The sequence below is a fragment of the Acetomicrobium thermoterrenum DSM 13490 genome (assembly GCF_900107215.1).
Taxonomy (GTDB): Bacteria; Synergistota; Synergistia; order Synergistales; family Acetomicrobiaceae; genus Acetomicrobium; species Acetomicrobium thermoterrenum.
Window position 1 is genome coordinate 1 of record NZ_FNPD01000003.1, and the last position, 57,671, is coordinate 57,671.

Annotated in this window: 50 protein-coding genes and 2 pseudogenes (1 of these 52 running past the window's edge); 41 read left to right on the forward strand and 11 right to left on the reverse strand. The window is 46.3% G+C overall.

Going from position 1 to position 57,671, the window contains the following annotated elements; all coding sequences use genetic code 11:
• Together BLU12_RS02850 and carB are read left to right on the forward strand one after the other, a co-directional pair.
• Positions 1 to 275, forward strand: a pseudogene (locus BLU12_RS02850) (UPF0236 family protein); the annotation flags it as partial.
• A 190-nt stretch (positions 276 to 465) separates the two neighbouring features.
• Positions 466 to 3,594 (forward strand): carbamoyl-phosphate synthase large subunit, encoded by a 3,129-nt coding sequence (gene carB, locus BLU12_RS02855; protein WP_091460469.1) that lies wholly within the window; start codon positions 466 to 468, stop codon positions 3,592 to 3,594.
• Positions 3,595 to 3,855: 261 nt separating this feature from the next.
• Here carB and BLU12_RS02860 read toward each other — a convergent pair whose 3' ends face one another.
• Positions 3,856 to 4,167, reverse strand: coding sequence for an MATE family efflux transporter (locus BLU12_RS02860; protein WP_091460471.1), 312 nt, complete (start codon positions 4,165 to 4,167; stop codon positions 3,856 to 3,858).
• 349 nt (positions 4,168 to 4,516) lie between these two features.
• On the opposite strand from BLU12_RS02860, the gene BLU12_RS02865 reads away from it, so the two are divergent.
• The 4 genes from BLU12_RS02865 (at position 4,517) to BLU12_RS02880 (ending at position 9,594) form a co-directional block, all read left to right on the forward strand.
• Positions 4,517 to 5,644 (forward strand): DUF3798 domain-containing protein, encoded by a 1,128-nt coding sequence (locus tag BLU12_RS02865; RefSeq protein ID WP_234945398.1) that lies wholly within the window; start codon positions 4,517 to 4,519, stop codon positions 5,642 to 5,644.
• Positions 5,645 to 5,753: 109 nt separating this feature from the next.
• Entirely contained in the window at positions 5,754 to 7,349 is a 1,596-nt protein-coding gene (locus BLU12_RS02870) for a sugar ABC transporter ATP-binding protein (protein WP_009200885.1), read from the forward strand.
• Positions 7,349 to 8,425 carry an ABC transporter permease subunit gene (locus BLU12_RS02875; RefSeq protein ID WP_009200886.1) on the forward strand — a complete coding sequence of 359 codons (1,077 nt, stop codon included), beginning with the start codon at positions 7,349 to 7,351 and terminating at the stop codon, positions 8,423 to 8,425. Before BLU12_RS02870 ends, BLU12_RS02875 begins: the two co-directional genes overlap by 1 nt.
• Positions 8,425 to 9,594, forward strand: a complete 1,170-nt coding sequence (locus BLU12_RS02880) for an ABC transporter permease (protein ID WP_009200887.1) — start codon at positions 8,425 to 8,427, stop codon at positions 9,592 to 9,594. The genes BLU12_RS02875 and BLU12_RS02880 overlap by 1 nt, the downstream gene beginning before the upstream one ends.
• A 316-nt stretch (positions 9,595 to 9,910) precedes the next feature.
• On the opposite strand, the gene BLU12_RS02890 is transcribed toward BLU12_RS02880, so the two are convergent.
• A complete protein-coding gene (locus BLU12_RS02890; RefSeq protein ID WP_091460472.1) occupies positions 9,911 to 10,897 on the reverse strand; it encodes a YrbL family protein in 987 nt (328 codons plus the stop codon).
• A gap of 207 nt (positions 10,898 to 11,104) precedes the next feature.
• Here BLU12_RS02890 and BLU12_RS02895 point away from each other — a divergent pair, with 207 nt between their 5' ends.
• The gene (locus BLU12_RS02895; RefSeq protein ID WP_009200889.1) at positions 11,105 to 12,244 is read left to right on the forward strand and encodes an aldo/keto reductase; all 1,140 of its coding nucleotides are present in this window, start codon (positions 11,105 to 11,107) and stop codon (positions 12,242 to 12,244) included.
• Between the two features lie 190 nt (positions 12,245 to 12,434).
• Entirely contained in the window at positions 12,435 to 13,601 is a 1,167-nt protein-coding gene (locus tag BLU12_RS02900; protein WP_009200890.1) for an HD-GYP domain-containing protein, read from the forward strand.
• Between the two features lie 12 nt (positions 13,602 to 13,613).
• Here the strand turns inward: BLU12_RS02900 and BLU12_RS02905 are convergent, their stop codons facing one another.
• Both BLU12_RS02905 and BLU12_RS02910 read right to left on the reverse strand, forming a co-directional pair.
• The gene (locus tag BLU12_RS02905; RefSeq protein ID WP_009200891.1) at positions 13,614 to 14,972 is read right to left on the reverse strand and encodes an MATE family efflux transporter; all 1,359 of its coding nucleotides are present in this window, start codon (positions 14,970 to 14,972) and stop codon (positions 13,614 to 13,616) included.
• Between the two features lie 2 nt (positions 14,973 to 14,974).
• Entirely contained in the window at positions 14,975 to 15,316 is a 342-nt protein-coding gene (locus BLU12_RS02910; RefSeq protein WP_234945399.1) for a helix-turn-helix domain-containing protein, read from the reverse strand.
• A gap of 106 nt (positions 15,317 to 15,422) precedes the next feature.
• Between BLU12_RS02910 and BLU12_RS02915 the strand changes: the two genes are divergently transcribed.
• The 5 genes from BLU12_RS02915 (at position 15,423) to BLU12_RS02935 (ending at position 20,873) form a co-directional block, all read left to right on the forward strand.
• Positions 15,423 to 15,908, forward strand: coding sequence for a metal-dependent transcriptional regulator (locus tag BLU12_RS02915; RefSeq protein ID WP_234945400.1), 486 nt, complete (start codon positions 15,423 to 15,425; stop codon positions 15,906 to 15,908).
• Between the two features lie 144 nt (positions 15,909 to 16,052).
• Positions 16,053 to 18,023: a lytic transglycosylase domain-containing protein gene (locus BLU12_RS02920; protein ID WP_234945401.1), complete on the forward strand. Its 1,971-nt coding sequence runs from the start codon at positions 16,053 to 16,055 to the stop codon at positions 18,021 to 18,023.
• 6 nt (positions 18,024 to 18,029) lie between these two features.
• The gene (locus BLU12_RS02925; RefSeq protein ID WP_091460477.1) at positions 18,030 to 18,518 is read left to right on the forward strand and encodes a YbaK/EbsC family protein; all 489 of its coding nucleotides are present in this window, start codon (positions 18,030 to 18,032) and stop codon (positions 18,516 to 18,518) included.
• 239 nt (positions 18,519 to 18,757) lie between these two features.
• Positions 18,758 to 19,237 (forward strand): Hsp20/alpha crystallin family protein, encoded by a 480-nt coding sequence (locus BLU12_RS02930; RefSeq protein ID WP_091460479.1) that lies wholly within the window; start codon positions 18,758 to 18,760, stop codon positions 19,235 to 19,237.
• A 121-nt stretch (positions 19,238 to 19,358) separates the two neighbouring features.
• Positions 19,359 to 20,873 (forward strand): dipeptidase, encoded by a 1,515-nt coding sequence (locus tag BLU12_RS02935; RefSeq protein WP_234945402.1) that lies wholly within the window; start codon positions 19,359 to 19,361, stop codon positions 20,871 to 20,873.
• Positions 20,874 to 20,960: 87 nt separating this feature from the next.
• Here BLU12_RS02935 and BLU12_RS02940 read toward each other — a convergent pair whose 3' ends face one another.
• Entirely contained in the window at positions 20,961 to 21,782 is an 822-nt protein-coding gene (locus tag BLU12_RS02940) for a formate/nitrite transporter family protein (RefSeq protein WP_091460481.1), read from the reverse strand.
• A gap of 310 nt (positions 21,783 to 22,092) precedes the next feature.
• Here BLU12_RS02940 and panB point away from each other — a divergent pair, with 310 nt between their 5' ends.
• From panB to glmS, 26 genes and pseudogenes are all read left to right on the forward strand, one after another.
• A complete protein-coding gene (panB, locus tag BLU12_RS02945) occupies positions 22,093 to 22,950 on the forward strand; it encodes a 3-methyl-2-oxobutanoate hydroxymethyltransferase (protein WP_091460483.1) in 858 nt (285 codons plus the stop codon).
• A gap of 32 nt (positions 22,951 to 22,982) precedes the next feature.
• Positions 22,983 to 23,939, forward strand: coding sequence for a hypothetical protein (locus BLU12_RS02950; protein WP_091460484.1), 957 nt, complete (start codon positions 22,983 to 22,985; stop codon positions 23,937 to 23,939).
• 21 nt (positions 23,940 to 23,960) lie between these two features.
• Positions 23,961 to 25,196 (forward strand): Glu/Leu/Phe/Val family dehydrogenase, encoded by a 1,236-nt coding sequence (locus BLU12_RS02955; protein WP_091460486.1) that lies wholly within the window; start codon positions 23,961 to 23,963, stop codon positions 25,194 to 25,196.
• Entirely contained in the window at positions 25,196 to 26,200 is a 1,005-nt protein-coding gene (locus tag BLU12_RS02960; protein ID WP_091460488.1) for a threonine/serine dehydratase, read from the forward strand. Before BLU12_RS02955 ends, BLU12_RS02960 begins: the two co-directional genes overlap by 1 nt.
• A 26-nt stretch (positions 26,201 to 26,226) precedes the next feature.
• A complete protein-coding gene (locus tag BLU12_RS02965) occupies positions 26,227 to 26,838 on the forward strand; it encodes a TRAP transporter small permease (RefSeq protein WP_009200903.1) in 612 nt (203 codons plus the stop codon).
• Positions 26,838 to 28,118, forward strand: coding sequence for a TRAP transporter large permease (locus tag BLU12_RS02970; protein ID WP_091460490.1), 1,281 nt, complete (start codon positions 26,838 to 26,840; stop codon positions 28,116 to 28,118). The genes BLU12_RS02965 and BLU12_RS02970 overlap by 1 nt, the downstream gene beginning before the upstream one ends.
• 84 nt (positions 28,119 to 28,202) lie before the next feature.
• Positions 28,203 to 29,246, forward strand: a complete 1,044-nt coding sequence (locus BLU12_RS02975; protein WP_234945403.1) for a TRAP transporter substrate-binding protein — start codon at positions 28,203 to 28,205, stop codon at positions 29,244 to 29,246.
• A gap of 74 nt (positions 29,247 to 29,320) precedes the next feature.
• Entirely contained in the window at positions 29,321 to 30,052 is a 732-nt protein-coding gene (locus BLU12_RS02980) for an aspartate/glutamate racemase family protein (RefSeq protein ID WP_091460493.1), read from the forward strand.
• 96 nt (positions 30,053 to 30,148) lie between these two features.
• Positions 30,149 to 31,333: a M24 family metallopeptidase gene (locus tag BLU12_RS02985; RefSeq protein WP_091460496.1), complete on the forward strand. Its 1,185-nt coding sequence runs from the start codon at positions 30,149 to 30,151 to the stop codon at positions 31,331 to 31,333.
• A 46-nt stretch (positions 31,334 to 31,379) separates the two neighbouring features.
• Complete coding sequence (locus BLU12_RS02990) at positions 31,380 to 32,615, forward strand: Glu/Leu/Phe/Val family dehydrogenase (RefSeq protein ID WP_009200908.1); 1,236 nt, start codon at positions 31,380 to 31,382, stop codon at positions 32,613 to 32,615.
• A 12-nt stretch (positions 32,616 to 32,627) separates the two neighbouring features.
• A complete protein-coding gene (locus BLU12_RS02995; RefSeq protein WP_091460498.1) occupies positions 32,628 to 33,803 on the forward strand; it encodes a M24 family metallopeptidase in 1,176 nt (391 codons plus the stop codon).
• 230 nt (positions 33,804 to 34,033) lie between these two features.
• Positions 34,034 to 34,267: pseudogene (locus BLU12_RS10230) on the forward strand (alanine racemase C-terminal domain-containing protein); the annotation flags it as partial.
• The gene (locus BLU12_RS03005; protein ID WP_327020374.1) at positions 34,254 to 34,403 is read left to right on the forward strand and encodes a M20/M25/M40 family metallo-hydrolase; all 150 of its coding nucleotides are present in this window, start codon (positions 34,254 to 34,256) and stop codon (positions 34,401 to 34,403) included. The pseudogene BLU12_RS10230 and the gene BLU12_RS03005, both read left to right, overlap by 14 nt.
• Positions 34,404 to 34,452: 49 nt before the next feature.
• The gene (locus BLU12_RS03010) at positions 34,453 to 35,643 is read left to right on the forward strand and encodes a M20 metallopeptidase family protein (protein ID WP_091460502.1); all 1,191 of its coding nucleotides are present in this window, start codon (positions 34,453 to 34,455) and stop codon (positions 35,641 to 35,643) included.
• Between the two features lie 34 nt (positions 35,644 to 35,677).
• Positions 35,678 to 37,345 carry a formate--tetrahydrofolate ligase gene (locus BLU12_RS03015; protein WP_091460504.1) on the forward strand — a complete coding sequence of 556 codons (1,668 nt, stop codon included), beginning with the start codon at positions 35,678 to 35,680 and terminating at the stop codon, positions 37,343 to 37,345.
• Positions 37,346 to 37,554: 209 nt separating this feature from the next.
• Positions 37,555 to 38,232 (forward strand): GntR family transcriptional regulator, encoded by a 678-nt coding sequence (locus BLU12_RS03020; protein ID WP_091460506.1) that lies wholly within the window; start codon positions 37,555 to 37,557, stop codon positions 38,230 to 38,232.
• A gap of 472 nt (positions 38,233 to 38,704) precedes the next feature.
• Positions 38,705 to 39,904, forward strand: coding sequence for a M20 metallopeptidase family protein (locus BLU12_RS03030; protein ID WP_091460510.1), 1,200 nt, complete (start codon positions 38,705 to 38,707; stop codon positions 39,902 to 39,904).
• Positions 39,905 to 39,938: 34 nt separating this feature from the next.
• Positions 39,939 to 40,754 (forward strand): DUF3100 domain-containing protein, encoded by an 816-nt coding sequence (locus tag BLU12_RS03035; RefSeq protein WP_091460512.1) that lies wholly within the window; start codon positions 39,939 to 39,941, stop codon positions 40,752 to 40,754.
• 3 nt (positions 40,755 to 40,757) lie between these two features.
• Entirely contained in the window at positions 40,758 to 41,204 is a 447-nt protein-coding gene (locus BLU12_RS03040) for a hypothetical protein (protein WP_091460513.1), read from the forward strand.
• A gap of 127 nt (positions 41,205 to 41,331) precedes the next feature.
• The gene (locus tag BLU12_RS03045; RefSeq protein WP_091460515.1) at positions 41,332 to 42,459 is read left to right on the forward strand and encodes a PAS domain-containing sensor histidine kinase; all 1,128 of its coding nucleotides are present in this window, start codon (positions 41,332 to 41,334) and stop codon (positions 42,457 to 42,459) included.
• Positions 42,446 to 43,114 (forward strand): response regulator, encoded by a 669-nt coding sequence (locus tag BLU12_RS03050; RefSeq protein ID WP_091460516.1) that lies wholly within the window; start codon positions 42,446 to 42,448, stop codon positions 43,112 to 43,114. The genes BLU12_RS03045 and BLU12_RS03050 overlap by 14 nt, the downstream gene beginning before the upstream one ends.
• Positions 43,115 to 43,278: 164 nt before the next feature.
• On the forward strand, positions 43,279 to 43,752 hold the full coding sequence (grdA, locus tag BLU12_RS03055) for a glycine/sarcosine/betaine reductase complex selenoprotein A (RefSeq protein ID WP_083489979.1): 474 nt from the start codon (positions 43,279 to 43,281) through the stop codon (positions 43,750 to 43,752).
• A gap of 70 nt (positions 43,753 to 43,822) precedes the next feature.
• Entirely contained in the window at positions 43,823 to 45,133 is a 1,311-nt protein-coding gene (locus BLU12_RS03060; protein ID WP_091460518.1) for a glycine/sarcosine/betaine reductase component B subunit, read from the forward strand.
• Between the two features lie 19 nt (positions 45,134 to 45,152).
• On the forward strand, positions 45,153 to 46,478 hold the full coding sequence (locus tag BLU12_RS03065) for a glycine/betaine/sarcosine/D-proline family reductase selenoprotein B (RefSeq protein ID WP_091460519.1): 1,326 nt from the start codon (positions 45,153 to 45,155) through the stop codon (positions 46,476 to 46,478).
• A gap of 73 nt (positions 46,479 to 46,551) precedes the next feature.
• Entirely contained in the window at positions 46,552 to 48,072 is a 1,521-nt protein-coding gene (locus tag BLU12_RS03070; RefSeq protein ID WP_091460521.1) for a glycine betaine uptake BCCT transporter, read from the forward strand.
• Positions 48,073 to 48,476: 404 nt separating this feature from the next.
• Complete coding sequence (glmS, locus tag BLU12_RS03075) at positions 48,477 to 50,309, forward strand: glutamine--fructose-6-phosphate transaminase (isomerizing) (protein ID WP_091460765.1); 1,833 nt, start codon at positions 48,477 to 48,479, stop codon at positions 50,307 to 50,309.
• 50 nt (positions 50,310 to 50,359) lie between these two features.
• Here glmS and BLU12_RS03080 read toward each other — a convergent pair whose 3' ends face one another.
• From BLU12_RS03080 to BLU12_RS03105, 6 genes are read right to left on the reverse strand one after another with little or no spacing between them, the layout of a single operon-like run.
• Complete coding sequence (locus tag BLU12_RS03080) at positions 50,360 to 50,959, reverse strand: hypothetical protein (RefSeq protein ID WP_091460523.1); 600 nt, start codon at positions 50,957 to 50,959, stop codon at positions 50,360 to 50,362.
• Complete coding sequence (locus BLU12_RS03085; RefSeq protein WP_234945404.1) at positions 50,956 to 51,972, reverse strand: ArsA family ATPase; 1,017 nt, start codon at positions 51,970 to 51,972, stop codon at positions 50,956 to 50,958. Before BLU12_RS03085 ends, BLU12_RS03080 begins: the two co-directional genes overlap by 4 nt.
• Positions 51,932 to 52,192, reverse strand: coding sequence for a hypothetical protein (locus BLU12_RS03090; protein WP_091460525.1), 261 nt, complete (start codon positions 52,190 to 52,192; stop codon positions 51,932 to 51,934). Before BLU12_RS03090 ends, BLU12_RS03085 begins: the two co-directional genes overlap by 41 nt.
• 26 nt (positions 52,193 to 52,218) lie before the next feature.
• A complete protein-coding gene (locus tag BLU12_RS03095; protein WP_091460527.1) occupies positions 52,219 to 53,973 on the reverse strand; it encodes a carbon starvation CstA family protein in 1,755 nt (584 codons plus the stop codon).
• A gap of 37 nt (positions 53,974 to 54,010) precedes the next feature.
• On the reverse strand, positions 54,011 to 55,012 hold the full coding sequence (locus tag BLU12_RS03100) for a hypothetical protein (RefSeq protein WP_234945405.1): 1,002 nt from the start codon (positions 55,010 to 55,012) through the stop codon (positions 54,011 to 54,013).
• A gap of 53 nt (positions 55,013 to 55,065) precedes the next feature.
• Entirely contained in the window at positions 55,066 to 56,055 is a 990-nt protein-coding gene (locus BLU12_RS03105; RefSeq protein ID WP_091460530.1) for an asparaginase, read from the reverse strand.
• 115 nt (positions 56,056 to 56,170) lie between these two features.
• On the opposite strand from BLU12_RS03105, the gene trkA reads away from it, so the two are divergent.
• Together trkA and BLU12_RS03115 are read left to right on the forward strand one after the other, a co-directional pair.
• A complete protein-coding gene (trkA, locus tag BLU12_RS03110) occupies positions 56,171 to 57,562 on the forward strand; it encodes a Trk system potassium transporter TrkA (protein WP_234945406.1) in 1,392 nt (463 codons plus the stop codon).
• Between the two features lie 2 nt (positions 57,563 to 57,564).
• Positions 57,565 to 57,671, forward strand: partial view of a TrkH family potassium uptake protein gene (locus BLU12_RS03115; protein ID WP_091460532.1) — the 5' portion only. 1,348 nt of this gene lie beyond the right edge of the window; only the first 107 of its 1,455 coding nucleotides appear in the window; the start codon lies at positions 57,565 to 57,567; the stop codon falls past the right edge of the window.

Consider the following 57,671-nt stretch of genomic DNA (forward strand, 5'->3'; position numbering starts at 1 on the left):
TAGCATGGAGCCGCAAGGGCTTAAAGGCCATGTCTTCTTTGAGGGCTTACATCTGTAGCGGTGGCAAGGTGACGTCAGAACAGATAAAGAAAAAAGACCAAAAAGGTGAGAATGCGGACAAAAGACACAAATTCACCTTGAACCTGGAGGAGATCTTAGGTCCCGTTATAAGTGAGCTTGGATGCATAACGGTACTGAAAACGGGAAAGGTAACGCCCTTATACACGACCTTAAGGGGCATATGTCATGGCGGGTTTGATTTTTACCTAACCTAAAAGACGTTGCCCTTTAGGACACATGGGGAGTGGTTCCTAAAAATCCTACAAAAACTTGACGCGGTCGATCCGACCCTCAAAGTTGACAAAGGAGAGGGATGTTTCTATAATGATCTGAAAATTAAACTTTAGATTAAATTATACTACATAACGGAACTTATGTTGATAATATGGAAAGGAGCAAAGCTAGATGTCTTCTGAAAGCATACTTGTCCTGGGTTCTGGCCCCATAAAGATAGGCCAGGCTGCGGAGTTCGATTACGCGGGAAGCCAGGCCTGCAAGGCACTTCACGAAGAAGGTTACCGCGTGATACTGCTCAACAGCAATCCAGCTACTATACAAACGGATACGGCGATGGCCGACATTGTTTACATAAAACCCCTAACGGCCGAAGCCGTTGAAGCCATAGTCGAAGAACATCACCCCAAAGGTGTTATAGCCACATTGGGCGGGCAAACCACCCTTAATTTATGTGTGGAGTGTGAAGAAAAAGGCATATGGAAGAAAGCAGGTGTCAGGATCCTTGGGACTCCGATATCCGCCATAAAGGCTGCCGAGGGAAGAGAATCCTTCAGAAACCTTATGAAAAGCATTGGTCAACCCGTCCCCGAAAGCGTTGCCGTTTCCTCGACGAAAGAAGCCCTGGAATTTTCCCGAAGCCAAAGATTTCCCCTGATCGTCAGGCCTGATTTTACCTTGGGAGGCACCGGCGGAGGCATAGCCTGGAACGAGGAAGAATTAAAGGAAAGAATTAAAGAGGGCCTGCAGGCCTCTCCCGTCCACAGGGTATTGGTAGAAAATTATCTTTTAGGGTGGAGAGAGATAGAGCTTGAGGTGATAAGGGACGCTCGAGGCGACTGTTTGTGCGTCTGCGGGATGGAAAACGTCGACCCCATGGGGATTCACACGGGAGACAGCATCGTCGTCTCGCCTGTACTAACCCTTACGAAAGAGGAGTGGAACCTTTTACGCACGGCCGGGTTGGCAATTGTGAAGGCTTTGGACGTGCGCGGGGCCTGCAACGTGCAGTTTGCCCTTTCGCCCGAGGGCAATTCCTACTACGTCATAGAGGTAAACCCCCGCGCCAGCAGGTCGAGTGCCCTGGCAAGCAAGGCCACGGGATACCCCATAGCGAGGATAGCTGCAAAGATTGCCCTGGGCAAAGGCCTGGCGGAACTTCCAAACCCCATCACGGGAAAGGGCAACGCTTTGTCGGAGCCCGAGCTTGATTACATCGTAGTCAAGCATCCCCGCTGGCCCTTTGAAAAGTTTCACACCGCCAATATTCGGCTTGGGACGCAGATGAAGTCCACCGGCGAGGTCATGGCAATAGGAAGCTCCTTTGTGCACGCACTACTTAAGGCCTTCCGTTCGTTGGACGCATCCTCACCCCTCACCGACAAATACTTTAAAAAGGCCACAAAAGACGAGCTGTGGCAGCACTGCATACTCCCAACCCACAGGCGTATGGGAGCCATCCTGGAGCTCTTAAGGCGCGGTGAAGCCATAAATGACATTTCGGACGCTACGGCCATACATCCCTATTTTATAACACAACTTCAACAGATCGTTTCGATAGAAAAAGGGTTAAAAACCGGACTTACCCGAGATGTGCTAACAGAAGCCAAACGTGCGGGATTTGGCGACGAAGATATCGCTATTATCTGCGAAATGTCGGCAGAGGAGATATCGGGCTTGCGTCAGAGCCACAACATAGAGATAAAGCACAAAAAGGTAGGAGGAGAAGGCTCACGATTCGGGTACTTCTATGGCGTTTACGAAGATGACGCCCCTTTAGTCGCTCCTTGCGATGATGCTCGATCAATCATTGTTTTAGGCTCAGGCCCAATAAGAATAGCCCAAGGGGTTGAGTTTGATTACTGTTGCGTAAAGGCCGTTGAAAGCTTGAGGCACAGGGGCTTTAGGGCCGTAATGGCAAATAATAACCCCGAGACGGTCAGTACCGATCACGATATTTCCGACGCCCTTTACTTCGAGCCCCTTCACGTCGAAGACGTTAAGGCCATTCTGAAACGCGAAAGGGCCGAAGGGTTTTTCTGCTCCTTTGGAGGGCAGACGTCGCTAAAATTAGGCCTTGTCTTGGCAGGAGAAGGTTTTAGCATGTTGGGCACAAATGCATCGGCGATCGTAGAGGCAGAGGATAGGGGGCGTTTTTGCGATATACTGCACAAGCTTGACATACCCTATCCTCCGGGAGAGGCTGCTAGGGATTTGAAGGAGGCCGTGGATATCGCCGAAGGGTTGGGCTTCCCGGTGATGATAAGGCCCAGCTTCGTCATAGGCGGAGTCGATATGCAGGTGGTTTACGAAATGGAGGAGTTCAAAAAGCTTGCCTCTCTTGCCTTTTCCCATGCTCCCGGTGTCGCCCTCCTGATCGATCGTTTTCTTCAGGGAAAGGAGTTTGAGGTCGATGCCCTTTGCGACGGAAAAGACGTGCTGATCCCCGGTATATTCGAGCACTTGGATCCTGCAGGCGTGCATTCCGGCGACTCCATCGCGCTCTTTCCTGATTTTTCCCTTTCGCCACGGGAAAAAGATGAAATGCTTCGTATTGTTTCTTGCCTTTCTGAAGTATTAAACGTAAAGGGGCTTTTCAACGTACAATTCGTCCGTCACGACGACAAGCTTTACGTAATAGAGGCAAACCCGCGGGCCAGCCGAACCGTTCCCATAGCCAGCAAGCTGGCGGAAATTCCCATGATAGATCTGGCCGTCGGCATCGCTTTGGGAGAAAGCCTTAAAGGCGCAGGTTACGGGCTTGGCATTTTGGATTACAAAGGGCCAATGGGAGTAAAAGTACCTGTCTTTTCCACGGAAAAGCTTCCCGGAGCAGACAGCAGGCTCGGTCCGCAGATGCAGTCGACGGGAGAGTCTTTAGGCGTGGGGGAGACCTTTGCCGAGGCTTTATGGGAAGCCCTGCAGGGCGCGGGATGGAAGATCCCAAAGAAGGGCAACATCCTTTTTAGCGTCAGAGATGACCAAAAATCTCTGCTGGCTCCTGTAGCTTCTATATTTTACAATCTGGGATGGGAAATTTACGCTACACCTGGCACGACAGCGGCGCTAAAGAAATGGGGGTTGCCCTCCAAAGAGGTTCTCAAGGGGGCGGAGCTTATATCGGCCATTCGTTCCAAAATGTTCGACGTTTTTGTAAACATACCTTCCCTTCAAACGGATACACTGAAGGACGGCTATGCCATGAGAAGGGCGGCCATTGAATGCCGGGTGCTTTGTCTTCATACGCTGGAAGCAGCTCAGGCCGTAGGCTCATCGCTTACGAGCAGAAACCATACTTAATATAGCCGATTGATTATCGTTAGTCGCATAGGCGCGATATCTTCTTATATATAAACAGTTGTATTCGTAGGTCATCTTCTTTAAAGCCAAGGCGGTAAAGATATCGCGCATTAGAGCTTTTTTGTCTCGCTCAGAGCTTCATCGTAATTGTTGTCTTGAATCAATTTTTTTATGTTCAAGGCTTCAGTGGTATTACTCAAGGGGGGCGCCTCCTTAAATAAAAATCCTTTGCCCAAGTTCCTGCTTTTGTATAAACTTCTTTTAGGCTAAGAGTCGGATGAAGAACACTCCGCGGATGCTTGGAAGGACCCAGCCTCGCGAGCCAACTTCTTTTCCGATAATACCCAAAATAAGCGTTTGCCCTAAAACAATATCCGACATCTCGTGATTTCCTTCTCCGGTAAAGTGTGCAATGAGAGCCATCGTTCCTACGGCAATGCCCTGAACCAGCATCGCGAGTACCGCTACAACTGTACCGGCAATTGCAAGTGCGGCTACTTCAACATGTCCTAATTCACCGACAAAATATAAGTCCACCATCGAGAAAAGATCCTGCAGCAACCCGCCAATCATTATTGGAACTGCAAGTTATATCATACAACCATAAAGATATTTACACGTATCGAAGGGTGTACAAACCCACTAGGATCTGCAATCTGCGAATCGCCAATTTTATCTAGAGTCCAAGCTTGACCCTCTGCGAATGCCTGCAATATAATGTTTATGACATATTATGACATAAATGAAATAAACCTCAATGTCCTCTACTTAAAGAAAGGGGGGAATAGAGCAAAGGTTATCCCTGGGAAGAAGTCAAAAAGCAGCTGAAATTAGGGTGGCTAGTTGTTTGTGAGGGGGGTTGTGTTTATCAAAGGCGTCGTTACGTCACGATCGCGATATCGCGATAAGGAGGAGTGGTTAAATGAGAAGGTTATTTCACGTAATGGTGGTTGCTATTGTTGCCATGGCTTTTGCAAGCGTGGCTTTTGCCGGTCCCACCAAGGTGGGGATCATGACAGGCACCACATCTCAAGGGGAAGAAGAGTATAGAGCCGCACTTGAGATGATCGAAAAATACGGCAAAGACAGGGTAATTCACGTAACCTACCCTGATAAATTCATGGACGAGCAGGAAACCACTATTCAACAAATCATGAGCATGGCTTCCGACCCGGACGTAAAGGCCATAGTGTTGGTGCAAGGTGTTCCCGGTTCGGCAGCAGCCATCGATAAGGTTAAAGAATTTCGTCCCGATATGTTTTTCATCAATATAGTTCCCCATGAAGATCCTTTGTTAGTCGTCCAGAAAGCAGATATTTGCCTTGAGACAGATAATCCCATGCGTGGTGTCACGATCGTTGAGCTTGCTGAAAAAATGGGCGCCAAGACCTTCTGTCATATTTCCTTCCCCCGGCACATGTCTTATCCCCTTCTTGCAGAGCGCAGGGACATCATGAAGGCTGAATGCGAAAAGCGAGGGATTGAGTTTGTTTTCATCAACGCACCCGATCCAACCGGAGATGCCGGTATAGCTGGAACACAGCAATTCATCCTGGAAGACGTTCCCCGTCAGGTGGAGAAATATGGCGTGGATACTGCCTTTTTCAGTACGAACTGTGGAATGCAAGAACCGTTAATAAAGGCTGTCATGACGACAGGAGCCATCTTCCCCGAGCAGTGCTGTCCCAGCCCTTATCACGGATATCCTGGATCACTCGGGATAGAGATACCCCCAGATAAAGCTGGGGATGTAGAATTCATCTTAAAAGCCATTGAAGAAAAGGTTGTCGAAGCAGGCAGGGCCGGAAGATTTGCGACTTGGAAAGTTCCCGCCAACATGGCATTTACCTATGCTTCAACAGAGTATGCCTTTGATGTCGCCGATGGCAAAGTATCGGGGTACGATAGAGCTCATATGGAAAAGCTGCTTTATAAGTACTTTGGAGAAGAGTCCAGGGTAAGATCGTACGAAAACGTCGAAGCTGGAGTAAAAGCAGATAACTTCTTGCTCATCGTTGGGGAGTCAATAATCTTTGGCGCAAATAAATAGAGAGCATACGTTTAAACAAAGACATTAAAAGCTCTAGCGGGGTTGCTCGCCTATGAGCGACCCCGCTACGTTGTAGCTTACTTTATCTGAAGGAGGGAGGAATTTCTTAATGGAAGCTCCCCGTCTGGAATTGCGAGATATAAGCAAGGAATATTTCGGCAACAAGGTTTTGCGCTCAGTGAATCTTTCTGTTGCCCCCGGCGAGATTCACGGCCTAGTTGGTGAGAATGGAGCCGGAAAATCAACGTTAATGAATATCTTGTTTGGGATGCCAGTCATAAGAAATACGGGAGGTTTTGAAGGCAGGATTTTTATGGATGGAGAGCCGGTAGAAGTAAACTCGCCCTATGATGCCCTGGAATTAGGGATCGGCATGGTGCATCAAGAATTCATGTTGTTACCCGGGCTGACCATAACGGAAAACATAAAGATAAACCGTGAAATCGTTAAAGATAACTTATTTAGCAAGTTGCTTGGAAAAAAACTTGGAATCCTTGATTTTGAAAGAATGAAAAAGGATGCAAGGAAAGCATTGGATCGGGTTGAGTTAAATATAGATGAAATGTTGCCCGTCCTTGGATTGCCCGTTGGATTTATGCAGTTTATTGAAATTGCCCGAGAGCTGGATAAAGAGTCTCTAAGACTGCTGATCCTGGATGAGCCTACAGCCGTACTGACGGAAAAAGACGCCGAAACGCTGATAGAGGTAATGAAAAAGCTCTCCAGAGAAGGCATTTCTATCCTTTTTATAACTCATAGGTTAAATGAGGTCTTGCGAGTGGCCGATAATATCACTGTTCTCAGGGATGGTGAAGTGGTCGGTAAGCTTCCATCGTCGGAAGCCACCATTGATGTCCTCGCAGAACTCATGGTTGGACGTAAAGTCGATATATCAGCTCGAGCTCGCAGGGGTTTTGAAGAAGACGCGAAACCGATACTCACGATTAAAGACCTTCACGTCGATATGCCGGGAGAAAGAGTTTCGGGCTTGTCTTTAAATGTTCGTGAGGGAGAGATATTGGGGATCGGCGGCTTAGCCGGTCATGGGAAAATAGGAATCGCCAATGGCATCATGGGATTATACCCTGCCAGAGGTTATGTTCACGTCGCAAACCATGGCGAAGTTGAGCTTAACTCTCCGCTTTCGGCGCTAAGCAGCGGCATGGCCTTTGTCTCAGAAGATAGGCGAGGAATGGGACTTCTTTTAGACGAAACGATAGAGCTTAACATCGCTGTCCAGGCCTTGTTGAGCCGAGGCAAGTTTCTTAAAAAATATCTACTTAACATGATAGACAGAGAGTCAATCCGAAAACACGCACTTAAAATGATTAAAGATCTGGATATACGCTGCACCGGTCCAAATCAAATAGTAAGGCGTCTGAGTGGAGGCAATCAACAAAAGGTCTGCATAGCCAAAGCACTCACCTTGGAACCGTCGATCCTTTTTGTCTCTGAACCGACACGTGGGATTGATGTGGGCGCTAAAAAGATCGTACTCGATCTGCTTTTGCAGCTGAACCAAGAGCTGGGAGTCACAATTATCATGACATCTTCCGAACTTGCCGAACTTCGTTCCATTTGTGACCGGATTGCCATCATTTACAGAGGTCGCTTGCAGGGCATCCTTCCCGTTGACGCGAGCGACAAAGAATTTGGCTTAATGATGGCAGGGGAACTTTCGGCTGTTAAGGAGGGGGTATTTTGATGACTTCGGGTGATTTCAACGAACATAGCTTATGGCCAAGGATAAAAGAAGGCGTCGCAAGTTTTGGAGTAGCCAGATCCATAATACTCCTTTTTTTGATCATCCTCTTAATTGCTGCACTGATCTTAGATCTTCCCATGGATCAGATACTTTCGAGCATGCTGAGTCGTTTCGGAATGAACGTCATCCTGGTTTTGGCCATGATTCCAACGATAAGATCAGGGACAGGGCCTAATTTTGGCCTTCCACTGGGAATTTCCTGTGGACTAATTGCGGCCGTGCTCAGCATAGAACTTGATTTAAGGGGTTTTCAAGCCTTTTTCTTTGCGGTTGGTCTGGGTGGAGCGTTAGGTGCCATAGCAGGTTATTTGTATGGTTTACTGCTCAATAAGGTCAAGGGGCAGGAAATGACGGTGGGAACATATTTTGGTTTTTCAATCGTTTCATTGATGTGCATTTTTTGGTTCTTGGCGCCCTTTAAAAGCCCTGAAATGATTTGGCCCTACGGGGGAAGTGGCCTACGTGTAACTATAGCCTTGGAAGGCCGCTTCGACAAGATTTTAAATAACTTTCTTGCCTTTGATGTCTTTGGTGTCACAATACCAACGGGATTGCTACTTTTTTACGGAGCTTTTTGTTTAATAGTGTGGCTTTTTATGCATTCTAAAACCGGAGTGGCTCTTTCGACGGTGGGAGAAAGTCCTCGTTTTGCAGAATCCTGCGGTCTTTCCATAGATCGCTATCGTACTATAGGTTCCGTAGTTTCTCAAGCCTTGGCAGCAGTGGGCATCATCGTATATGCCCAGACATTTGGTTTTTTGCAACTTTACATGGCCCCTCTTTTCATGGCCTTTTTTGCTGTGGCATCCATACTAATAGGAGGAGCAACCTTGAACCGAGCGACCATCTGGCATGCCACGGTAGGTTGTTTTCTTTTCCAGTCGATCCTGGTTGTTTCTATGCCCGTTGCTAACCTGATCATATCTGAGAATCTTGCTGAGGTCGCAAGGATAATAATAAGCAACGGCATCATTCTTTATGCATTGACACGCCGGGAAATTGGAGGTGGCGCCTAATGGCTAAAGATGAAAAAGTTCTCTCTTCGACTTCAAACAACATGCATGAATCGCAAAAAAAACAATTCGAGCTGAAGTGGTTTTTGCGCAAAAATATCGTGCCCGTTTTTTTCTTTGTGCTGTGCGTCATTGGTGGGTACTACAGCGGATTACCGCTGCCTTTTTTACTCAATGAGATCATCACTCGGATGGCCCGAAACAGTTTTTTAGTGATCTCCCTCATAATTCCTGTTTTGGCCGGCATGGGACTAAACTTCGGCATCGTATTAGGGGCCATGGCCGGGCAATTTGCCTATGTCGCCACGGTAAATTGGCAAATGGCAGGGCTGACTGGCTTTACGACGACTGCACTTTTATCGATACCCTTAGCCATTTTGTTTGGCTGGTTAACGGGGATTCTTTTTAACCATGCAAAGGGAAAGGAAATGATCACGGGAATCATATTAGGATTTTTTGCAAACGGCATCTACCAGTTAATATGTCTTTACTTCATGGGAAACATCATACCCATAAAAGTTCCATCGATGCTCATTCCTGGCAGTATAGGACTGAGGAATACTTTGGATATTAAATCCATGCAATACGCCCTGGATAACCTTTTAAAAATACAAGTGAAGATCCCGGGTCACGTTTTCCCGGTGTCAATACCCGTTGCAACTTTTCTGGCGATTTTGGCCTTGTGCCTCTTTACGCATTACATTGTAAAAACTAAGCTTGGCCAGGAGTTTAGAATAGTGGGGCAGGACATGTATGTTGCAGAGGCATCGGGCATCAACGTGGATAGAGTCAGGATTATCGCTGTTATCCTTTCAACGATATTAGCCGGCCTTGGACAGGTTATTTTTCTCCAGAACTTGGGCAACATCAATACTTATGGAAGTCACGTCCAGGTCGGCACTTTTGCCGTTGCAGCCATATTGATTGGAGGTGCATCTGTTAAAAAGGCCACAGTTGGTCAAGCTTTGCTTGGAACGCTTTTGTTTCATACCCTTTTTATAGTGTCTCCCCTTGCAGGAAAAAACCTTGTCGGAGACGCAATGATAGGGGAGTACTTCAGGGTTTTTGTGACATACGGAGTAATAGGCGTTGCCTTGGCGCTTCACGCCTGGCAGAGCTTACAAGAACAAAGAAGAATAGCATTGCTTAAAGCTGATATCAGTGGAGAATAAAAAATAACGATTAATCTGGACAAGATGAACTCTTTCTGGGCTTTCATTGCGCACTTTTCAATGAACCCCCGATTTGACTAAAGGATGCATAATGTCTGGATTAACGCCCAGAAAAGAAGATTACATTAAGGCCATATAATCTCAGCGAAAGAAACAGGGCAGTACACGTAAAAGATATTTCTCAATTCATGGGGGTGAGGGCTTCAACCGTTGTAGGGATAGTTTTCATGTTATAAGAAGACAGATACGTTGAGCAGGAGCCATACGGATATATCGAGCTTACCGCCTTGGGCAGGGAAAAGGCCAAGGCGGTAATTCAAGCCGATTGATTATCCTTAAAGTCGCATAGGCGCGATATCTTCTCATATAAACAATTGTATTCGTAGGTCATCTTCTTTAAAGCCAAGGCGGGAAAGATATCGCGCAGCGGTATATCCTTATCGGCCGTGCCCTCCGTCTTCCAGTCCACGACGACGATCTTGTCTCCCTTGGACTTGCTTTGGCGCACCAAAAAGTTTGCCGGGTTGGCCCAGTCGTAGATCACCAGTTTGTGGCTTACCAGGAAATCGTAAAGTTCCCTTAAAAGTTCAAGGGCACGTCCTGCCTTGTCAGGGTTTTCTTTGACGAAAACGTCGATCGGTTTAGAAAACGAACCGTCTTCGTTGCAAATGCGCTCGACTACCAGCCCCGGCCCCAGGTTCGTCATCGCTATGCCGAAGCATCTTGGTGCGTGCTCGTAAAAAGCTTTTCCCACTCTGAGTGCCGTAGAACGGTACACCCTTGCCTCTTCGCGGTTTGACCAAAAATCAATGAGCCAGGGCATTAAAATCCTCTCCAAGCGCTTTCTTGGTGAAAGGCGATAGCCTTCTTTCCAGAGCCTATCTATTTTGATGCAAAGGCGGGGATCTTTGGGATGAACGAAGGTGTCCCTCTTGCTTCCGCTGTGAATTAAAAGGTCAGAGTCTAAGGGCATGACCTCGTTTGAAAAAAAGCGCGGCTGCAAAGGCTTTCTTTCAAAAAGAAACGGTAAAAGATCGGCAAAAAAGTACTTATAGCTATCCTTTGGGAGAAAGGCGTTCATCCAAATCTTGAGCGCTTTCCTGCGAATCTTTTTTACTCTGCTGTATTGACCTTCCGCTTCATAAATTTCTGCTAAAAGATCCAAATACACGACCAAATCGGGGTGGTTGCCACCAAGCTCTTTTGTTGCCCTAGACAGGGCCTTTTCAGCTTCGGGCAAAGCTTTATCATATTTGCAGTTTTGGATCAATTTAACGACGTTTACGATCTCATCAGGATACACTTTGCCTTCCCCCTGAACCTCTCGACGAAGCTATTATTGACAAAAGGGCATTACACCGATTTAAGTATGATATCAAAATATACTTAATATGTCTTACGTGATCCATTTCGTTCAGGTGTTGACATCAAAAAAACTTGACTTGTGGCATACTCTAGGTAGTATGCTATATCATGTATCAAAAATTACGAAAGCAGGAGGGAAAGCTTTATGAAAAAACTCGGCTTTGGACTAATGAGACTGCCCCTGATTGATCCCGAGAACCCTGAGAGCATAGATCAGGAACAGTTGAACAAAATGGTAGACCATTTCCTCGAGGAGGGATTTACCTACTTCGATACAGCTTATCCTTACCATCAGGGAAAAAGCGAAGTTGCGATAAGAAAGGCATTGGTCGAAAGGCATCCCAGAGAAAGCTTCACTTTAACCGACAAACTACCCACCTGGATTGCCACTAAATATGAAGATTACGAGGCCATTTTTGAGGAGCAGCTCGAAAGATGCGGTGTAACGTATTTTGATTACTATCTCCTTCACAGCTTGGACGTCAAACGCTACGCCGAGACTTCAAAGCTGGGCGGATTTAAATTTGTAAAAAAGCTCAAAGAACAGGGCAAAATCAGGCACATCGGCATCTCCTTTCACGATAAGGCTGCTCTGTTGGACCAGATACTAATGGAGCATCCCGAGATAGAATACGTGCAGCTTCAGATAAACTATCTGGATTGGGATAGCCAGCTTATCCAGTCGGGCAAATGTTACGAAGTGGCAACCAAGCACAAAAGGCCGGTAATAGTGATGGAACCTGTCAAGGGAGGATATCTTGCCAACGTCCCTCCCGAGGCGGTTGAGCTGTTTAAAAAATACAATCCCGACCTGAGCATCGCCTCCTGGGCAATTCGGTTTGCTGCTTCCCTTGAAAACGTCTTCATGGTGCTAAGCGGCATGAGCAGCTTCGAGCAGATGGCCGATAACGTAAGCGTCATGAAAAACTTCGTCCCCTTGAACGACGAAGAAATGAGGATCATAAAAGAGTCCGTAGAGATAATAAAGAAGAAGGTCGTGATACCCTGCACGGCCTGCAGATATTGCGTCGACGGCTGCCCCAAGCATATAGCAATACCTGAGTACTTTGCCATATTCAATGAGCGCAAGACCTTTGGGCCTACGCCAGTGCAAGTATTTTTTTACAACAACTTAGCCAGGGAACATGGCAAGGCATCGGACTGCATTGCCTGTGGTCAGTGCGAGGAGCATTGCCCTCAACACATAAAGATCATCGATGCCTTAAGGGATGTCGCCAAAGAACTTGAGGCTGAAAAAGAAACGACCCAAGGAGTCAAAAAATGACTATAACCCAAGTGAGCGAAAAATACGGGCCTATGCAACGGGTAGACTGAAGCAAGTAGCAGTTTATAGTGGCTCCCTTGTGAGCCGCTATTATTTAGCTAAATTTTATTGCTTTTAAAATTTAAAGGAGGTATAATCAAATATATTAATGTATAAGAAAAAATAAATTAAGGGCGGTTGAGGTAATTTAATGTTGCAAGCTATCAGAGTTCCTGTCAAAGAATTGCAACGTTGTAGTGGCATTGTAGCCGAAGATGTTGTATCCAATGATAAGGCTCTTCTTTTGCCTCGTGGCTCGAATTTAGCTCTTCTAGACGATAGGGCCATCAATATCTTAAAGGGAAAACTCATTTCTGAAGGGGTAGAATATATAAACATCTATCTTCACAATAATTCGGATGCCTCCTTAATTACATCAATACAGGATGAGAACGATTATCAATCCGTCCCTCCCTATCGGCAAATTGACAAATCACTAGCGGAAATGGCGCTATATCAGATTAATGACATTTACAACAGAATTGCAAAAGGAGAGGCATTATCGGAGCTGTACGAACCACTGTTGAATACGGCACGGGTTTTGACTCAAGAGATATTAGAATCCGAGGCCATTACTCTTTCCTTATATAAAGTGAAGGAAAGAGATGAGTATACTTTCGTACATTCTCTCAATGTTTCATTGCTTTCTGGTTTTTTGGCTGGAAAGCTATTAAAGGGCGATAGTGTAACCGAGAAGATCGTAATCGGAGGATTGCTGCACGATGTAGGCAAGACAAGGATTCCTCTAGAAATTTTAAACAAACCTTGCCCCTTAACAGCCGAAGAGTTCGCAGTGATGAAGGGCCACCCGTTACTAGGGTTTGGAATTCTAAGGGAGGCGAGGATTACCGACGAAACAATACTAAATGTTACTTTGTTCCATCACGAAAGAATGGATGGAAAGGGATACCCCAAGGGTCTAACGGGCAAGGACATTCCCGTTGAAGCAAGAATAGTTGCGGTGGCAGACGTCTTCGACGCAGTTACTACAAATCGCGTCTATCGCAGTGGTGTGTCTCTGTATAATGCTATATCTTTGATCATTAAGGATACTGGTAAGCATTTCGATCCAAAAGTTTCGCGGGAACTGGTATCAGCTTTAGGTTTGTATCCGCCGGGGACGATTGTGGAGTTGTCCGACGGCAACATAGCCGTTGTAATTGCCTGCAATGAGGGTGATTTGTTTCGACCCACAGTTAAGCTGATGGGCTCCTGGGCAGAAGTTACCTCCGGCAATGGACGCGATGGAAAGGTAGTGAACTTGAGAAATACCCCCAATTTGTACATAAAAAAAGCCGTAGGGAACTTCAGTAAATAAGACAGATCTGTTCTAAGTAAATTGCTCCCGAACATCTAGGATGGCCGGTTTGAGTTTCTTCAAAAAATAAAGCGATACGAAGAAGGCAACTACGGAAGATACGGGCTGACACCACCATACTCCGTCTATGCCAAACATTGCGTTCAAAAGCAGTGCTGCGGGATATCGAACTAAAATGTTTCGTATAATCTGAGCATAAAAATTATATTGTGTATAGCCTGCGCCAAGAAAAAGACCGCCAATGATGATAGTCAAGGCTATGAGGGGGTAGGCCGTCGTCGACGCCCTTATGGAGGCAACCGAATAACTTAGAGTCAGTCCCTCGGGCTTGAAGACAGCGAGAAACATCGAGGGAAATGCGTACAAAAGGACGCCCACGCTGCACATCAATATGAAAGCCCACTTGCATGCAAAGGCAAGCCCCTCTTTGACCCTTTCTATCTCTCCTTTTCCCAAATTATAGGCGACGAAGGGGACAAGGGCGGCATTCAACCCAAACACCAGCAAGAATGCGATATCCTCTATGCGGTTGCCCAAAGCCCAACCGCTAATGGCAGCTTCCCCATACTGTGCAAATATCTTGTTTAACAGCGCGGCGCCGACGGAAAAGCTGATCTGAGAAAGAGAAAGAGGCAAACCGATGACTACGATACTTCGCCACGTTGGGATCGTATTTCTGGTCAAGATAAGCTTGGGATATATATCACTGTAGTGTCTCAACTTCAAAAAAGAGTAAGCGAAGGTCAAAATTCTGCCCACAAGGGTCGCCAGAGCAGCTCCTCCGATGCCCATATCAAAGGTGAAGATCAGCAGAGGATCCAAAGCTATATTTACGGCATTCCCTATCAATAACGCGTACATCGGCATGGTGGCGTTTCCCTGGCTCCTGTAAACGGCATCTAGCAAAAGAGACCAAGAGGCAACGGGAAAGGACCAAACCTGCCAGAAAAGATATCTGTTTATATGCACAAGAGCCTCCGGGCTTGCTCCCAGAAAGGAGAAGAAATGCTCCTTTATAGAGGGAATTAAAAGCAGGCATGGAAAAAGAGATATCAAAAATACTAAAGATAGGGCAGCGTTCGCCAGATAGCGACTTCGATAAAGTCTTCCCATGCCTAAATTTTTGCTTATAAGGGTGGTAGCCCCTATCGTGCAGCCGCTCATGAGGGCATAGACGACGAATATCACCGGCATCATCAAAGACATGCCCGCCAGCGGCACGGTCCCAAGCCAGGCGATGAACATGGTATCGACTATATGAAAAATCGTGTGGGCAAACATGGTAATCATCGAAGGAATGGCAAGTCGCGTCAATACACGGGAAACCGAATCGCTTCCCATGTCAACGTTAGTCGGTTTTCTTATCTGCATATCTATTCTCCCTCGTTCAGCAAAATGGCGTCCAATACCCTTCTAAGCATGTCTTTTTTTCTTTCGTCCACTCTCTTGCCGCCATACCAAATTTCGGTAGATCTGTCCGATAATAGCGCATCTAAATGTACTTTATTCGCCTTTTCTTGCATATCTTCAAGCAGCTCCGATGTGTCGACGGCCAACGCCTCGGCTATCTTCTTTAGTATTCTCAAGGAACCGTTTCTCCTGTTGCTCTCCAAAGCTTGAATGTAGCCGGGGCTAACCCCAACGATACTGGCCAATTCGCCCTGGGTCAACCCCCGCTGCTGCCTGATCCTTTTGATCTTCAGACCCAAACTCATAAGATCTCGCACCCCTTTAAAGTGTACGTTATATGATAGCATTATCTTGACTAAACATGAAATGTCCTCCATAATTATACTAAGCTAAAAAAGATAGGTGATGCTAATGTCTAATCTGACTCCAAGAAAAGAGGACTACATCAAGGAGATTTACAAGCTCGCAGAAAAGAACAGGGCGGTTCGCATAAAAGATATAGCTCAAGTCATGGGAGTTAGGGCTCCTACCGTCGTCGGCATAATATCTTTGTTAAAGGAAGACGGTCTTGTGGCCCAGGAGCCCTACGGCTATCTCGAGCTTACGCAACCGGGTAGGGAAAAGGCAAAGTCTTTAATACAAAGAGAGCAGTTAATAAGGCGTTTCTTCGAAGATGTACTGGAACTGCCAAGCGATGAGGCGAAGGAAAATGCCTGCGCCATTGAACATTACATCTCATTAAGCTGTCTGGAACGCCTCGTATCATTTATCGAGTTTCTCCATACCTGCCCCTACGAAAAGCCAAAATTCCTGGAACATTTCAGACAGTTTTTAAATTCAAAAGACGCGGAAGGCATTTCGTGCTGTTGCTGCTCGGAGGTTGCCCAAAAGAAGTAAACTCCAACGACGTCATTTTTAAGGTCAAATATTTTTTATAACACAGGATTTCGAAAAATATATCCCATGATATTTAGTTTTTAATTTATCATGGGATATATTATACTAGAAGAGATATCGTATTAGGGGAAGGGGAATTTGCCTTTGCGAAAGTGTCTCGCATTATTTGGTGCGTTATCGGTCTTTTATTGCTTGACGTTCTTGGGAAAGCCGGCCTTAGCTGATAGCGTGGATGACCTTTTTCTGGCAAAACAGTGGGGACAGCTTGACGAATTTGTAGCGTTGACGGGTAATTCGCTTTCTCCCAGAGAATGGTCTGTCTACGCCAACGGTCTCTGGCTTCAGAGCAGATACGATGAGGCGCTGGAGATATTGCTCAGGATACAGGACGATTTCCCGCCTTCGGTAAGGCCCTTCGGCAAGTTTTATACAGCTTTAGCCTTTGAACGGACAGGTCAAGAAAGTGAGGCAAAGGCTTTGCTCTATAAGTTGTGGCCGAAATCACCCGAACCGCTTCGTTTTTACGTGGCTTACGCCCTTTTTCGGGTAGAAGACGGCGACGAAAAGGAGAAGTGGGCACGAGCCATGTTGTCTTCTGCCTCTGATGATCCCCAAAAGGTTCAGGCGTTGACGGCGCTGTTTTCCATAAAGTCGGCAGGTCTTGAGGAAGCCTTTGCCTTGTTGGACCTTCAGCCGCGCAACTCGACGGCATTGAGCTTTCTGCAAAGTCAGGATTGCGAAAAAGACTCAAGAGTGTGCCTCTACTTGGGCCATGCAGCCTTTTTAAACGGAGATTACAGGAAGGCCGTGGAATTTCTAAAAAAAGTGGATGAAAGTTCTCCTTCTTGGAAAAAGGCCTGTTACTATCGCGCCTATGCCCTTTACAGGCTTAAAAATTACGAAGAGGCGGCCGCTCTTTGGGGCGAACTGGCAAAAAGGGGCGGGGATTACTCCGTTGCTTCTGTTGGAAGGCTCGCCACTTTGGCGAGGCTTGGAAACGCCACGGCGATAGAAATTTTAAAGAACGTTGCTGCTCCCGACGGCGAAACGGCAAGGGCCGCCCTCTATCACCTCATATCCTTCTACGAAGACAGCGGTGACAATGCTACTGCAAAAGCTCTGACAGCAAAGCTTCTTTCCGGGAAAGACGACTTTTACTCGATGAAACTGCTGTGGCGGATGGGATGGAAATCCTGGAAAGAAAAAGACAATCTCAACGCAGCCGAATTTTTCATTCGGGCAAGTACCTATAAAGGAGATGCACTCTGGGCTTCCCGGAACCTCTACTGGGCAGCAAGAGCTCTTGAAGAATCGGGAAATACTGAAGAAGCTTTGAAGCTTAAAGACCAGATAAAGGCTAATTACCCTCTATCATACTACGGCTTATTAGTCGAAAATATAGAGGGCAAGATCAAAGAAGGCCTTCCCGAGGAACTTCAAAGTAAACCGAGCGACATGGAAGCATGGGGGTTTCTTTTTTGGGAAAGCAGAATCTTGTCTCAGAAAAATACACCGTCGGCTCGTTTCAGGGCTTCTCATATTTATGAGTGGCTGGGCAATTTCGACATCGCTTATAACGTTGTAAGGTCCCTCGAATACTCTTTAAAGGCCGAAAACTTGTACTACAGGGATTTACTGAAAGCCCTATATCCCACTCCCTTCGCGCAGGAAGTTCAGGTATCCTGCAAAGATTTCAACGTAGACCCCCATGTGGTGTGGGCCATCATGCGCCAAGAGAGCGCTTTCAACCCCAATGCCACAAGCTGGGTGGGAGCCAGTGGGTTAATGCAGCTGATGCCAGCAACGGCAAAGGACGAAGCTACAAAATTGAAAATTAAAAATTACAATATATATTCCCCGGATACGAACATACGCCTCGGCGTGGCTCATTTCTCCTGGCTTATCGGAAGGCTCGAGAAACTACCCTTAGCGTTAGCTGCCTACAACGCAGGCATTGGCAACGTATTGCGATGGTTACCTGAGGAGGACGATTTCGACGAAATAGAATGGATCGAAGACATACCCTTTGAAGAAACCTTAACTTACGTAAGAAAAGTCTTATCCAACTATAAAGTTTACAGAGCCTTATATGGAACTACAGACGAAAGGAAGTAGGAAATCATGAACGCAGATCGGCATTACACGGAAGAAGTCCAAAGGGTATGGGAAAAATTAAAGGAACTTGGATATGAGGGTGAAATTCTAGTGAGCGATAAAACCATATTCACCGTAGAAGACGCATCAAGGGCGATAGGCGTGCCTGAAGAACACATCCTCAAAAGCCTCATATTCCTCGTTGACGGAGAACCTGTCTTGGTCCTGATGAGCGGCTCAAATAAGGTCGACATAAAAAAAGTTAAAAAAACCCTCGGAGGACGTAAGATCAAGATGGCCGGACCCGATTATATCGAAGAAAATTTCGGATATAAAGTGGGCGGCGTTCCGCCGGTAGGTTATAATATTAAAATGAAAGCATTGATAGATGAAGATGTACGCAAATACGACACATTATGGGCTGCCGCTGGCAACGATCACGCCTTTTTCCCTATTTCCCCCGACGAACTCGTAAGGTTAACGGGCGGAACCATTCTTGACATTAAAAAGCAGTGACGAAAACATAAAAATCGGGTAAAGGCAGGAAGGGATTACAAAGCGTTTGAATAACATGCGTTGGCCATTAACGTCGAATTTCGAAGAAAAAGTTAAATAAAAGCCCTAAATCGCAGTATATTTACCATTAATTGTATTTAATCGGCATTAACTGGGATTGGGTTGGTTTGAGTTGAACATCCTTTTTGGTACAATGAAAGCGAAGGTCAAGAAAGATCAAAGTCAGGAGGTGATCTTCCATGAAAAGACCTGAATTACCGGAAAGAAGAGGACGCGGACTGTGGTGGAACCCTTGGATGATGGGAATAGATAGACTACAGGAGGAGATAAGCAGAGTGTTTGACGATTTTGCTAGCAGATTTGTGCCGCCGGTGTTGGGTGGAGGTGCGGTATCGGTAGACGTATATCGCAAAGATGGAAACGTGATAGTCGAGGCGGAAATGCCGGGCATTGATCCACGCGATGTGGATATAAAGGTATATGAAGACAAGGTACTCTTGAGGGCCGAAAAGGGTGCCAGCAGAGAAGTGGAGTCCGAGGATGTAATAAGATCTGAAAGGTACTACGGCAAGATTTCCAGGGTAATATCGCTTCCTGTCGAAGTGATACCCGAAAAGGCCAAGGCTAAATTCAAAAACGGGCTTTTGACGATCGCCATACCTGAAAAGGAGCCAGAAGAGGAAGGCGGCTATCGGATCAACATTGAAACCGAAGATTAAAAGCTCTTCTGGCCCTCACGATCTGAAAGATAAATAGGTAAGACGAAATGCCTTTTACTTCCCCATTTTACGGGGGAGCAAAAGGCATTTTTTTTCAAACAAATTGAAGGAGGCTTGCAAAGTGAAGATATCTCTTAACAGCCTTTTGGTAGGGTTTGGACTCATAATGTTGACTACACTCCTATTTGGCGCGACGTCATTCGCCTGCACTACGATAATTGCCGGCAAGAACACCACTAACGACGGTTCGGTTTTATTGGGTCACAACGAGGACAACGGAGGAATATGCAACACCCTGCACTGGTATGTTCCACGCATGAAACACGAAGATAACGAATATGTCCTGTTGAGGCGAGGCGGCAAAGTGCCACAAGTTCCAGAGACATACGCCTATATTTGGTCCGAAAACGTAGGGTTGGAGTGGAGCGACGGAGGCATAAACGAAAAAGGGGTGACCCTGGGAAGCAATTGGGCTGGCTCGAGAGTGCAATCTGAGGAGGCAGAACTTACCGACGGCGGGATTGGATACATGTTGCGCCACATCATTCTCCAGCGAGCTTCAACCGCCAGAGAAGGTGTAGAAATCGCTGCCAAGTTGCTCGATGAGTTCGGCTACGCTCATCCGGGTCGTTCATATCAAATTGCCGACTCGAATGAAGGATGGGTTTTACATGCAATGAGGGGCAAACATTATGTAGCCATGCGAGTGCCCGACGATCAAGTCTATTTCATTCCCAACGTCTACGTGATACACGACGTTGATTTCAATGATACCAAAAACTTCATCGCGTCAAAGGGATTGAAGAAATATGCGATCGAGAAGGGATGGTACGATGAAAAGGAACCCTTCGACTTCGCCAAAGTCTTTGCCGATCCCGAAAGCCTAATGGCCAAGTCAAATACATACAGGCAGTGGGGAGCTCATTACCTTTTGACGGGTAAAAACCCCGTCTTCTTAGAGGGCGAATGGAAATTGCCTACCACTGTCAAGCCTAACCGCAAGCTGGGCTTGGAGGATATGGCCGATATACTCAGATTCCACTACGAAAATACAGAGCTCGATGAAAACCCAGGCTATGAAAAGGGAACTCCCCACAGCGTCGGTGTAAGAAAGATTTGCGTTGCCACAACTAATACCTCATTTATAGCCCAGTTAAGAAGCGAAATGCCCAAAGAGATTGGAAACATATACTGGCTTGCCACGGGATCGCCCTGCACCGGCGTTTACGTTCCCTGGTATTTGGGAATTTTGGAAATCCCTCATCAATGGCAGGTCGCACAAGAGACTCCACTTAATACTAAACGATCTTTCCTCGATTACCACTTTGATCCGGCACCTGAGGTCCTCCAATTTAATGACGCCTCTGCCTACTATACCTTTACGGAGCTAGAAAATCTGGTAGGCATGAACTACAAAGAGGAGATAGATTGGGTCAGGAGTGAATGGAAAAAGACAGAGCGTCAAAACATAGAAAGACAACCTTACCTGGAGAAAATGCTTTTGGAGATGTATAACGCAGACCCCGATTTGGCCATCCAGTTTCTCACGGACTACTCGAAGGGAATATCCACAGAAGTCTTCGTCCGAGCAAAAGACATGATCCATATATTGAAAACAAAATACATGTCACATTAAAGATTTTTAATACAAAAAGACAGCGTCGGTTTTAAAGGCCGGACGCTGTCTTTTTGTAAATATAAAATAAAAAATCAAACATTAATTTTATCCATTAATTTTATCTTTATAGGCCAAATAGTAAAACAGAGCTACAAATACAACGCCTCCTATAATATTCCCCAAAGTAACGGGGATGATGTTGTTTAAAAACCCGCCAACAGAAAGAGCGTCGAGTGAGTGGGAGCTTAAACCGGCTTGAGAGACCAGCCCTTCGTTGTTTTTTAGAAGAATGCCAAGGGCCATAAAGTACATATTGGCGATGCTGTGCTCGAAACCCGAGGCCACAAAGGTCATGATGGGGAAAAATATGGCAAATATCTTGCTGATTATATCTTCTGCCGCCATAGCCATCCACACGGCTAAAACTACCAGCCAGTTGCACAGAATGCCACGAAAGAAGGCAATTCCAAAGGGCAAAGACATCTTGCCCGATGCTATCTTCAACGCGTTCGATCCTACGGCATCACCTGCCAAACCTGTACGATATATCAAATAAGCCAAGAAAAGCGATCCAATCAAGTTTGCAAAGTAAACGATAACCCAGTTTTTAAGTATTTCTTTCAAAGTAACACAACCTGCCAAAGCTCCAATGGGGATCAAGCAATTGCCCGTAAAAAGCTCGCCTCCGGCAATGATTACCAACATCAATCCGACGGTAAATGATGCGCCGCCAACCAGTTTAGACAGGCCAAAGCCGACATATTGGCTGAGGTCCTGTGTTACGACGGTATAAAGAAACCCACCAAAGCCTATATAGGCACCAGCTAAAAAACCCAGAAAAAGCATCTGAGAAATTCGCAAACTACATTTGCCTGTCGCTGTCGCACAGGCACTGTTTGCTATATCCGCAGGCGATTTAAAGCTCATTTCAAGACCTCCTCAAAATATTGTCTTTATATAGGTCATACCGATAATTTATATCATTTGTGCAATCGAATGTCGACACATATGCCCCAATCAAATCAAGCTCGTCCTTTCGTTATATTATATTGCATATTGTATTTTCACTGAAAACATACCCGAATGTGATGAAACTTCTTGCAGAATTTTCCTTATGCAGACATTCGCCTATCCCTTGACAATTACAAAAATTTACCATATATTAACAAATGTCTAATGTCGACACACGACATACGACGGATAAAGACAAATATAACGCACGAAAGGCGGGATCTACATGTCAAAGAAATCACGTCTGGACTTCATGAAGATGAAGGAAAAGGGAGAGCCCGTAGCATGGATAACGGCCTACGACTTTCCCACGGCATCCTTTGCCGAACAGGCAGGGATGGATATGATCTTGGTAGGAGACAGCTTAGGGATGGTACTGCTGGGCTACAAGGGAACCATACCTGTGACGATGGAAGAATGCATCACCTGCTGCAAGGCAGTGCGAAGAGGTGCTCCTAATACCTTTTGCATAGGCGATATGCCCTTCATGTCATACCAGATATCCGACGAAGACGCCGTGTATAACGCAGGAAGGTTTTTGAAGGAAGCCGACATGGACGCCGTGAAACTTGAAGGCGGAAGAAGGGTCATAACGAGGATAAAGGCCATTGCCGACGCAGGGATCTTGGTCATGGGACATATCGGTCTTACCCCTCAAAGTTCAGGAGTCCTTGGGGGATTTAAGGCACAGGGCAGAGACCCAAAAAGCGCCAAAGACCTAATAATGGACGCTCGAGCCATAGAGGAAGCCGGAGCTTTCGCCCTACTTCTTGAGGCGGTACCACCAGAACTGACCGAATTCATAGCAAAAGACCTTTCCATACCCGTTTACTCCATAGGAGCAGGAGCTCCCTGCGACGGACAGCTTCTCATATGCGGAGACATGCTTGGGTTATTCCAGGCCTTCACTCCAAAGTTCGTAAAGAAGTACGCAAACGTCGCAGAAGTTGAGATAGAGGCCTTCAAGAGATATATAGAGGACGTTAAGACGGGCAAATTCCCGGAGGATCAGCATTGCTACCACATACTGCCCGAGACGGCTGAGGAATATCAGAAGATGCTTGAGGAGTTAAGAAGGTCATAGCACCTTTTAATAAAATATCTGGAGGGTGAAAAATGTTTAAAGCAAAAAAGCTTTCCGAAATACGTGCCTTTATGGAAAAATTGAATGTCCCGGGGTCGGATGGGTGGGGGCTGCCTACATCGGAAAAGACCTTTCCTGATGGCGCAAACTACAGAATAGAAATAGCAGGAGTAGAGTATCCGTCGACATTTAAAGCCATGGTCGATGAAGCGAAAAAAAGAAAGGTCAAAGTGCACCGGGCCATCTGTACAGTGGGAGGATCTTCCTATCTTACCTTTGATCAGTTGAAAGAGATGGCGAAAATTGCAAACGACGAAGGTATCGAAGTCATCATGACCATGGGACACAGAAAGGCCTTCGATGTGGGATCGAAGGAAATGAGCACGAAGGAAGGCTCAATGCAGGGTTTCAGGCTTCGTGGATCCGACAACCTGGCCTACTGGTTCGAAGACCTTATGCGAAACCTTGAAGCGGGAATAAGGGGTTTCCTTGTCTACGACGAAGGTGCCCTTATGATCCTGTCCAAAATGCGAGAGGAAGGATTTATACCGAAGGAAACAACTTTTAAGTGGTCCGTCTTCGGAGGCTACTGCAACCCGGCAGGGGCAAAGATGCTCGAGAGCATGGGCGTCAATTCCATGAATCCCCTATCCGATGTATCTCTTCCCATCCTTTCCAGCATTAGAAAAGCTGTCGACATCCCCCTCGATGTTTATATGATCATCGTCGATGCTTTTGGGGGCATGTACAGAGCCTATGATGCTCCAGAAATAGTGCGCGTCGCCTCTCCTGTCTACTTCAAGATAGAGCCAGGCACTGCCGAGGCCGATATTTACAAGCCCTGGATGACTGAAAGCTGGCATGACGAATTCATTCGCATGAAGGTTAAAATCGCCCAGATACTACAGGAGATCATGGAAAGGCGAGCACCGGAACTGAAGATGTCCGAGATGTCGCCAAAGGATTTACGAATACCTGTAGTCGACTGATTTGCTTTAGGAGGTTAATTGATGTCTGATCTGTGGAATAACACCATTGGCTATATGAAAAAAGCGAGCAAAGCTCTAAATTTGAATGAAGAGATATTGGATGCGCTGCTTAAATGCAAGCGGGTTCTGGAGTTTCAGATACCCCTGCGCATGGACGACGGGAAGGTTCGGTATTTTACCGGATATCGCGTCGTGCATAACGATGCTTTGGGCGTCTCTGGAGACGGTACTCGCATAGTTGCCGGCCTAACCGCCGACGAAGTTAAGGGTCTGGCTCTAGTCATGAGTATCAAACATGCTGCCAATGGTATTCCAGCGGGAGGAGCTAAGGGTGGGATCGATGCTGATCCCACCCTTTTGTCCGAAGGTGAATTCGAGCGCTTAGTCAGAGGTTACGTCAGAGGACTTTTCCCAAGAGGTGCCAAGGTGGACGTTCCGGGCGCAGATATCAACACTAGCGCAAAAACGCAGGCTTGGATGCTCGATGAATACGAACAGATAACGGGAATTCATTCGCCTGGCGCCGTCAATGACAAGCCCAGGATTCTGGGCGGTTCTTTGGGAGGAGAAGACGCCACGGGAAGAGGTATGTATCATCTTACTTTGAAAATATGCGAAGAGCAGGACTGGGCTCCCGAAGACGTCAAAGTAGCCATACAGGGCTTTGGAAACGTAGGTTCCCATTACGCAAAATACCTGCAAAGCGCAGGGTTTAAGGTCGTCGCCGTAAGCGATATTAAGGGAGGAATCTTCAATCCCGATGGGATCAATATAGAGGACTTGCTCAAATACTCGAGAATGACCGGTTCAGTAGTATCTTTCCCCGATGCCAGGCAAATCACCAATGAAGAGATACTGCTTTGTGATTGCGACATCCTCGCCCCTAGCGCAGTGGAAGACGTAATAACCCTTCGAAATGCAGGAGATATAAAAGCTAAGATCATAATCGAAGGGGCCAACGGACCCATAACCCCCCAGGCCGACGATGTCCTGTATTCTCGAGGAATTATTGTAGTGCCCGATGTGGTCGCCAACGCGGGCAGCGCTATAGTATGTCACTTCGAAAGATCGCAATGCGCCACCGATTATTACTGGGACCTGGAGACGGTCCAAGCAAAACTGGAAAGCCAAATAATAAATTCCTACGTTTCCATGAAAAACACTGCAAAAGAGTTACATATCTCTTTTAGAACTGCTGCATGGGTAAATGCCTTAAAGGCGATAGTTAAAGCCATGAAACTGAGGGGGCTTCTTTGATGAAGGCAGAAAGCCATAGCATTTGCTCCCATACAATTGATTTGAACCTACTTCACATATATGAGGCAAAAAAGCGCATATCACCGCTCGTTCGCCACACGCCTCTCGTGAAATCAGATCCGCTTTCGACTCTTTTCGATCATGACGTTTTTCTAAAGCTTGAATTTTTACAAGACCCTGGGGCATTTAAAGTTAGAGGAGCGACTAACAAGATACTTTCCCTATCCCCGACCGACAGAAAAAGGGGTGTGGTTACCTTTTCCACTGGAAACCACGGACTATGCACATGCTGGGTAGCAAAAAAGACCGATACACCTGCGGTAGTATGCGTTTCAAAACGCGTCGCTAAATTAAGTCCAAAGCGCATTGAATTCATGCGAGCCCTTGGAGCTGAAGTCGTCGTAAGCGGCGATACACAGGATGAAGCGGGTGAAATGGCAAAAGAACTTGTTGCAACGAGAGGTCTGACGTTGATACATCCCTTCGATGATCCTTTTGTCATTGCAGGACAGGGGACGATAGGGCTGGAATTGCTAGAAGATGAACCTTCGATTTCGTCTGTGCTTGTCCCTCTTTCTGGCGGCGGTTTGATCTCAGGCATCGCCCTTGCAATGAAGTCCGCAAGCCCGAGTATCAAAGTTATCGGCGTTTCCATCGAGAACGCCCCTGTAATGTACGAAAGCATAAAGGCAGGTCATCCTATAGAGATGAAAGAAGTTGACTCAATTGCAGAGTCCTTGCTTGGAGGAATAGGGTTGGACAACAGATATACATTTGAAATGGTACGCGATCTAGTGGACGAGATCGTATTGGTAAGCGAGAAGGAGATTGAAAATGCTCTCTCCTTTACCTTGGAAAACCATCATTGGTTGTTAGAAGGCGCCGGCGTAGCCGGCATCGCTGCATTGCTTAGTAATAAAGCAAGCGGAACAGGCAAAACAGCGATCATATTGTCAGGCTCGAATTGTGAAGCACGATCTCTGTTGAAACAATTGCAAATCTGATCCTTATTTCCGAGAGGAGTGGAAGGATGAAACTCCTTCGCTTGTTTAACATAGGTTTAAAAAAGATCGAGGAGTGGATAATAGCTTACAGCATAATTTTGATGGCAATAATATTAATATCGAATGTCTTGGCAAGAAACTTATTCAACACGAGCATAAATTTTACCGAAGAAGTTAGCCAATTTTTAACAATATTTGTAACTTTTTTCGGTACTAGTTATGCAGCCAGGAAGGCACAGCACATAAGAATGTCCCTCCTTTACGATATATCCAGCGAAAAAGGAAGAAAGGCTATTATTTTGGTCACTTCCATAGGAACAGCCCTATTAATGTTTTATTTGACTTATTTGAGCTATAAATATGTCGCTAGAGTTGCTGCGTTAAACAGGGTAAGCCCAATTTTGCAGTTTCCACTTTATATTGTATGGAGCGCAGTTCCCATAGGGTGTTTCCTAACGGGTATTCAATATACCTTGACATTCATTAAAAACCTCACAGTCAAAGAAACCTGGCTTTCCTTTGAATCTAAATTCGAGTATGAAGACGTTCCTAATTCAAATAAAGAAAGCGAAGGCGTCAAAACAGAAGAAAACCTGACTGTAAGGGAAAGACAGGACCTAGAAAGGGGCGATGCCTAATGCTGCTGGTAATGCTAGGTTCCATGCTGCTTTTGCTGATTTTAGGCTTCCCAATGATGGTCCCCTTAATAGTTGCCCCTCTGCTCGTCATTCATTTCTACCTGCCAGCCTTTGACCCAGGTATGTTGGTTCAACAGATTCTTGGAGGGATAAGACCTCTCGCTCTTATAGCAGTACCGATGTTTATATTCGCAGCAGACATCATAACGACAGGGCAGGTAGCGAGGCGGCTTATAGACTTTGTCATGGACTTCCTTGGCCATTTAAGAGGCGGTTTGGCGATAACGACGACCGCTGCATGCACTTTCTTTGGTGCGGTTTCAGGATCAACTCAGGCAACGGTGGTAGCTATTGGAGAGACTATGAGGCCCTTCATGTTGGAAGATGGTTATGATGATTCGTTCAACATGGCATTGATTATAAACGCAGCAGGAATAGCCCTACTCATACCTCCAAGTATTTCAATGATCATCTACGGAGTAGTCACGGGAAGTTCCGTCGGGGAACTCTTTATTGCAGGCATTGGACCGGGATTGCTTGTGTTCATCCTATTTTCCATACATTGTTACTTTGCTTCGCGGAAAATGAACATCAAGCTACGAGAAAGGGTTAGCTGGAAAGAGCGTCTGAACTCGCTTAAAAAAGCACTGATTCCTCTCGGTTTTCCCCTCATAATTTTAGGCGGAATCTATACGGGAACATTTAGCCCTACCGAAGCAGCTGCGGTTTCCGTTTTATATGCTGTCTTGGTCGAAACCTTCGTGTATAGACATTTGAAGGTCAAAGACTATTATCGCATAGCATTGTCTACAGGAATCGTCACGGCTGTGGTCTTTATCTTAGTCGCCATGGGAGCAGCTTTCTCATGGTTGATAGCCTTTACCAGAATCCCCGATTTAATATTGCCCCCACTTCTTGGAGAAGATCCGACAGCATTCAAGCTGCTAATCATCATTACCATATCTTATTTCGTTGCATGCATGTTTGTCGATTCTATCGTAGCCATCATGATGCTTTCGCCCATATTCGCGCCTTGGGTCGCAAGGCTTGGGATCGATCCCATATTGGTAGGAGTAATTGTCACGATGCAGGCGGCAATAGGAGCCGTAACTCCTCCCTTTGGATGCAACATTTTTACGGCAATGGCCGTCTTCAAAAGGCCCTATATTGAAGTAGTAAAGCGAATTCCTCCTTTCCTCATACTCTACATCCTTGCAACGTTGCTGGTTATTTTATTCCCCGACATCGCTCTCTATCTCAGGGACTTAGCCTTTAGGTAAACGTGGGGGGTGAGATCGAAAAAATATAATTTCTTTAATGTTAATTAAGTAAAAATACTAATGAAGAAAAGAGGAGGGGAAATTATGAAGTTAAGGTCATTGATTTGGATGGTGCTGGGTTTTTTTCTGGTGTCGGTGATGTTTTTAACACTTCCAAATGAGTCGTACGCAGCTCGCGAATGGAAATACGCCTTGGAGGAGATTCAGGGAAGCGTTCAAGATCACTACGCTCAGGAATACAAAAAGAGGGTAGAAGAGCAAATTCAAGATGTGACAATTATTATCTATCCCTATGGAGCTTTAGGCACTAGCGAAGACATTTCAGAATTAACGATGAACGGAATGCTCGAGTTTTGCTTTGCCACACCTGGACATCTCGGAACGTTCATCCCGGCCGCGCGAGTGTTCTCTCTTCCCTTTATTTGGTCGGATAATCTCGAGGTGAATAAATATGTGGCACAGCACAGCAAGGCGATTTACGAAATGCTGGCCGCTGAATACGAGAAGTACGATCTAAAACTTCTTGCAGCCTTGACCGAAGGATGGCAAATATGGACAGCCAATAAACCGATAAGAACGCCTGCCGATATGAAAAACTTTAAGATAAGGATCATGGGCGACCCGATTCTTGCGGAGACCTACAAAGCTTATGGAGCCAACCCAATCCAGGTGCCTTACTCGGATATCTACAGCTCATTACAACTTGGCATGATCGAAGGCAACATTCAGCCCTATTTCGCTCACGAGGAGATGCATTTCTACGAAGTACAGGACTACTTTATCGAAGCGAAAGAAATGCCATTTTTTGCGACAGTAGTTGCGAATAAACAATTCTTTGAGTCATTGCCAAAGGAAGAACAAGAAGTTATAGAGCAAACAGCCAGGGATTGTATCGAATACATTTGGGGCGTACAGGCCAAATTAAATGAAGAGCGACTGGAAAAGATGTTGAAGGAACGCCCTCAAATCCAGGTCATCAAGCTCACAGAAGAGGAGCGTCAAGCCTTTAAGGATCAAACTAAACCAGTCATCGATAAGTACATCGAAATGTCTGGTGATACCGGAAAGCAAATTCTCGACCAGTTGTTGAAAGAAATCGCCGAAGCTGAGGAAATGTTTGGTAAATAGATGTAATGCAATATTGGGGGATGGGATCTCAAGGGTTTCATCCCCCAACAAAAAAGCGAGAAGGGATCTAAAAGATGATCTATAAAGTCAAAGGCGATCAGGTTTCTTACGGAGAAGCGATAGGAATTTTGTTGATAGAAAACTACGTCCCCTTCATTCCGGGGGATGTAGCAAATGCGACAACTTATAGCTATCCCGTGCGTTTTCAGAGGATCGAGGGAGTGACCCACAGGCATCTTTTTGATCATGACAGATCGGTCAAAGAGAAAGTATTTGAGGCTTCGAAAAAACTCGTACAAGAAGGAGTTAAAGCCATAACGGGAGATTGCGGTTTTTTGGCCTTATTTCAGGAGGAACTAAAAGAAGAGATGAATATCCCTGTTTTTTTATCGAGCCTTATACAACTTCACTTTATCAAAGAAATTATCCCTGCAGGGTCGAATATTGGGATAATTACTGCAAGCTCCGCCTCCCTTACGGCCGATATATTTGGTGCAGCAGGCATCAATTTTACAGATCGCTTAATTATAAAGGGTTTAGAAAATAAAAAACATTTCAAGGAATCAGTGATAGATGAGGCAGGTTTCCTCGATACCGAGAAGTTAGAAAAAGAGGTCGTGGAAACAACCAGAGAATTAAATGAAGAAACTCAAAATATGTCAGCTATTTTGCTCGAATGTAGTCTCCTTCCTCCTTATGGGAAGGCTGTATCAGAAGTCGTCAACGTTCCTGTTTTTGATTATATAACTATGATCGATTACGTATATTCTGCTGTTATTAAAAGCAACTTTAAAGGGTATATGTAATAAATGAAATTTGCCAAACAGAAAATATATAATCTTATCGTAATATAAATTTAAATATCTCTTTTTAAATATTTATATGAAAATGGAGGAATTGAAATGCATAAAGTTTTGCGATTTGATGTTTTAGAATACAAAGAACGGGTAAGACGAGTCAAAGAAAGGATGGATGCTAACGGGATAGAACTTCTTTTCCTTGTCGATCCCGCAAATATGAATTATCTCACTGGTTACGATGGGTGGTCTTTTTACGTTCATCAGGGCGTTTTGCTCACATTAGAAGATGATCAACCACACTGGTTCGGGCGCCAGCAGGACAGCAACGGCGCCCGCATTACCACCTGGCTTGATGAAGAACATATTCACGGATACCCCGATTTTTACGTTCAATCCCGATACACTCACACAATGGTCTACGTTGCAAATTTAATAAAGGAATTCAAATATGAAAACAAAAACATAGGCGTCGAAATGGACAATTACTGGTATTCGGCCAAATCGATGAATGTTCTGCGCCAAGAGCTTCCCTGTGCCGTCTTTAAAGACGCCACGAACTTGGTCAACTGGGTCAGGACAATAAAATCTCCAGCAGAAATTAACTACATGAGGCAGGCCGCTAGAATCTGCGAACATGTGATGCAGACCGCCATCGATGCAATCGACATCGGCATATGGGAGAAGGACGTGGCATCCAAGGTCGTTGCCGCTCAAATCGCTGGAGTCGATGGATACGGAGGTGATAGTCCCGCGATATTTCCAATAATGCCCTCCGACATCAGGACGTCTACAGCTCATCTAACCTTCGATCCAGACAGAAAGTACCAAAAAGGTGATGTTGTACTGCTAGAACTTTCCGGTTGCAGGTTTAGATATCATGCACCTCTTTCACGCACCCTCTATTTGGGAGAGCCACCCGAGGGACTTAGAAAAATCGCCCAGGTTGTAATAAATGGATTGCAAACGACTCTGGATTTTATTAAACCTGGTATTACGGCAGAAGAGGTGGAATTGAGATGGAGAAAATGTCTGGAAGGAACGGGCGTAGAAAAACCTTCAAGAGTCGGATATGCTTTCGGTTTAAATTATGTGCCCGATTGGGGTGAACATACAGTAAGTTTAAGACCGGGCGATAAGACAATACTTAGACCCGGTATGACAATTCATTTCATGCCAGGGATATGGTTAGACGAATTCGGATTTGAATGCAGCGAGCCCTTCTTGGTAACCGAAAAGGGGTGCGAAAAGTTGATCAACTTTCCCGAGGAGCTTTTCATTAAGAAGTGATAATGACAATTCATTCTAAATAATAAATAAAGAGGTGGTATGTAGCATGAAAGACGTATGGGAAACCGCAAGATATTACTTAAAAGTGGCAGCTGAGGCTATTGACCTCGAGCCGGAAATAACAGAAAGGTTGAGCACCCCTATGCGCTTTGTAGAATTCACCATTCCCGTTCGCATGGACAATGGAGATAAGAAATTGTTTATAGCCTATCGTTCCCACCACTGCGACGCCTTGGGGCCCTGCAAGGATGGAACAAGGGTAAAACCGGATCTCACACCTGAGGAGATAAAGGCTCTATCGATGTTCATGAGCATAAAGCACGCCATAGGAGACATTCCTGCCGGCGGAGGCAAGGGCGGCATCAAAGCCGATCCATATTCAATGAGCAAAGGAGAATACGAGCGTCTGATACGCGGATTCATCAGGAGATTGGTTCCCAAGGGAGCTATGATCGATGTTCCGGGAGCCGACATAGGCACAGGAGAAGAACAGATGGCTTGGATGTTGGACGAATACGAGCAAATAACAGGAATGCACAGCCCCGCCGCAATCAATGATAAGCCAGTAGCCCTTGGAGGGTCTAAGGGTGGATATGAAGCTACAGGACGAGGTGTTGCCCTATGTACTTTCGAGGCATGCAAGGACCTGGGGTTTGAATTCGATAAAACGACAGTTGCCATACAGGGTTTCGGTCAAGTAGGAAGCGTAACGGCAAAAATGCTTTTTGAAAAGGGGTTCAAGATCCTTTGTGTCAGTGACATATACGGAGCAATTTACGATCCCAAAGGCATAAACATAACCAATCTGCTTGAATACGTCAAAAAAACAGGTAAGGTCGTTGAATTTCCCGGCGCGCAGTCTATAGATAGCAGAAAGATATTTGAATTGGATGTGGATGTCCTCATACCGGCAGCTGTACAGGACGTCATCACCGAAGATAACGCCGACAGGATAAAAGCCAAGCTAGTCGTGGAAGCCGCAAACGGGCCGACGACTCCGGAAGCCGATGCGATATTGTCGCGTAAAGGTATAAGGCTCATTCCCGATGTCCTGGCAAACTCGGGGGGTGCCATAGTATGTCATTTTGAACGCATTCAAGGATTGAGCAACGACTGGTGGGAAGAAGAAAAGGTCTATCAGATGCTTGAAAAGAGGATCCTCGGCGCCTATAAAGAAATATCATCGATTGCACAAGAATTGAAAGTAACGCGTCGCACAGCTGCATGGGCCTACGCCTTGAGGAAAATAGCAGAGGCCATGCGCTTAAGGGGATGGAGCTAGGAGGTGAAAGAAATGGCATTGATATTTGAAGTTTCCGAATATCAGGAACGGCTTCGTAAAGTCAAAGAAAGCATGCTCCGAAAGGGCATCCAGGTCCTCATCGTAAGCGATCCTGCGAATATGAATTACCTGACCGGTTACGATGGTTGGTCCTTCTATGTCCATCAAGGGCTGGTAATCGCTTTGGATTACGACGAGCCGATCTGGTGGGGTCGGGGAATGGACGCCAACGGTGCAAAGCTTACCACTTGGTTGAAACACGACAACATTCGACCTTACGCAGACGACTACGTCCAAAATGTCTTCAAGCATCCCATGAGCTTCGTAGCAGACATACTGCGAGAAATGGGCTGGGAAAACAGACATATAGGAGTAGAAAAGGACAACTACTGGTTTACGGGGCAGTGTCTGGATGTGCTGCGAGAAGAATTACCGCAAGCAAAATTTCACGATGCTACAAGCCTGGTCAACTGGATCCGAACTATTAAATCACCTGCGGAAATAAAGTACATAAAAGAAGCGGCCAAGGTTTGTGAACACGTCATGAGGACAGCCATTGACTCCATAGAAGTTGGTAGACTCGAAAGCGAAGCAGCTGCAAATGTCTATCATGCCATGATAAAGGGCACTGATGAATTTACTGGGGATCATCCTGCGATATTCCCTATCATGCCTTCCAACGAAAGGACGTCTGCGGCTCACCTGGGCTGGAAACCCGATAGGAAATACGCACCAGGTGACATCATTCTCCTCGAACTTTGCGGTGTCAGATTCAGGTATCATTGCCCATTGTCACGAACGGTCTATATAGGCGATCCGCCCAAGGAGCTTAAGGAGATAGCAGACGTTGTGATCGATGGCATTGCCAAAACACTTGATTTCATAAAACCGGGCGTTACAGCAGAGGAGATCGAGGCAAAGTGGCGGGAAGCCATATCGGGTTCCAGAGTAGTCAAGCCTTCGAGGCTCGGCTACGCCTTTGGTTTAAATTACGTCCCCGACTGGGGCGAGCACACTGTAAGCCTACGTCCTGGAGATAAGACCATAATGAAACCGGGAATGACTATTCACCTTATGCCGGGTATATGGCTTGATGAGTTTGGGTTTGAGTGCAGCGAACCCTTCTTGGTGACTGAAAAGGGGTGCGAGACGTTCCTAAACTTCCCGCGCAAAATTTTCACCAAGTAGAGCATCTTGATAGTTTAAAGCACATAATCAGATATCTCCCAGGCATACATAAATACCTACAATTGCCTGGGAGATGCATAAACTAAGGCATGTGGTGACATTAAACATAATGGCCTATATCCTGGTCCAGAAATGGCTGTTAGCCCTAAAGTAGAGCTAATCCCGGCGATGTCAATTAAAGCAAAACCAGTTTTCATTAAGTCGGTGCCAATTGGAACAAAAGTCCTACCGTAATTGGAGTAGTTCCTATGGGATATGTAGATGGTGTATCCAGACAGCTCTCAAATAAAGGTAATGTGTTATTACATGGACGGCGTTGTCAAATAATAGGCAATATCTGCATAGATCAGTTTATGATCGATATAACTGATAATCAATCCCCAAATAGGGGACGAAGTTGTATTTCTAGGAAGGCAAGGGAAAGAATTAATAGCAGCAGAAGAAATTGCTTTGTTATTAAATAATGATGGAGTAATGCATGCCTGTGGGCATGACGTACATGTCGCGATTCTTTTGATCGCAGCAAAGATCTTATCTAAATATAGATCTGAAATAAAAGGGAAAATAAAGTTTGTTTTTTCAACCGAAGAACAGCTTTAGAATTTTTAAATAACTAAATTTTAATATTGTATAGAAAGGATGGTCTAAGATGAATCTCCTAAATAAACTCAAAGATGAGATTAATGAGTTAAAAGATGAGCTCATCGAATTGAGAAGGGATTTTCACATGTATCCCGAGCTCGGATTTAAGGAGGAAAGGACTTCGAAAAGGGTAGCCGAATATTTGAAGCGATTAGGGCTTGAAGTTAGGGAAAAGATAGCTCACACCGGTGTTGTAGCTATATTAGAAGGCCAAGAAGAGGGCAAAACGGTGATGCTTCGTTCAGATATGGACGCTTTGCCCATTGAAGAGCAAAACGATGTACCCTATCGCTCTCGAAACGAAGGAATCATGCATGCCTGCGGACACGATGGACATATGGCGATGTTGCTGGTAGCGGCGAAGATATTGTCGCACCATAAAGAGGAAATCCTTGGCAAGGTCATGTTTCTCTTTCAGCCTAATGAGGAAGTAGCCGGTGCCCGTCAAATGATCGAGGAGGGAGCCTTAGATGACCCACATCCTGATGGCGCCTTTGCGATTCACCTCTGGACTCCCATAGAAAGCGGAAAGATGGGAATATCTGCCGGACCGGTCATGGCCGCTTTAGACGAGTTCAAGGTCAGGATAAAAGGTAGGGGAGGACACACCGGGGCTCCTCATACGGCTATCGACCCAATATTGACTGCAGCAGACTTCATTCAATCGGTGCAGATGATACAAACCAGGGAAATAGATGTTTTAAAACCTACCTTAATAATGTTCGGATCGGTAAATGCCGGGACGGCTACAAACGTCATACCGGAACACATCGATCTGGGTGGCACAATTCGCTATCTCTACGAGGGAGGCTCCGAAAGTCCCGAAAAGCCTCTCGTTCGTTTTGAAAGGATACTAAAAAAGGTATGCGAGGCGCATGAGTGCACATATGAACTGGAGTTTATCCCCAGCAATTCTACCCTGATCAACAATGAGAAGATGGCGAATTTGGTTTCAAGCGTTGCTAAAGATGTAGTGGGCGCTGAAAACATCACAAGTTACATAGGAACGGCGGGAGAGGATTTCGCAGAGTTCGCCAAAATTATTCCCAGCTGCTTTTATTTTGTTGGGGCGGGAAACCCCAAAAAAGGCATAATCTACCCTCATCATCATCCTCTCTTTGACATCGACGAGGATGTACTGCCAATTGGGGTTGAAATGCACATAAGAACGGCTATAGCCTTTCTTAGGAAAGAATAAATAGCATAATACTATTTTACTAGGAGGAGATCCCATGTTATCCGATATCGAAATAGCCCAACGATCAAAGCTAAAACCCATAAGGGAGATAGCACAAGACTTAGGAATACCCGAAAGGTATTTGCTCCCCTACGGCCACTACAAGGCCAAGGTGGACGTAAACTACATGAAGGATTTAAAGGAAAGGCCCGACGGCAAGCTCATACTTGTCACCGCAACAACCCCCACCCCTGCGGGGGAGGGAAAGACCACCACTACGGTAGGTCTTACTCAAGCTTTGGTGAAGCTAGGAAAAAAGGCCATGCTATGCCTTAGAGAACCCTCGCTTGGTCCCTGCTTTGGCGTTAAGGGGGGAGCTGCAGGAGGAGGCTACTCCCAGGTACTTCCCATGGAGGAGATAAACCTCCACTTCACGGGAGACATACACGCCGTGGAGACGGCCCACAACCTGCTTGCAGCCCTGCTGGATAACCACCTGCACCAGGGAAACCCCCTTAAGATAGACCCCAGGGAGATAACCTGGAGGAGGGCCATGGACATGAACGAGAGGGCCTTGAGGAACGTGGTCATAGGCCTTGGAGGGAGGGCGAACGGATTTCCCAGGGAATCGGGATTTGACATCACCGTAGCCTCCGAGGTGATGGCCATATTGTGCCTATCAAGCGACCTTGCCGACTTAAAGGAGCGCCTCTCCAAGGTGGTCGTAGGCTACGATGAAAAGGGAAACATGATAACAGCAGGGAACTTGAAGGCCCACGGCGCAATGGCAGCCCTCCTTAAGGAGGCCATAAACCCAAACCTGGTTCAGACCATAGAACACGTGCCCGCCTTCGTCCACGGAGGACCTTTTGCCAACATAGCACACGGCACGAACTCCATAATAGCCACGAAGATGGCCTTAAAGCTAAGGGATTACGCCGTCGTCGAAGCGGGCTTTGCCTCCGACCTGGGAGCGGAGAAGTTCTTCGACATAGTCTGCAGGTTTGCGGGCCTTTCCCCTTCGGCAGTCGTGTTAGTCACCACCGTCAGGGCCTTAAAGCACCACGGAGGGGTGAAAAAGGAAGACCTCTCCAAGGAAAACCTTGAGGCGCTATCCCAGGGCCTTGAAAACCTCAAAGCCCACCTCGACATACTCTCCAACTTCGGCCTTCCCGTGGTGGTGGCATTAAACAAGTTCGCCTCCGACACCGATGGGGAGATAGAGATGGTCATGAAAGCTACGAAGGAAAGAGGTGCCAATATAGCCCTTTCCGAGGTGTGGGAGAAGGGAGGAGAGGGAGGCATAGATCTGGCAAAGAAGGTGCTTGAGGCTACGAAAGAGGAAAAAAGCTACAAACCCTTATACGAGTTAGACCTTCCCCTTACGGAAAAGATAAGGACCATAGCGACTAAAGTTTATGGAGCAGACGACGTGGAATACTCCCCTGGGGCTTTAAAGACCATAAAAAACCTGGAGGAAAAGGGCTTCGGCGGCCTTCCCGTCTGCATGGCGAAGACCCAGCTATCCATATCCGACGACCCTCAAAAACTTGGAAGGCCTAAAGGATACAAGCTATCGGTAAGGGAAGTGAGGCTGTCGGCGGGAGCCGGCTTCGTCGTTGCCATATGCGGTAGCATAATGACTATGCCAGGTCTTCCTAAAAAGCCTGCCGCAGAGTTCATAGACATAGACGAAGAGGGAAACATCACGGGGTTGTTTTAAGTACAAAATAAACATACCGGGGAAGCGGAGGCTTCCCCGGTATGTTTGTGGGGTTCAAATTTAACCTTCAAAGTTTTTGTATTTTTAAAAATATTGAGATGTTGCCCACCAATTGAGGTTATTACATTTAAATGCTATTATATACAATAGGAGAGAAAAACGACAATCGACAATAATTAATTTAATTTAGATTAGGGAGAGTTTGAAAGATGGAGAATAGAAACTTTACGCACGAGAGCCTAAGTCAAAAAGTTGCCGAATTTTTAAGAGAAGAAATACTGTGGTCCGGCAAATATCACAAAGGCCAGCACGTCGAGGAGAGCGAAATCGCTGAACGGCTTAATATAAGCAGAGCACCGGTTCGAGAAGCCCTAAGGGAACTGGAAAACCAGGGTTTATTGATCTATGTACCCAGAAAGGGCACTTTTATACCCAATTTCGATCATGACGATATGATGGAAATTCTCGACATCAGATATATGATCGAATCGCGGGTATTCGAAATTTTGATCAAAAAGGATATGCTCACCGAAGAGGATTTCTCCAATTTGCGAAAAATTGTAGATGATATGGTTGCCTCTGCGCGGTCCGATGAGCCTATGGAGAAGAAAATAAGCGCATTTTCGGAATACGATATAACATTTCATAAATACCTATGGGAAACATCAGGCCGAAAATGGAGTAATAGGATCCTCCGTGATCTTTACTACCAGTTGAGGCTTGCCATGACGCAAGATCTTATAATGGAGCAGAACATTGAGCTTTCTGCAGTTATGCATTATGACATTATTGATAGTTTAAAAAATAAAGACCTCGACAGAGCAAAAAAAATGTTAGTTAAACATATACTTTCTTTGGATCGAGAATACAGCGATAATAATTCTTAGGTTATATTTGTGTTTTAATAACTATTTAAATAAATAATACTAAAATACCAATATGATATTAATATATTATATCATATATTAATTGTTATGGATTATTTGTATATATTACTTACGTGTTAGTAAAATATTAATAACCCATATCACTTCAATAGCAATTAATATTATTTAACAGTAAAGTTTGTTTTGCTTGTGAAAGTAATAATTATAAATTACCATGCTTTCCTATGATTGACCTGCCATGTTTTTTCCCTTATCATGCAACTAATAATTAAAAAGATTTTTATCATATTAATAGAAATTGCTCGTTTTACAGTGGCAGAACTTGTCGTAAGGGTACTTGAAAACGAGGACGAATCAAATATCCACGGCTTTAAACGAGAGGTGCGTGATATATGCCTGAGGCATCCCCTTTACATGACCAAGGCTGAGCTTGCCTTGCGGGCAGGCAAAGAGTAACCAAGGAGGAATTGGCATGTATTCAGATGAAGTGACGAAACTTAGCAAGTCCATGTCGGAGGAGCTAAGGGCTTTACGAAGGGAATTCCATCAATTTCCTGAGCTTAGCTTTCAGGAGTTCGAGACGGCAAGGAAGATCGCCATTTATATGAAGGAATTGGGCTATGAAGTCAAAGAAAACGTGGGGAAAACTGGTGTGGTCGCCTTACTGAAAGGAGCAAAAGAAAACCCAACCGTTGCGCTGAGGGCGGATATGGATGCACTGCCCGTGAAAGAGATGACCGGCCTTTCTTATGCCTCTAAAAACGATGGAGTGATGCACGCTTGCGGCCATGATATACACGTCACTTGCGCCTTAGGAGCTGCAAAAATTTTAGCTTCTTTTAAGGATGAACTTCAAGGAAGCGTCAAATTTATCTTTCAGCCGGCAGAGGAGATAAACGCAGGGGCAAAGGCCATGATCGATGATGGCGTGCTCGAGGATCCTCCAGTCTCTTTTATATTTGGTTTGCACAACAATCCCGAGATACCGGTAGGCAAAGTAGGATTAAAGGAAGGCCCTTTAATGGCAGCTGTGGACTCCACCTTTATAATCGTAAGAGGGCAGGGAGGACACGCTGCTTATCCCCATAGAGTAATTGACCCTATAGTATGTGCTTCTTCTATAGTTATGAACCTGCAAACTATCGTAAGCAGAAACGTCGATCCCCAAAAGGCTGCTGTCATTAGCTTTGGAAGTATCAATGGGGGGATGGCCAATAACGTAATCCCCGATGAGGTAAAGCTTACCGGCACAGTGCGTACCTTCGATGAGGGCCTTCGCGATTCCATTGAAGGCTGGATGAAAAGAACCGTTGAAAATACTGCCTCAAGCTTAGGGTGTAAGGTCGAATTTAACTATCGCAGAGATCTTCCTCCCGTCGTAAATCATCCGGAGGCAACGAAGATAGCTTTGTGGACAGCCCAAAAGGTATTTGGCGAAGACGGCATCATCCTACCAACTCCTTCGATGGGAGGTGAGGATTTCGCACTGTACCAAAAAAGGGTCCCTGGGTGTTATTTCTGGCTTGGCGTGGGCAATCCCGATATAGATGCTATACACCCATGGCACAGTCCACATTTCAAAGCGGATGAAGACGCCCTCTGGAGAGGAGCCGCGCTTTTTTCCGTTTCTGCTATTATCGCTTTAGAAGAATTAACTAAAAATTCACAATAATAAGCACAAAGGTGTCTGAGAGGGGGAAATTTGCATGCTTGAGGCGATTAAAAATTGGAAAATTCATTTTCTCGCATTGATATTGGTTATAATAGCCGAGTGGATCGGCGCTTTTTCGTTTCCCATCGGTCCCGGAAAAATTGTTTTACTGCCGATGTTATATGCGCTAATCATGGGTATTTTCCTCGGTCCCAAATTTTTAAAATTGGCCAGTCATAAAGATATGATCGATGCTGGAAGTTTAGTAGGCGTAACTTTAATGCTGTTAATGGCAAAATATGGAACTACAGTAGGCCCAAACATCCCTATGATCCTTAGGACAAGTCCTGCTTTAATATTGCAAGAACTTGGAAACTTGGGAACCCTCTTTTTAGGCGTACCTATCGCGGTGTATTTAGGACTCAGGCGAGAAACAATTGGAGCTGCCCATTCGATCGCCAGAGAGCCTAATGTGGCTTTGATAGGTGACATCTACGGCTTGGATACTCCTGAAGGCCAAGGAGTCATGGGAGTTTACATCTGCGGAACGGTCTTTGGTACTATTTTCTTTGGTCTAATGGCAACATTCACTGCCGCAATGGGAATTTTCCACCCTCTAGCTCTGGCCATGGCCTCTGGGGTAGGAAGCGCAAGCATGATGACAGCCTCCGTTGGCGCTTTGAGCGCTATGTTTCCTGAAATAGCCGATAAAATTCAGGCCTTGGGAGCTGCAAGCAATATGTTAAGCGGCCTAGACGGGGTTTATATGTCCCTCTGGATAGCCTTGCCAATGACGGAATGGCTGTATAGGAAGTTCTATAAAATGAAATATGGCACTTATCCAAGTCAATCTGCCGTTAAGGAGGGCTAATCGATGAAGATCGGAGAAGTTCTTGCTGTTCTTATAATTATCGGCATCATTACTTTGGTGGGCAACTTCATTGGAGCAAATATCCCAATGATAGACGCCATTCCGGGAATGATCTTCTTAATCGTCATAAGTATACTTGGAGTTTCATGCTCAAAAGTAATTCCCGTTAGAATCCCTGCAGTAGCCTATATAGTCACAATAGGATGCATAATTACCATTCCGGGATTTCCCGGTTCGGCTGTATTTAACGCTTGGGCACAAAAGGTTAATTTTTTAGCCCTAGCTACACCAATACTTGCATACGCAGGTATCTCCATTGGAAAAGACTTGGGTACGCTGAAAAAAACGGGGTTGCGAATTTTAGTAGTTTCATTTGTCGTTTTTATAGGAACTTATATTGGTTCTACGATAATAGCTCAGTTAATTTTGAAACTGATAGGAGAAATTTAAATTATATTTTTTAGTTGAACTCCCAGATAAATTGACCCGAGATTTGCATTTTGGCTAAAAAATGATAAAAATAACATGCAAGGTTTAGTAAAACCAATACAAGGATTTGTAAAGGCAGTGACGACAAGTGCAACGATCCCTCTATCCGGAATCCTCGAAGGGCGACCTTGATTCGATCGTCGCAGCTATAAACCGTAAGCTTTTTTACAGGATATTTGACCCTATCGCGCTCTATAGGGTTATATATGATGATAATGGCAATCCAACGGAAGTGGTTTTTCTGGACGTCAATCCCGCCTACGAAAGAGTAATGGGGGTCAAAAGAAAGCAGGTCGTGGGCCATACTTTCGCGGAAGTCTGGCCCTGTGCTGAAAAGGAATGGCACCAGCTTGTTATCGATGTGGCCCGCAGCGGACGGTCTAAACATCACGAAGGAGAAAGTCGCGACACGGGCAAATATCTCTACGGCCTCGGGTTCAGCCCCGCAAAAGGTCAGGTAGCTGTAGTCTTTCTCGACATGACAAATTGGAAAAGAACCGAAGAGGCACTTCGAAAAAGCGAGTCCCAGCTTCTAAGTTACCGCGAGGAACTTAGGAAACTGATAGCAAAGACTTCTCTGACGGAAGAGGAAACGAGGCACAGTATAGCCACAAAAATTCACGATAGAGTGGGTTATTCTCTGGCCATGATAATGCACCGATTGCAACGCCTCCACGGAATAGCCCAAGACCATAACGCCAAAAATGAGTTGGAAGAAATCATGAAGATGCTGGATAATGTGATACAGGATACCAGAACCCTCACCTTTGAGATAAGTTCGCCTCTGCTGTACGATGTTGGCCTCGGAGCAGCGCTAGAATCAGTGGCTGAACAAATTCTAAAACCTCACGGCATAGATGTAGATTTTCAGGAAAAAGGCGACGCTTCTGAAAAGATCGATACGGATATCTCTGTGTTGCTCTACCAAATGACAAGAGAATTGTTGATAAACGTTGTTAAACACGCAAAAGCCTCTCGCGTCTTTATTCGCCTGCATCACGGCAAGAATAAGGTTCGCGTGGTAGTCGAAGACGACGGAAGGGGTTTCATAATCAAAAAGAGGCGCTCACAACCGACAGCCTCCGGATTCGGGCTTTTCAGCATAAAGGAGAGGCTTCATTCTATAGGCGGTTCGATTCAAATCATATCAGAGCCGGGAAAGGGGACTACGGTATCTTTGACAGCCCCAAGGAGGTTGGAACATGGCGTCCGATGAGATAAAGGTTCTTTTGGTGGACGATCATAAGATCTTTTTAGATGGATTAAGCGAGCTTTTATCGAAGGAAGAAGCCATTTCCGTCGTGGGCAAGGCTTCCAGTGGACGTGAGGCATTAAAACTGGTCCCTCGTTATAACCCCGATATAGTGGTCATGGACATTACCATGCCTGATATGAACGGGATCGATGCAACAAAGATGCTGTCGCAAAGACATCCGAAAGTAAAGATAATAGCCCTTTCAATGCACCTGGACAGAGGGATGATTTCACAAATTCTGGAAGCCGGAGCTCGCGGTTATATTTTAAAGGATTGCAGCATAGATGAATTTGTCCAAGGTATAAAAGCAGTTTCACAGGACCTCGTATACCTAACGCCCAAAGCCGCAAAGATCGTCCTGGAAGATTATTTGCTATTAAAAAGAGGAGGCGTGCTTGCCGCTGAAAATAAACTATCTCCCAGAGAAATGGAGGTTTTAAGGCTTTTGGTCAAAGGAGAACACACCAAATCCATTGCCTCCAAACTTTCGATCAGCAAAAGTACCGTCGACACACACAGAAAAAATATCATGGAAAAGCTGAATTGCGCTAATATTGCGGATCTTACCCGCTACGCCATTAGGGAAGGCTTGGTAGGTCTGGACGATGACGACTAGCACTAGGCGCTAGTCAAAATTCAAGTTTTTTACAATTGCTCCTCGGCCGATTTCCTTTCTATACTAAAAACAAATCATCGATTTATGAGAATATTGTTTGCATGTATATGTGAATGGTATCTCTTATTCTTCGGTATTTTCACAAATAGGAAGGAGGGTATAAAATGGCTTTTGAGGGCAAAAAATTCATCCTGCTCGGAGAAAGGGACGGAATACCCGCCCCGGTTATGGAAGAAGTTTTAAAACCCCTCGGTTGTGATATCGCCTTTGCCGTGACGGAGTGCTTCGTCTGAACTGCGGCAGGGGCGATGGACCTGCAAAACCAGCAGCGCGTAAAGGACATAGCTGAAAAGTACGGACCGGAAAATGTGGTGGTCGTACTTGGAAGTTCCGACGCGGAAGGTGCGTCGATTTACGCGGAGACCGTAACTGCTGGTGATCCCACATTTGCAGGGCCATTAGCCGGAGCCCCGTTGGGGCTCGCCGTGTATCACATTTTCGATCCCCTATTCAAAGAAAAGGTAGACCCAACACTTTGGGAAGAGCAGCTCGGCATGATGGAAATGGTCTTGGACGTCCAAGGCCTGATCGATGCTGTTGCCGAAATGAGAAAAGAGCACAGCAAATACGAGCTCTAGGCCTGTCGTATTGACGTAATTACGACAGCAAGTTGCGGGACTACCTAATTTTGAAGGGAAGTGTTAAGTTATGAAACTTGAAATTGGTAAATTTACAGTGAAAGATATCGTCTTCGGCGACAAGACCTTCTACGAAAAAGGTGTATTAACGGTCAACAAGAAAGAGGCTTTAGACGTCGTCTTCGAGGACTCTCACATAACCGAAGCCGAGCTTTACATCGTAAGGCCGGGAGACGAGGTGAGGCTCGTTCCCGTAAAGGAAGCCTACGAGATGCGTTGCAAGGTATCGGGAGGCCAGTCCGTATATCCTGGCTGCACGGCGCCTGTGGAGCCGGTCGGGGCCGGAAGAACGCACGCACTAAAGGGATGCTCGCTTTTAGTGGTGGGAAAACATTGGGGATCCTTTCAGGACGGCCTCATCGACATGAGCGGACCGGCACAGCGAAACACCATTTTCGGATCCATGCCCAACCTGGTATTAGTCGGGGATACCGACGAGGAATTCGAAAGGCACGAGCAGCAGAAGAAAAACCGCGCCCTTCGTTGGGCAGGAATGAGGTTATCCGAATACATCGGAAAATGCGTAAAAGACTTGGAACCTGAAGAGATAGAGACGTGGGAGCTTGAGCCCGTAAACGAAAGGACTTCCGAGGTAACAAATCTGCCATCGGTCGTCTACGTGCCTCAAATTCAAACGCAGATGGAGGCCTTGGGCTACAACGCCCTGGTCTACGGCTGGGACGGCAACCGCATGCTTCCTACATACCTTCATCCCAACGAAATTCTTGACGGAGCCATAATATCTGGAAGCTTCATGCCCTGCTCGTCGAAGATTTCTACCTATGAGTGGGTAAACAATCCCATGATAAAGCGCCTGATGAGGGAACACGGAAGGACGATCAACTTCTTGGGCGTCGTACTGTCTAACCTCAACGTAGTGATGGAAGAAAAGATAAGGTCTGCCATGATGGTGGCAAACATCGCAAAATCTTTGGGCGCAGAGGGTGCCATAGTTGCCGAGGAAGGCTACGGAAACCCCGACGTAGACTACATCCTCACCCTCGTGGAACTTGAAAAGGCTGGCATCAAGACAGTGGGCATAACGAACGAATGCACGGGACGCGACGGAACCTCTCAACCCCTTGTTGCCTTGGATGAGAGGGCAAATGCGCTTGTGTCAACCGGAAACGTCTCCGAGCTTTACGAGCTTCCTCCTATGAAAACGGTTTTAGGGGAGCTTGAATCCCTTGCCAGAGACGGGCTTTCCGGAGGCTGGGAAGGCTGTGTCAGGGATGACGGATCGGTCATTATGGAAAATAACGCCTTCTTTTGCTCCGATCACATAAGCGGGTTTTCGATGAAGACCTGCGCCGAGTTTTAGGAAATGAGGGGATGATTTTATGTTAAAGGCCGTTCATTACATAAACCAGTTCTTCGGGCAGGTGGGAGGAGAAGAAAGCGCCGATTTCGAACCTGTATTGCAGGAAGGTCCGGTCGGGCCAGGGCTTCTTTTAAACGAATCCATGAAGGAAGTCAAGATCACCCATACCGTAATATGCGGAGACAACTTCATGGCATCTCATCCTGAGGAAGCGGTCGCTCGGATTTTAAAGATGCTTGAGGGATTGAAGTTCGACGTCTTCCTGGCAGGCCCTGCCTTCAATGCAGGTCGCTACGGCGTGGCCTGCGGAACGATCTGCAAGGCCGTAAAGGAAAGGTTCGGTGTCCCAGCTATCACCTCCATGAACGAGGAAAACCCTGCGGTGGAGATGTTTAAATCCAACATGTACATATTTAAAGGCGGACGTCGTGCAACCTATATGAAGCAGGACGTCGAAAAGATGGCCGCCTTTGCCGATAAAATAGCTCGTGGAGATAAACTGCTTCCTGCCTCAATGGAAGGCTACTTTCCAAGAGGCATACGTCATGAGGTCTTCCTCGAGGACCTTGGTGTGGAGCCTAAATGCGCAGCCGACAGGGCATTTGAAATGCTCCTTAAAAAGCTCAAAGGCGAGCCCTACGAGACCGAACTTCCCATACCAAAACAGGAAAGGGTGCCTATAGCCCCAGCAGTAAAGGACCTTCGCAAGGTAAAGATTGCCTTAGTCACTTCCGGAGGCATCGTCCCCAAGGACAACCCCGACAGGATACAGTCCTGCTCGGCTACGAAATGGGGCGCCTACGACATTTCCAAGCTCGATCTCCTGACGGCACCTGAGTTTAAGACAATACATGCCGGTTACGATCCCGAGCAGGCCAACAAAAACCCCAACGTCGTCCTTCCCCTTGACGCCATACGCCAGTACCAAAAAGAGGGGCGCATCGGAGAGGTTGATGACCAATATTACGTAACCGTCGGCACCGGCACTACACAGGCTGAAGCAGCCAGAATGGGCCGTGAGATAGCCCAAAAGCTCAAGGAAAGAAACGTAGGAGCAGTAGTTTTAACGGCGACTTGAGGAACCTGTACTCGTTGCGGGTCAACGATCGCAAAGGAAATCGAACGTACGGGCATTCCTGTGGTGGTAATTTGCAACCTCATCAATATTGCTAAGACCGTAGGGGTAAACCGCATCGTACCCGGTGTTGCGGTTCCCTATCCCCTTGGAAACCCCAACCTTTCGCCGGAAGACGAATGGAAATTGCGCTTCCATCGCGTCGGCGTGGCTCTCGATGCTCTCGAGACTGACATTAACGAACAGACCGTTTTTCCGGTAAAGATATAGTTTGATAAGCAAATGGGAGGCCTTGAGCCTCCCTTTTGCGCATCACATTTGTCATCACAAAGGAGGCCACAGAATGATAAACGACAATCGCAAGGATAATTCGGTATATATAATCTCCATGCTAGTCATCGCCGCTATAGTTATATGGGGGTTCTTGTCCCCCGAAGGCTTCGGATCGGCGGCAAACAGCCTCTTTAACTTCCTCATACATAACTTCGGCTGGGGGTACATGCTTTCCATGACCTTTTTCGTCGTTTTTCCCGTCGGATTGGCAATAAGCAAGTACGGAAAATTGAAGCTAGGCCCTGCCGATTCGAAGCCCGAATTCAACACCCTTTCATGGTTTGCAATGCTCTTTTCTGCCGGAATGGGCGTGGGGCTAGTATTCTACGGAGTTGGTGAGCCGATATTTCATTTTTTAAATCCACCCTTTGCATCTGAACCGGGATCTGTCAAGGCAGCCACAGATGCTATGAGGATTTCCTTCTTTCACTGGGGTTTGCATCCCTGGGCAGCTTATACGGTCATCGCTTTGCCATTAGGATATTTTCAGTTTAGGAAAGATTCGCCGGGGCTGATCAGCAGCTTTTTTACTCCCCTCATAGGAGAGAAGGGCGTGAGGGGACCTTTTGGCAAATTAGTGGATGTCCTGGCCATTTTTGCGACAGCCGCTGGTGTAGCTACCTCGCTTGGCCTTGGCGTCTTACAGATCAACAGCGGGTTAAAATACATATTCGGGGTGCCTCAGACCATAACTGTCCAATTTCTTATAATTGCGACATTGTGTCTTGTTTACACGGGATCGGCCGTATCGGGATTGGAAAGGGGCATTAAGTTCATTGCCAATTTCAATCTATTTATCGCCACGCTGTTGTGTTTGTCCCTTTTCGCGCTGGGGCCAACCATCTCCATATTGGAATCCCTTCTTACGGGCATAGGCGAATATTTGGCTAACGTTGTTCCCGAAAGTTTTGCCATGGCTCCATATGGCGGAGAATTCAGGCAGTGGCTCGGAGGTTGGACGCTCTTTTACTGGGCCTGGTGGATCGCCTGGGCGCCATTTGTGGGCTCCTTTATCGCAAGGATATCGAGGGGAAGGACTATAAGACAATTCGTTACGGGAGTGCTCGTCGTCCCAGCATTGGGTTGTTTTACCTGGTTTGCCGTATTTGGAACCTCAGCTCTTTATTTGGAGCTTAAGGGCTTGGCAAATATCGCATCTACCGTGAGCACCGATATTTCCACGGGAGTCTTTGAAATGTACATGCACTATCCCTTGGGAATGATAATGTCCGTAGTAATGGTAATATTGATCTCTACGTTTTTCATAACCTCAGCCAACTCTGCGACCTTCGTCCTATCGATGTACTCGACTCAAGGAGACTTAAACCCGCCCAGACAAAAGATGGCAATTTGGGGAGTATTGCAAGCAGCACTGGCCTTTGTGCTATTGATGGGAGGAGGACTGCAGGCACTGCAAATAGCATCCATAGCTGCCGCAGCTCCTTTCGCTATTATCATGATCCTTGCCTGCTATTCTCTGGTGAAGGCCTTAAAATCCGACGAGGCAGCTTTAAGGGAGATTGGAAGCTGAAGATGTTTCTCTGTTTTATATCTACGCTGAAATAAAAGCATTTTCCCATGTGAAACTTTATTGATAATTTCCGGGTTTTTAGATATACTGACAAAAGGCGGAGAGAGGCACTTCCTCAAGAAGTGCCCATCTCTTCTTCTTTATGTAGAGATGTTATTCGGCTTAAAGGAGGTGAAGGGCATCGAAAGACATTTTTAGACATTTACGGAATCAGCGGTAGTGTGGTCAAGCGCCGGGACTGGTTGCAGACCAGTTGACGAGGTTGGGGGAGAATCGAACCTATCGGCGGATGCCCCCGTGGCCTGGGAAGGTAGGCCAGTAAGTCGTCTTACAAAACCGTGGAGCGATCTGCGGGACAAAGGAGGCGACAATCTTCCTTGTGTCGGGAAAATAGAAAGGATGAAATGACTTTGTGCGGTATAGTCGGCTATATAGGCTATAGAGATGTTTGTGGTGTGCTTTTGGACGGTCTGAAAAGACTTGAATACAGGGGATATGATTCGGCAGGCATTGCTGTCCTTAACAACAAAGAAATAGAAATCATAAAGGAAGTTGGAAAGGTCTCTGACCTCGAGCGCATCGTCTCCAATCGCGCTCCAAAGGGCAACATCGGTATAGGCCATACCCGTTGGGCTACGCACGGCGGAGTCTCCGCGGTAAACGCCCACCCTCACTCGGACGGATATAAGCGTTTTGTCCTGGCTCATAACGGCATAATAGAGAATTATCACGAACTTAAAGATGAGCTATCTGCCCAGGGCATTACCTTCGCTTCTCAGACGGATACAGAAGTGATAGCTCATTTGCTCTATAAAATATACGATGGCAATATGTTAAATGCTCTCACGTACCTGCAATCTAGGTTGAGGGGTTCATACGCCTTGGCGATACTAAACAGGGATGATACCGATCACATATACTGCATGCGCAAGGGCTCACCCCTTGTGTTGGGACTGGGAGATGGCGAGGCACTTTGCGCTTCAGATATTCCGGCCATCCTTCCCTACACGAGGAAAGTTATATACATGGACGACGGGGACATTGCAGAGCTTTCGCCCCGGGGAATTAAGGTGTGGGACGAAAGGGGAATGCCCATCGAGAAAAAAAGCTTTTTTATAGAATGGGATCTATCGATGGCCGAGATGGGCGGATATCCTCACTATATGCTGAAGGAAATCCACGAGCAGGGAGGAGTTTGCAGAGCTACTATCAAAGGCAGGATCCACGACGGAAAGGTGGACCTGTCGGGCGAACTCGCCATGGACGAAGAGACCATCAAGGGGTTCAAGGCAATACACCTAGTTGCCTGCGGAACATCCTATTATGCATCGCTAATCGCTGAAAGGGTTTTCGAACGTTGGACTGATCTGGATATAAAGGTAGACATCGCCTCCGAATATCGTTACAGGGATAGCAAAATCTCTCCCGATACTTTGGTAGTTTTCGTCTCCCAATCGGGAGAAACTGCCGATACCCTTGCAGCTCAAAGAAAAGCTCGCGAATCAGGGGCGTATTCATTGGCAGTCACTAACGTTCAGGGTTCTACGCTTGCAAGAAGCTGCGATGACTTTTTGCTTCTCAAAGCAGGCCCGGAGATAGGGGTAGCGGCGACAAAGACCTTTATGGGACAGATAACTTCCCTCTACCTGCTGGCGCTGTATATAGCAAAAATTAAGGGCACCCTATCCGATCAAAAGCAAAAGGAATTGACCGACGAAATGATTCAGCTGGCTTACAAGATAGAGACTATATTGGAACGCGAGCCCTCCATCGAAGATCTGGCGTGGAAATTTGCAGATTACAAAAACTTCCTTTTTTTGGGAAGGGGGATGTCCTTTCCCATAGCCCTCGAGGGAGCATTGAAGTTAAAGGAAATATCCTACATTCACGCCGAAGCTTACGCCGCAGGCGAGATGAAACACGGCCCAATTGCGTTGATCGATCCAAACGTGCCAGTGGTAGTCGTTGCACCCAAAGATAGCCTTCACGAGAAAACTTTGTCCAATATACAGGAGGCAAAGGCAAGGCACGCTCCTATAATTGCAGTGGGTTTCGATGGCGACGAGCGACTGGCGAGTGACGCGGACCATGTCTTATACGTTCCATCAACTTTGGAGGAGTTTTCTCCCTTCGTGACGGTCGTGCCCTTACAGCTTTTTGCCTACCACGTGGCCAAAAAGCGCGGATGCGAAATAGACAAGCCCAGGAACTTAGCTAAGAGCGTAACGGTGGAATAAAATCATAATATGGCGCCGAAAACTTCAAACTTCGGCGCCATATTTATATATTAATTTACGGTCGCAATAAAACACCTTAACAGTTCTGAAATATCCCCTCGGCCGATCCTTAACCTAGCATAATAGGCGTTTTCCTCAACATTAGCAGCCAGGTCCTCCAGGGAGGAAGGATCTTTGACTCGGGAGATGATCTTCGTCATAAATTCGGCCTCTTCTTTGCTATTATAGCTCCTTTGCAGGACAACGCCCTTTACTCTCACCGTATCTTTGAAAGAAGCTTGAGATATACCTTTGATTTTCCCCCTAGTTATATGAGCTTTCCCCTTAAGCTTTCTTTTAGGATAGATCAATATATAAACCCTGTCCCTTCGCCCCAAAAGAAGGGAAATTGGGAAATAAAGCAAGCTATGATGGGGCAAGAGAGAAATTGTCCCCTTGACCTTTTCGTAAACCTCGTGCTTCAAATCATATTCGGCCACTACGCCGACATACCCGCCTATCCAAGTGTAATTTTTGTTTACAGGTTGAAGAGCTTCCTCCATCTGCCTTACAAGCTCCCTGATTAAAGTTAAGTTCAACCTCCTGCCACGCCAGTATTGAAGGCTTGCCACCAAACCTAAAACGACCAATAAAGCAACGCCCGCGTTCACCTTGCATCACCCGCATCGAGAAAATTGCAAATTATATCGCCTAGGATGAGCAAATTTTGAGGGTCGGAGATGTCCCTTCCAAGGTCGGGTAACTCTATCCACGGTATCTTGTCATAAAGTTTCATCAAGTTCGATAACCCGCATGAATCATATAGAAAATTGCGCCTTTCAACTTTCAAAGCCTTGTTTATAAAACAGGCAGTTATTGCATAACCGTTGCTATCTAATTTTTTGATGGTCCTTTCAGTTTCAGATACCGAAAGTTTATCGGCCTGAAGCACCAAAAATATAAATGAATCTTCCCCGAGCAAAAAGTTCTTGGTCGACTCAATTTCGCTCTTATACCTGCAAAGTTCAGCCATGACAGGATCGTTGCTCGGATTAGTTTCGATATTGCTTCCTTCGATATTTTGAATGTAAGCGCGCCTGTCCAAAATTTTAGAACGCAACTTCATGAGTTCGGCTATCCAAATAAGCGTGATATCGGGAAGAGACAAAACTCTCACGGTCATGCCAGTGGGAGGGGTATCAAGCACCACTGCATCGCACTTTTCTGCAAAAGTAGATATCTCCCTAATGGCTTCAAGGACGGCAAATTCCTCCATGCCCGGAGATTGCTTGATGGTCTCAAGTAATTTGTCCGCATTAAATATTTGTAAATTGCCATAAAAGGGGCGCATCCGACGCAACTTATCTTCGACGAAGCGTTGTACTTGCTCGTCCAAATCCAATTCAAAGGCGGTCAGGCGATCGTCAATCTTTTGAGGCTCGCTACTTAAGGGGCACCCTAGGACATCGCCCAAATTGTGGGCAGGATCTAAAGAGACGGCCAAGACGCCTTTGCCCTTCGACGAAAGAGCGCGTGCCAATGCGGAAGAGATCGTGGTCTTTCCCGTTCCGCCTTTGCCCATTACGATGAAGCGCTTAGACTTTGCCCACCCCTCATTGGCAAAAGATTTGCTTTTTTCAGGCCTAGATCTTAAGGACTCCAGCAACTTGCGCAAAAAGGTCATCGCTTTCTGCCACTCGCCTTTCTAAAAGTTCAAGTTCCGGCCCCAAATGAGGAAGAAGCCGGATTACCAACCCCGCCGAAGGAGCCGGCAATCCGATGAAGCTGCCCAAAAGCAAAAGGGCAAATGCCTCTTCCTGCGCCGTAAGTTCCGCTTTGACGTAATCCGTGGCCTGAAGTTTTGTTATTTTCTTTAAAAGCTCAAAAAAGTCCTCGCCGATCATGGAACTGCCTTCGCTCAAGTCTTAAATTAAGGCTTTATCGTCTCGGGATATTTTGCTTTTATAGTCGACGTATTCTGCAAAGAACGATAAAAATCATATAGGAATATGAGGGCCAGAAGGATCTCCAAAACTACGAATCCCCGCACCAAAGGCGAAGAGGGGACGGCAAACAAAAACCACCAAAGCCCTACGAAGACTGTAAACCATAAAGCTCCTGCACAGGCGATTATGAACCTTACGTGCCCTTTGGGAGCAGTGCCAAGCTGCAACACCCACAGAGCGATAGTTAACAAAGTAGCGGCTGCAAGCATTTGATTTGCGCCGCCGAAGGCTGGCCATAGCACGCTGTAGGCTTTGCCCCAGGCAAGGGCTATGCTCAGAGCCGATGGTATAGCCGACGCCAGCCAACGGTGGGTAATTGCCCTGTGAAAAATCCCTCCGCTGCTTTTAAGCGGCTCCCACACCTCTTCCCAGGCAAAACGCAACACTCTGTTCCCTGTATCCATGGAAGTAAGGGTAAAGGCAGAAACCCATAGGCTTGAAAAGATCGTCCCTGCCTGGGCAGAGATGCCAAAGGCCTGCTCGAAAAGTCTTCCGTAGCTTTCCGTAAAAATGCCCAAGGGGCCTCCGACAGCTCCTATGGCCTTTACATAATTTTTGCCAAGATAGAGAGGTTCCTTTAAGCTTTCAGCCACTACGCCGATTTCGGAGAGCCTTCCGCTTGCTTCCTTAAATACGAGCAAGCCGAAGGCAGCAATGGTCACCGTTACGACCGAAGAGAGCAACCCTTCGGTCAGCATGCCTCCGTAGCCTACGATAAGGCCCTGAGTCTCCTTGTCCAGCTGTTTGGAGGTTGTTCCTGAGCCAATGAGCCCGTGTATCCCCGAGAGGGAACCACAGGCAATTATCAGGGGAACAACTGGCCAGTAGGGAGACGGTACTCCTCCGACGATATTCGGACTCCAACTTGTAAAGCCGGCCAACTCCATCTTTGCCCCCACGAAAATTAAAGCAACAACTCCCAGGGCAAGACCAAAAACGAGTATATAGGAGTTAAGGTAGTCCCGCGGTTGAAGCAATATCCACACCGGCAAGGAGCTAGCTGCCATCATATATACGAAGAATATAATTAACCACCCCTTATAACTGATGCTCAGCGGAGTCAAAGACCCCAGCCATATAGCACCGAGGGTCAGGGAAATCCCAATAATGCTTCCTAATACAAAGTTGATCCGCAGCTTGTACAGCAAAATACCCGTTACAATTGCAGCTGCTATAAACCAAACGGACATGCTCGCCACGTCGGGACGGGCTATATATAGATATGCTAAAGATGTAGCGAACGCAGCAAGGGCCAGGACAAGCGTGAGGTAAGCGAATACCTGGAAAAGGTAGGACGTGCGTGGGCGCATCATCTTGCCGGCTATCCACTGGATCGATCTCCCCTCGTGTCGTACTGAAGCCATGATAGCCAAATAGTCGTGGACTGCTCCAATCAATATGTTTCCAAACCAAATCCAAAGCAAACCCGCCCACCAACCCCAAGCCATGGCCAAGGCAGGGCCGAGTATTGGCGCTCCGCCTGCAATTGAAGCGAAGTGATGTCCGAATAAGACGGCAGGGTGCGAGGGAACGAAATCTACATCGTCAAACTTGGAATGCGCAGGGGTCGGTCTGGAATTATCTGCTCCGACGACCCTTCGCTCGAGGCTTTTGCCATACCATAAATAGCAGACGAGATAAATGAAGATTCCGATTATCAATAAAACCGAGGTGTTCATCCCTTCAAACAAACCTCCTTTATAAAATATAAAAAGTTTATATCGTTCTTGCCACAGGATGGGCTATCAAGGAGAAAAGGTCAAAAAGCGTCTCCTGTTTTTCTCTAATCTCTTTGAGCTTTTCCGCGCTTATGATCCATATATCCATCGGCTTTGCAGGCTCAATCAGCGATTGGCCGAAGGGCTTAATACAGCCGGCAAGCTTTAATGCTTCTTCCTCGGTTTCGGTAACCCAAATCACCCAACTGAGCGAATCCTGATCAGCCAGATCCAGGTCGTAGTAACCCGGCAGAAATATGTGCCGCTGATTCATCAGGAAAAGATGCACCTTGCCTATCGTTTCTATGTAGTCTTTAATATGATCCTCGAAGGGGGTAAAGCCCTTGAAGAAAAAGAACCTGTCGGCGTTTACAAGCCCTAAAATGTCGTTGGGATGCTTTGGAAATTGCATGTAGTAGGCAAAATCGTATCGAGAGAGAAAAAACAAATCCACAACGAAGGATTCACAGGAAATTCCGTTTTCCTCCATCCAGGCTTTGATTTCTTCGATGCCTGGAGGAGTCGCCTCCCGAGCTTTCAAGCCGGTGAGGTTAAAATGCTCTTTTATCTTGACGACGCTCTCGTGGCATAGGTATGTCCAATCGATATGGTTGTCCTTTAATTTGAATATTTGGTTTCCTCTTAAAGGTGGCACATATTTAAGAGCTTTTCCCGGATAAAACTCCTTGAGCCCCCATCGCGAGGTAAAGCTGTTGTCCAAAAGAATTTGAAGCCTGGTGCGCCAGAGGCTCTGTCTTTTTTCTTGAAAGCTCTTGGGAGAAGTAGCGGGCTCTTCGTCGATGAATTGCTCAAGGCAAAGTTTTTTGAAGGCTTGACGACCTTTTTCGCTGAGGGTGTAAATCCCATTATCTGCCTCAAGGAATCCAAGGTCCTCAAGTTTTTTCAATCCCCTGCAATCTTCCCCGATCAAGACTAGCGTTTCTTCATCCCAGCATGGGTGATCCTTATCGAACAACAGTAAAATTGTCTCGTAATCCACAGTGTTTTTCTCCTCTCGACTGAAAATCAAACGAATAAGGTTTTGACTTCTTCCTATTGATCCAGCAGATAACTCTGCAGGTCCTTTCCGGTGAAGCCTTTACCTATTCCCACGGCCAGCTTTAACCTGGCCTGAAGGGGAGTCAGGTTGCCGCCCGAAAGGACTCCAAGCTCTATCAACTTTTGAGCGCTCCCTTCATAGCCATAGCAAGTCAGGACTCGAGCCTGAAGACATCTCGAGGTAATGACCACAGGTACGTCGTTGCGAACGATTTGTCTTATTTGCGGTACCCATGCCGGATTTACATTTCCAGCCCCAAAGCCGGCCAGGACCAGCCCCTCCAAATTCTCGTCCTCGGCCAGCATTTTTAAAATCCTCTCTCCGCCTCCCAAGGTAGCCCAAAGGATCTCCACTTCCTTTGCCGGTTGGACCATCTCTTCGATTACCCTTCCGCGTTTTGGCTTTTTCAACACACATGTCTTGTTCGCCACTATTTCGGCAACAGGCCCCTTGTTGAGGGTAGTCATGGCATCCTTTCTGTAGCTATTGAGCTTATAAACCTCGTTGGCAGCAAACAATTGATCCTGAAAACATACCAAAACGCCGAGCCCCCAGGTGGATTCGGAGGAAGCGGCAAGCAAGGAATGGTATAAGTTACGAGGGCCGTCAGAACTCAACTCTCCGTGGGGCACCATGGATCCGGTAATTATCACGGGGTAGGGGTAGGGCCAGAGGAGGTCAACCAAATAAGCCATTTCCTCCATGGAGTCCGTCCCGGTGGTCACGACTATCCCACTAAGGCCTTGAGCGGCTTCCTTTCTCAATAATTCCACGAGATCGGCCATCATCCTGATGTTGTAGTGACTGCTGGGCTGATGGCTCCAATCCACTACGCTTACTTCGCATGGAAGATCTTTGGATTTAAGCCATGAAAGCATTTCTCCTGCATTCAGGCCCGGCACGTAACCCTTAGCACGTTCATCATACATCATGCCAATGGTTCCGCCCGCAGCTACTAGCAAGACCTTGGAGCTTTCCGACATCCTAAACACCTCCTAAACGTAAGTACAAGTGTAACACTTTTTGAGTTTCAAAAAAGAGGGGGTAATGTTAAAATTGTGCTCCGAGGACTATATAAAACGGGAAGGGTGATTCACGGTGCGAACCGTGGTTGTTGGCGGAGGGAATGTTGGCTTCAATGTGGCAAAGAAATTGGTCGACCTAGGACATGACGTCATCGTAATAGAGCAAGATGAAGAAAGAGCAGCTAAAGTCGATGAAATGCTTGACGTAATGGTCATCACAGGCAACGGCGCCAGACCGCAAATTCTGGCTCAGGCCGGCATACATGAGGGCGGAGACGTTTCTTTGCTGATCGCATGTACCGATAGGGACGAAGTTAATATCTTGTCATGCTGGATCGCTAAAAAAGCCGGGGTTAAGCACACCATATCCAGAGCCAGAAACCTTGAGTTCACCGATAACCGCATTTGGGCCGATGCAATAGGTATAGATGAAATGATCTCTCCCGAAAGATCCGTAGCGGGAGTTATAGAAAACATGCTATCCATGAGCTCGATTATCGTCTCCGACGAGCTGTGGGACGGCATTGCTTCTTTATATGCAATGAGAATCAAAAAAGGAGCACTTATGGCAGGCCGCCCCTTAAAAGAAGTGAGGGAGCTTCGTCCAGACGTTAATTCCTTAATTGTATACGTGGAAAGACAAAGTAAGGAAGGTTTTATACCCCGCGGAAATACAATATTGGCAGAGGGAGATCTATGCTATGTCGTTTCGCTGAAAAAAGATGCCCATTTACTCGAGCGTCTGTTTGGCATCAAGGAAAATTTCAAATTAAAACGCATAATGGTAGCCGGGGGAGGGAAGATAGGTTTTCAAGTTGCCAGGAGATTTGAGAATAATTATAAAGACATCGACGTCCGTTTAATAGATCTTGACCCTCATAAATGTCAGCGGTTGTCGAGTGAATTGACCAAAACCCTTATCCTCCAGGGGAACGTAGCCGATGAAGATGTTTTACTTAGTGAAGGCATAGACGATGTAGATGGTTTTGTTGCGACAACGGCAAATGATGAGCTAAATATACTTGTGGCAATTTTGGCCAAGGAACTTGGCGCAAAAAAATCTATCGCCGTTGTCAGGCACGAAACATATAGAAAACTCGAGAATCGGCTTTCTCTAGATGCTATGGTGAACCCACATGAAGCCCTCGTGGCAGCCATAATGCGCTATGTGACCCTGAACACCAAAGGAGCTATCATGTCCACGGTGAAACAAATCAATGCCGAGATGGTTGATCTGGTGATAGGCGAAGGATCTCCTGTCGCAGGCAAGAAAATTATAGATCTGCATCTATACCCTTATGCTATTATAGTCCTGGTCCAACGAAACGATGAAATTTTTGTTCCCGGCGGAATGACTGTGTTGAAACCGGGGGATAGAATATTGCTCTATATAAATGCACCCAATGAAGACAAAATATTGTCCATGTTTATAAAAGAAAATAAAAAAGGTGCCAAGAGACTATAGCCATGCGCTTCAATATCGTAGCGAAAATTTTGGGACTAATCGTAGGAGTAGTATCGCTTTTTATGTTGTGGCCCCTTGCATGGGCTTACTTAGACAATTCTTCCGAAGT

Excerpts from the sequence above, each read along its gene's own strand:
- BLU12_RS03090 (WP_091460525.1), bottom strand. The coding sequence starts at position 52,192 with ATGATCGGCGAGGACTTTTTTGAGCTTTTAAAGAAAATAACAAAACTT.
- BLU12_RS02940 (WP_091460481.1), bottom strand. The coding sequence starts at position 21,782 with ATGAGCTTTAAATCGCCTGCGGATATAGCAAACAGTGCCTGTGCGACA.
- BLU12_RS02900 (WP_009200890.1), top strand. The coding sequence starts at position 12,435 with ATGTTGCAAGCTATCAGAGTTCCTGTCAAAGAATTGCAACGTTGTAGT.
- BLU12_RS03105 (WP_091460530.1), bottom strand. The coding sequence starts at position 56,055 with ATGTCGGAAAGCTCCAAGGTCTTGCTAGTAGCTGCGGGCGGAACCATT.
- BLU12_RS03035 (WP_091460512.1), top strand. The coding sequence starts at position 39,939 with ATGCTTGAGGCGATTAAAAATTGGAAAATTCATTTTCTCGCATTGATA.
- BLU12_RS02880 (WP_009200887.1), top strand. The coding sequence starts at position 8,425 with ATGGCTAAAGATGAAAAAGTTCTCTCTTCGACTTCAAACAACATGCAT.
- BLU12_RS03020 (WP_091460506.1), top strand. The coding sequence starts at position 37,555 with ATGGAGAATAGAAACTTTACGCACGAGAGCCTAAGTCAAAAAGTTGCC.
- BLU12_RS03095 (WP_091460527.1), bottom strand. The coding sequence starts at position 53,973 with ATGAACACCTCGGTTTTATTGATAATCGGAATCTTCATTTATCTCGTC.
- BLU12_RS02860 (WP_091460471.1), bottom strand. The coding sequence starts at position 4,167 with ATGATTGGCGGGTTGCTGCAGGATCTTTTCTCGATGGTGGACTTATAT.
- BLU12_RS02930 (WP_091460479.1), top strand. The coding sequence starts at position 18,758 with ATGAAAAGACCTGAATTACCGGAAAGAAGAGGACGCGGACTGTGGTGG.
- BLU12_RS02970 (WP_091460490.1), top strand. The coding sequence starts at position 26,838 with ATGCTGCTGGTAATGCTAGGTTCCATGCTGCTTTTGCTGATTTTAGGC.
- carB (WP_091460469.1), top strand. The coding sequence starts at position 466 with ATGTCTTCTGAAAGCATACTTGTCCTGGGTTCTGGCCCCATAAAGATA.
- BLU12_RS02870 (WP_009200885.1), top strand. The coding sequence starts at position 5,754 with ATGGAAGCTCCCCGTCTGGAATTGCGAGATATAAGCAAGGAATATTTC.
- BLU12_RS02980 (WP_091460493.1), top strand. The coding sequence starts at position 29,321 with ATGATCTATAAAGTCAAAGGCGATCAGGTTTCTTACGGAGAAGCGATA.
- BLU12_RS02975 (WP_234945403.1), top strand. The coding sequence starts at position 28,203 with ATGAAGTTAAGGTCATTGATTTGGATGGTGCTGGGTTTTTTTCTGGTG.
- BLU12_RS02965 (WP_009200903.1), top strand. The coding sequence starts at position 26,227 with ATGAAACTCCTTCGCTTGTTTAACATAGGTTTAAAAAAGATCGAGGAG.
- glmS (WP_091460765.1), top strand. The coding sequence starts at position 48,477 with ATGACTTTGTGCGGTATAGTCGGCTATATAGGCTATAGAGATGTTTGT.
- BLU12_RS02910 (WP_234945399.1), bottom strand. The coding sequence starts at position 15,316 with ATGAGTTTGGGTCTGAAGATCAAAAGGATCAGGCAGCAGCGGGGGTTG.
- BLU12_RS03040 (WP_091460513.1), top strand. The coding sequence starts at position 40,758 with ATGAAGATCGGAGAAGTTCTTGCTGTTCTTATAATTATCGGCATCATT.
- BLU12_RS02925 (WP_091460477.1), top strand. The coding sequence starts at position 18,030 with ATGAACGCAGATCGGCATTACACGGAAGAAGTCCAAAGGGTATGGGAA.
- BLU12_RS02950 (WP_091460484.1), top strand. The coding sequence starts at position 22,983 with ATGTTTAAAGCAAAAAAGCTTTCCGAAATACGTGCCTTTATGGAAAAA.
- BLU12_RS02895 (WP_009200889.1), top strand. The coding sequence starts at position 11,105 with ATGAAAAAACTCGGCTTTGGACTAATGAGACTGCCCCTGATTGATCCC.
- panB (WP_091460483.1), top strand. The coding sequence starts at position 22,093 with ATGTCAAAGAAATCACGTCTGGACTTCATGAAGATGAAGGAAAAGGGA.
- BLU12_RS03060 (WP_091460518.1), top strand. The coding sequence starts at position 43,823 with ATGAAACTTGAAATTGGTAAATTTACAGTGAAAGATATCGTCTTCGGC.
- BLU12_RS02955 (WP_091460486.1), top strand. The coding sequence starts at position 23,961 with ATGTCTGATCTGTGGAATAACACCATTGGCTATATGAAAAAAGCGAGC.
- BLU12_RS02915 (WP_234945400.1), top strand. The coding sequence starts at position 15,423 with ATGTCTAATCTGACTCCAAGAAAAGAGGACTACATCAAGGAGATTTAC.
- BLU12_RS03015 (WP_091460504.1), top strand. The coding sequence starts at position 35,678 with ATGTTATCCGATATCGAAATAGCCCAACGATCAAAGCTAAAACCCATA.
- BLU12_RS02960 (WP_091460488.1), top strand. The coding sequence starts at position 25,196 with ATGAAGGCAGAAAGCCATAGCATTTGCTCCCATACAATTGATTTGAAC.
- BLU12_RS02905 (WP_009200891.1), bottom strand. The coding sequence starts at position 14,972 with ATGCAGATAAGAAAACCGACTAACGTTGACATGGGAAGCGATTCGGTT.
- BLU12_RS03050 (WP_091460516.1), top strand. The coding sequence starts at position 42,446 with ATGGCGTCCGATGAGATAAAGGTTCTTTTGGTGGACGATCATAAGATC.
- BLU12_RS02875 (WP_009200886.1), top strand. The coding sequence starts at position 7,349 with ATGACTTCGGGTGATTTCAACGAACATAGCTTATGGCCAAGGATAAAA.
- BLU12_RS02995 (WP_091460498.1), top strand. The coding sequence starts at position 32,628 with ATGGCATTGATATTTGAAGTTTCCGAATATCAGGAACGGCTTCGTAAA.
- BLU12_RS03070 (WP_091460521.1), top strand. The coding sequence starts at position 46,552 with ATGATAAACGACAATCGCAAGGATAATTCGGTATATATAATCTCCATG.
- BLU12_RS02990 (WP_009200908.1), top strand. The coding sequence starts at position 31,380 with ATGAAAGACGTATGGGAAACCGCAAGATATTACTTAAAAGTGGCAGCT.
- BLU12_RS03085 (WP_234945404.1), bottom strand. The coding sequence starts at position 51,972 with ATGACCTTTTTGCGCAAGTTGCTGGAGTCCTTAAGATCTAGGCCTGAA.
- BLU12_RS03030 (WP_091460510.1), top strand. The coding sequence starts at position 38,705 with ATGTATTCAGATGAAGTGACGAAACTTAGCAAGTCCATGTCGGAGGAG.
- BLU12_RS02985 (WP_091460496.1), top strand. The coding sequence starts at position 30,149 with ATGCATAAAGTTTTGCGATTTGATGTTTTAGAATACAAAGAACGGGTA.
- BLU12_RS02865 (WP_234945398.1), top strand. The coding sequence starts at position 4,517 with ATGAGAAGGTTATTTCACGTAATGGTGGTTGCTATTGTTGCCATGGCT.
- BLU12_RS03010 (WP_091460502.1), top strand. The coding sequence starts at position 34,453 with ATGAATCTCCTAAATAAACTCAAAGATGAGATTAATGAGTTAAAAGAT.